The sequence below is a fragment of the Bacillus sp. NPDC094064 genome (assembly GCF_050279585.1).
Lineage (GTDB): Bacteria > Bacillota > Bacilli > Bacillales > Bacillaceae_G > Bacillus_A.
Genome location: NZ_JBNNUI010000002.1, coordinates 266,992 through 324,662 on the forward strand (window position 1 = coordinate 266,992; position 57,671 = coordinate 324,662).

The 57,671-nt window shown below is 35.3% G+C and carries 63 protein-coding genes, 1 pseudogene and 1 riboswitch (1 of these 65 running past the window's edge); of the genes and pseudogenes, 50 read left to right on the top strand and 14 right to left on the bottom strand.

Features of this window, described 5'->3' with window-relative positions:
* Both ACQKNI_RS05990 and ACQKNI_RS05995 read right to left on the bottom strand, forming a co-directional pair.
* On the bottom strand, positions 1–628 hold the 5' portion of the coding sequence (locus ACQKNI_RS05990; protein ID WP_088231627.1) for an inorganic phosphate transporter. It extends 371 nt beyond the left edge of the window; only the first 628 of its 999 coding nucleotides appear in the window; it begins with the start codon at positions 626–628; its stop codon lies beyond the left edge, outside the window.
* 11 nt (positions 629–639) lie between these two features.
* Positions 640–1,260: a DUF47 domain-containing protein gene (locus ACQKNI_RS05995; RefSeq protein ID WP_088231626.1), complete on the bottom strand. Its 621-nt coding sequence runs from the start codon at positions 1,258–1,260 to the stop codon at positions 640–642.
* Between the two features lie 311 nt (positions 1,261–1,571).
* On the opposite strand from ACQKNI_RS05995, the gene ACQKNI_RS06000 reads away from it, so the two are divergent.
* Positions 1,572–3,614: a transglycosylase domain-containing protein gene (locus ACQKNI_RS06000; RefSeq protein WP_088231625.1), complete on the top strand. Its 2,043-nt coding sequence runs from the start codon at positions 1,572–1,574 to the stop codon at positions 3,612–3,614.
* A 122-nt stretch (positions 3,615–3,736) separates the two neighbouring features.
* On the opposite strand, the gene ACQKNI_RS06005 is transcribed toward ACQKNI_RS06000, so the two are convergent.
* The 3 genes and pseudogenes from ACQKNI_RS06005 to ACQKNI_RS06015 form a co-directional block, all read right to left on the bottom strand.
* On the bottom strand, positions 3,737–4,165 hold the full coding sequence (locus ACQKNI_RS06005; protein ID WP_088231624.1) for a hypothetical protein: 429 nt from the start codon (positions 4,163–4,165) through the stop codon (positions 3,737–3,739).
* A gap of 186 nt (positions 4,166–4,351) precedes the next feature.
* Positions 4,352–4,753, bottom strand: a pseudogene (locus ACQKNI_RS06010) (Gly-Xaa-Xaa repeat protein); the annotation flags it as partial.
* A 26-nt stretch (positions 4,754–4,779) separates the two neighbouring features.
* Complete coding sequence (locus ACQKNI_RS06015) at positions 4,780–6,051, bottom strand: ATP-binding protein (protein WP_088231623.1); 1,272 nt, start codon at positions 6,049–6,051, stop codon at positions 4,780–4,782.
* A 160-nt stretch (positions 6,052–6,211) separates the two neighbouring features.
* Between ACQKNI_RS06015 and ACQKNI_RS06020 the strand changes: the two genes are divergently transcribed.
* Positions 6,212–7,057, top strand: coding sequence for a DUF72 domain-containing protein (locus ACQKNI_RS06020; RefSeq protein ID WP_088231622.1), 846 nt, complete (start codon positions 6,212–6,214; stop codon positions 7,055–7,057).
* A 40-nt stretch (positions 7,058–7,097) separates the two neighbouring features.
* The gene (locus ACQKNI_RS06025) at positions 7,098–7,223 is read left to right on the top strand and encodes a hypothetical protein (protein WP_001117482.1); all 126 of its coding nucleotides are present in this window, start codon (positions 7,098–7,100) and stop codon (positions 7,221–7,223) included.
* Between the two features lie 47 nt (positions 7,224–7,270).
* Here the strand turns inward: ACQKNI_RS06025 and ACQKNI_RS06030 are convergent, their stop codons facing one another.
* The 4 genes from ACQKNI_RS06030 to deoD form a co-directional block, all read right to left on the bottom strand.
* Positions 7,271–7,465 carry a DUF3924 family protein gene (locus tag ACQKNI_RS06030; RefSeq protein ID WP_088231621.1) on the bottom strand — a complete coding sequence of 65 codons (195 nt, stop codon included), beginning with the start codon at positions 7,463–7,465 and terminating at the stop codon, positions 7,271–7,273.
* A gap of 121 nt (positions 7,466–7,586) precedes the next feature.
* Positions 7,587–8,117 carry a tyrosine-type recombinase/integrase gene (locus tag ACQKNI_RS06035; protein ID WP_088231620.1) on the bottom strand — a complete coding sequence of 177 codons (531 nt, stop codon included), beginning with the start codon at positions 8,115–8,117 and terminating at the stop codon, positions 7,587–7,589.
* A 107-nt stretch (positions 8,118–8,224) separates the two neighbouring features.
* Positions 8,225–10,036 carry a sensor histidine kinase gene (locus ACQKNI_RS06040; protein ID WP_088231619.1) on the bottom strand — a complete coding sequence of 604 codons (1,812 nt, stop codon included), beginning with the start codon at positions 10,034–10,036 and terminating at the stop codon, positions 8,225–8,227.
* Between the two features lie 229 nt (positions 10,037–10,265).
* The gene (gene deoD, locus ACQKNI_RS06045; protein ID WP_000110707.1) at positions 10,266–10,973 is read right to left on the bottom strand and encodes a purine-nucleoside phosphorylase; all 708 of its coding nucleotides are present in this window, start codon (positions 10,971–10,973) and stop codon (positions 10,266–10,268) included.
* Positions 10,974–11,148: 175 nt separating this feature from the next.
* Here deoD and ACQKNI_RS06050 point away from each other — a divergent pair, with 175 nt between their 5' ends.
* Positions 11,149–11,937, top strand: coding sequence for a hypothetical protein (locus tag ACQKNI_RS06050; RefSeq protein ID WP_140417415.1), 789 nt, complete (start codon positions 11,149–11,151; stop codon positions 11,935–11,937).
* Between the two features lie 4 nt (positions 11,938–11,941).
* Here the strand turns inward: ACQKNI_RS06050 and mprF are convergent, their stop codons facing one another.
* Complete coding sequence (gene mprF / locus ACQKNI_RS06055) at positions 11,942–14,521, bottom strand: bifunctional lysylphosphatidylglycerol flippase/synthetase MprF (RefSeq protein ID WP_088231617.1); 2,580 nt, start codon at positions 14,519–14,521, stop codon at positions 11,942–11,944.
* Positions 14,522–14,706: 185 nt separating this feature from the next.
* On the opposite strand from mprF, the gene ACQKNI_RS06060 reads away from it, so the two are divergent.
* From ACQKNI_RS06060 to ACQKNI_RS06125, 14 genes are all read left to right on the top strand, one after another.
* Positions 14,707–15,096, top strand: coding sequence for a hypothetical protein (locus ACQKNI_RS06060; RefSeq protein ID WP_088231616.1), 390 nt, complete (start codon positions 14,707–14,709; stop codon positions 15,094–15,096).
* Positions 15,097–15,118: 22 nt separating this feature from the next.
* Positions 15,119–15,610, top strand: coding sequence for a YpuI family protein (locus ACQKNI_RS06065; protein ID WP_088231615.1), 492 nt, complete (start codon positions 15,119–15,121; stop codon positions 15,608–15,610).
* Positions 15,611–15,715: 105 nt separating this feature from the next.
* Entirely contained in the window at positions 15,716–16,630 is a 915-nt protein-coding gene (locus ACQKNI_RS06070) for a superoxide dismutase (protein WP_088231614.1), read from the top strand.
* Between the two features lie 111 nt (positions 16,631–16,741).
* Positions 16,742–17,866, top strand: coding sequence for a D-alanyl-D-alanine carboxypeptidase DacB (dacB, locus tag ACQKNI_RS06075; protein WP_088231613.1), 1,125 nt, complete (start codon positions 16,742–16,744; stop codon positions 17,864–17,866).
* The gene (gene spmA, locus ACQKNI_RS06080) at positions 17,859–18,455 is read left to right on the top strand and encodes a spore maturation protein SpmA (RefSeq protein WP_000247803.1); all 597 of its coding nucleotides are present in this window, start codon (positions 17,859–17,861) and stop codon (positions 18,453–18,455) included. The genes dacB and spmA overlap by 8 nt, the downstream gene beginning before the upstream one ends.
* Positions 18,452–18,982, top strand: coding sequence for a spore maturation protein SpmB (spmB, locus tag ACQKNI_RS06085; protein WP_000029515.1), 531 nt, complete (start codon positions 18,452–18,454; stop codon positions 18,980–18,982). Before spmA ends, spmB begins: the two co-directional genes overlap by 4 nt.
* 288 nt (positions 18,983–19,270) lie before the next feature.
* On the top strand, positions 19,271–19,999 hold the full coding sequence (gene rluB / locus ACQKNI_RS06090; RefSeq protein WP_088231612.1) for a 23S rRNA pseudouridine(2605) synthase RluB: 729 nt from the start codon (positions 19,271–19,273) through the stop codon (positions 19,997–19,999).
* A gap of 94 nt (positions 20,000–20,093) precedes the next feature.
* A complete protein-coding gene (gene resA / locus ACQKNI_RS06095; protein ID WP_088231611.1) occupies positions 20,094–20,615 on the top strand; it encodes a thiol-disulfide oxidoreductase ResA in 522 nt (173 codons plus the stop codon).
* 121 nt (positions 20,616–20,736) lie between these two features.
* Positions 20,737–22,362, top strand: coding sequence for a cytochrome c biogenesis protein ResB (gene resB / locus ACQKNI_RS06100; protein WP_088231610.1), 1,626 nt, complete (start codon positions 20,737–20,739; stop codon positions 22,360–22,362).
* A 14-nt stretch (positions 22,363–22,376) separates the two neighbouring features.
* Positions 22,377–23,534 carry a cytochrome c biogenesis protein ResC gene (resC, locus tag ACQKNI_RS06105; RefSeq protein WP_427282270.1) on the top strand — a complete coding sequence of 386 codons (1,158 nt, stop codon included), beginning with the start codon at positions 22,377–22,379 and terminating at the stop codon, positions 23,532–23,534.
* Positions 23,535–23,836: 302 nt separating this feature from the next.
* Positions 23,837–24,553 carry a DNA-binding response regulator ResD gene (resD, locus tag ACQKNI_RS06110; RefSeq protein WP_000426862.1) on the top strand — a complete coding sequence of 239 codons (717 nt, stop codon included), beginning with the start codon at positions 23,837–23,839 and terminating at the stop codon, positions 24,551–24,553.
* Positions 24,553–26,328, top strand: a complete 1,776-nt coding sequence (gene resE, locus ACQKNI_RS06115; RefSeq protein WP_088231608.1) for a sensor histidine kinase ResE — start codon at positions 24,553–24,555, stop codon at positions 26,326–26,328. Before resD ends, resE begins: the two co-directional genes overlap by 1 nt.
* Before the next feature lie 121 nt (positions 26,329–26,449).
* On the top strand, positions 26,450–27,031 hold the full coding sequence (locus ACQKNI_RS06120) for a cob(I)yrinic acid a,c-diamide adenosyltransferase (RefSeq protein WP_088231607.1): 582 nt from the start codon (positions 26,450–26,452) through the stop codon (positions 27,029–27,031).
* A gap of 83 nt (positions 27,032–27,114) precedes the next feature.
* A complete protein-coding gene (locus tag ACQKNI_RS06125) occupies positions 27,115–27,729 on the top strand; it encodes a peptidoglycan DD-metalloendopeptidase family protein (protein WP_088231606.1) in 615 nt (204 codons plus the stop codon).
* 86 nt (positions 27,730–27,815) lie between these two features.
* On the opposite strand, the gene ACQKNI_RS06130 is transcribed toward ACQKNI_RS06125, so the two are convergent.
* Positions 27,816–28,502: a hypothetical protein gene (locus ACQKNI_RS06130; RefSeq protein ID WP_088231605.1), complete on the bottom strand. Its 687-nt coding sequence runs from the start codon at positions 28,500–28,502 to the stop codon at positions 27,816–27,818.
* Between the two features lie 248 nt (positions 28,503–28,750).
* Positions 28,751–28,890: riboswitch (FMN riboswitch) on the top strand.
* A gap of 162 nt (positions 28,891–29,052) precedes the next feature.
* Between ACQKNI_RS06130 and ACQKNI_RS06135 the strand changes: the two genes are divergently transcribed.
* Positions 29,053–29,631, top strand: coding sequence for an ECF transporter S component (locus ACQKNI_RS06135; RefSeq protein ID WP_000810847.1), 579 nt, complete (start codon positions 29,053–29,055; stop codon positions 29,629–29,631).
* A 116-nt stretch (positions 29,632–29,747) separates the two neighbouring features.
* Here the strand turns inward: ACQKNI_RS06135 and ACQKNI_RS06140 are convergent, their stop codons facing one another.
* Complete coding sequence (locus tag ACQKNI_RS06140; RefSeq protein WP_088231604.1) at positions 29,748–29,996, bottom strand: ferredoxin; 249 nt, start codon at positions 29,994–29,996, stop codon at positions 29,748–29,750.
* A 297-nt stretch (positions 29,997–30,293) separates the two neighbouring features.
* Here ACQKNI_RS06140 and ACQKNI_RS06145 point away from each other — a divergent pair, with 297 nt between their 5' ends.
* The 12 genes from ACQKNI_RS06145 to ACQKNI_RS06200 all read left to right on the top strand — a co-directional run bounded on the left by ACQKNI_RS06145 (position 30,294) and on the right by ACQKNI_RS06200 (position 40,215).
* Complete coding sequence (locus ACQKNI_RS06145; protein ID WP_088231603.1) at positions 30,294–31,355, top strand: helix-turn-helix domain-containing protein; 1,062 nt, start codon at positions 30,294–30,296, stop codon at positions 31,353–31,355.
* A complete protein-coding gene (locus tag ACQKNI_RS06150; RefSeq protein WP_098882522.1) occupies positions 31,345–32,874 on the top strand; it encodes a RecQ family ATP-dependent DNA helicase in 1,530 nt (509 codons plus the stop codon). The genes ACQKNI_RS06145 and ACQKNI_RS06150 overlap by 11 nt, the downstream gene beginning before the upstream one ends.
* Entirely contained in the window at positions 32,874–33,437 is a 564-nt protein-coding gene (locus ACQKNI_RS06155; protein WP_088231601.1) for a CPBP family intramembrane glutamic endopeptidase, read from the top strand. Before ACQKNI_RS06150 ends, ACQKNI_RS06155 begins: the two co-directional genes overlap by 1 nt.
* A gap of 22 nt (positions 33,438–33,459) precedes the next feature.
* Positions 33,460–33,939 carry a LysM peptidoglycan-binding domain-containing protein gene (locus ACQKNI_RS06160; RefSeq protein WP_088231600.1) on the top strand — a complete coding sequence of 160 codons (480 nt, stop codon included), beginning with the start codon at positions 33,460–33,462 and terminating at the stop codon, positions 33,937–33,939.
* 68 nt (positions 33,940–34,007) lie between these two features.
* Positions 34,008–34,784 (top strand): metallophosphoesterase, encoded by a 777-nt coding sequence (locus ACQKNI_RS06165; protein ID WP_088231599.1) that lies wholly within the window; start codon positions 34,008–34,010, stop codon positions 34,782–34,784.
* A complete protein-coding gene (locus ACQKNI_RS06170; RefSeq protein ID WP_427282271.1) occupies positions 34,784–35,659 on the top strand; it encodes a MerR family transcriptional regulator in 876 nt (291 codons plus the stop codon). The genes ACQKNI_RS06165 and ACQKNI_RS06170 overlap by 1 nt, the downstream gene beginning before the upstream one ends.
* A 77-nt stretch (positions 35,660–35,736) precedes the next feature.
* Positions 35,737–36,345 (top strand): genetic competence negative regulator, encoded by a 609-nt coding sequence (locus ACQKNI_RS06175; RefSeq protein WP_088231597.1) that lies wholly within the window; start codon positions 35,737–35,739, stop codon positions 36,343–36,345.
* Positions 36,346–36,611: 266 nt separating this feature from the next.
* Positions 36,612–37,898 carry an NAD-specific glutamate dehydrogenase gene (gene gudB / locus ACQKNI_RS06180; RefSeq protein WP_000225171.1) on the top strand — a complete coding sequence of 429 codons (1,287 nt, stop codon included), beginning with the start codon at positions 36,612–36,614 and terminating at the stop codon, positions 37,896–37,898.
* A 78-nt stretch (positions 37,899–37,976) separates the two neighbouring features.
* Complete coding sequence (locus tag ACQKNI_RS06185; RefSeq protein ID WP_088231596.1) at positions 37,977–38,186, top strand: hypothetical protein; 210 nt, start codon at positions 37,977–37,979, stop codon at positions 38,184–38,186.
* A gap of 92 nt (positions 38,187–38,278) precedes the next feature.
* Positions 38,279–38,515: a DUF3961 domain-containing protein gene (locus tag ACQKNI_RS06190; protein ID WP_002083150.1), complete on the top strand. Its 237-nt coding sequence runs from the start codon at positions 38,279–38,281 to the stop codon at positions 38,513–38,515.
* Positions 38,516–38,594: 79 nt separating this feature from the next.
* Complete coding sequence (locus ACQKNI_RS06195) at positions 38,595–39,125, top strand: peptidoglycan recognition protein family protein (protein WP_001240644.1); 531 nt, start codon at positions 38,595–38,597, stop codon at positions 39,123–39,125.
* A gap of 109 nt (positions 39,126–39,234) precedes the next feature.
* Positions 39,235–40,215, top strand: a complete 981-nt coding sequence (locus tag ACQKNI_RS06200) for a YpdA family putative bacillithiol disulfide reductase (protein ID WP_427282272.1) — start codon at positions 39,235–39,237, stop codon at positions 40,213–40,215.
* 37 nt (positions 40,216–40,252) lie between these two features.
* On the opposite strand, the gene ansA is transcribed toward ACQKNI_RS06200, so the two are convergent.
* A complete protein-coding gene (gene ansA / locus ACQKNI_RS06205; RefSeq protein ID WP_088231594.1) occupies positions 40,253–41,227 on the bottom strand; it encodes an asparaginase in 975 nt (324 codons plus the stop codon).
* Between the two features lie 178 nt (positions 41,228–41,405).
* Between ansA and ACQKNI_RS06210 the strand changes: the two genes are divergently transcribed.
* The 4 genes from ACQKNI_RS06210 (at position 41,406) to fni (ending at position 44,931) form a co-directional block, all read left to right on the top strand.
* Positions 41,406–41,579, top strand: coding sequence for a YpfB family protein (locus tag ACQKNI_RS06210; protein WP_088231593.1), 174 nt, complete (start codon positions 41,406–41,408; stop codon positions 41,577–41,579).
* A 130-nt stretch (positions 41,580–41,709) separates the two neighbouring features.
* Positions 41,710–42,387 (top strand): (d)CMP kinase, encoded by a 678-nt coding sequence (gene cmk / locus ACQKNI_RS06215; protein WP_088231592.1) that lies wholly within the window; start codon positions 41,710–41,712, stop codon positions 42,385–42,387.
* Between the two features lie 333 nt (positions 42,388–42,720).
* Positions 42,721–43,869 (top strand): 30S ribosomal protein S1, encoded by a 1,149-nt coding sequence (gene rpsA / locus ACQKNI_RS06220; RefSeq protein WP_000229558.1) that lies wholly within the window; start codon positions 42,721–42,723, stop codon positions 43,867–43,869.
* Positions 43,870–43,881: 12 nt separating this feature from the next.
* Positions 43,882–44,931, top strand: a complete 1,050-nt coding sequence (fni, locus tag ACQKNI_RS06225; RefSeq protein ID WP_088231591.1) for a type 2 isopentenyl-diphosphate Delta-isomerase — start codon at positions 43,882–43,884, stop codon at positions 44,929–44,931.
* Between the two features lie 209 nt (positions 44,932–45,140).
* Here fni and ACQKNI_RS06230 read toward each other — a convergent pair whose 3' ends face one another.
* Positions 45,141–45,275, bottom strand: a complete 135-nt coding sequence (locus ACQKNI_RS06230; RefSeq protein ID WP_000513900.1) for a YpzI family protein — start codon at positions 45,273–45,275, stop codon at positions 45,141–45,143.
* A 117-nt stretch (positions 45,276–45,392) separates the two neighbouring features.
* On the opposite strand from ACQKNI_RS06230, the gene ACQKNI_RS06235 reads away from it, so the two are divergent.
* The 15 genes from ACQKNI_RS06235 (at position 45,393) to ndk (ending at position 57,421) form a co-directional block, all read left to right on the top strand.
* Positions 45,393–46,004 carry a YphA family membrane protein gene (locus ACQKNI_RS06235; RefSeq protein ID WP_427282273.1) on the top strand — a complete coding sequence of 204 codons (612 nt, stop codon included), beginning with the start codon at positions 45,393–45,395 and terminating at the stop codon, positions 46,002–46,004.
* The gene (locus ACQKNI_RS06240; protein WP_098840928.1) at positions 45,997–46,890 is read left to right on the top strand and encodes a YIEGIA family protein; all 894 of its coding nucleotides are present in this window, start codon (positions 45,997–45,999) and stop codon (positions 46,888–46,890) included. Before ACQKNI_RS06235 ends, ACQKNI_RS06240 begins: the two co-directional genes overlap by 8 nt.
* Entirely contained in the window at positions 46,887–47,072 is a 186-nt protein-coding gene (locus ACQKNI_RS06245) for a capping complex subunit for YIEGIA (protein ID WP_088231588.1), read from the top strand. The genes ACQKNI_RS06240 and ACQKNI_RS06245 overlap by 4 nt, the downstream gene beginning before the upstream one ends.
* Positions 47,073–47,196: 124 nt before the next feature.
* Positions 47,197–48,507: a ribosome biogenesis GTPase Der gene (gene der / locus ACQKNI_RS06250; protein ID WP_001125893.1), complete on the top strand. Its 1,311-nt coding sequence runs from the start codon at positions 47,197–47,199 to the stop codon at positions 48,505–48,507.
* Between the two features lie 18 nt (positions 48,508–48,525).
* Positions 48,526–49,548, top strand: a complete 1,023-nt coding sequence (locus tag ACQKNI_RS06255; protein ID WP_098840927.1) for an NAD(P)H-dependent glycerol-3-phosphate dehydrogenase — start codon at positions 48,526–48,528, stop codon at positions 49,546–49,548.
* Positions 49,549–49,666: 118 nt separating this feature from the next.
* Entirely contained in the window at positions 49,667–49,918 is a 252-nt protein-coding gene (locus ACQKNI_RS06260; RefSeq protein ID WP_000369752.1) for a stage VI sporulation protein F, read from the top strand.
* Between the two features lie 268 nt (positions 49,919–50,186).
* Complete coding sequence (locus ACQKNI_RS06265; RefSeq protein WP_088231586.1) at positions 50,187–50,390, top strand: DUF2768 domain-containing protein; 204 nt, start codon at positions 50,187–50,189, stop codon at positions 50,388–50,390.
* A 65-nt stretch (positions 50,391–50,455) separates the two neighbouring features.
* Positions 50,456–51,169: a hypothetical protein gene (locus ACQKNI_RS06270; RefSeq protein ID WP_088231585.1), complete on the top strand. Its 714-nt coding sequence runs from the start codon at positions 50,456–50,458 to the stop codon at positions 51,167–51,169.
* A 242-nt stretch (positions 51,170–51,411) separates the two neighbouring features.
* Positions 51,412–52,890: a stage IV sporulation protein A gene (gene spoIVA, locus ACQKNI_RS06275; RefSeq protein ID WP_000416519.1), complete on the top strand. Its 1,479-nt coding sequence runs from the start codon at positions 51,412–51,414 to the stop codon at positions 52,888–52,890.
* 298 nt (positions 52,891–53,188) lie between these two features.
* Positions 53,189–53,461: an HU family DNA-binding protein gene (locus ACQKNI_RS06280; protein WP_001043860.1), complete on the top strand. Its 273-nt coding sequence runs from the start codon at positions 53,189–53,191 to the stop codon at positions 53,459–53,461.
* Between the two features lie 120 nt (positions 53,462–53,581).
* Complete coding sequence (gene folE / locus ACQKNI_RS06285; RefSeq protein ID WP_001151482.1) at positions 53,582–54,151, top strand: GTP cyclohydrolase I FolE; 570 nt, start codon at positions 53,582–53,584, stop codon at positions 54,149–54,151.
* Positions 54,152–54,363: 212 nt separating this feature from the next.
* Positions 54,364–55,113: a heptaprenyl diphosphate synthase component 1 gene (locus tag ACQKNI_RS06290; protein ID WP_140417413.1), complete on the top strand. Its 750-nt coding sequence runs from the start codon at positions 54,364–54,366 to the stop codon at positions 55,111–55,113.
* 29 nt (positions 55,114–55,142) lie between these two features.
* Complete coding sequence (menG, locus tag ACQKNI_RS06295) at positions 55,143–55,856, top strand: 2-heptaprenyl-1,4-naphthoquinone methyltransferase (RefSeq protein ID WP_088231584.1); 714 nt, start codon at positions 55,143–55,145, stop codon at positions 55,854–55,856.
* Between the two features lie 31 nt (positions 55,857–55,887).
* Positions 55,888–56,850: a heptaprenyl diphosphate synthase component II gene (gene hepT / locus ACQKNI_RS06300; RefSeq protein WP_088231583.1), complete on the top strand. Its 963-nt coding sequence runs from the start codon at positions 55,888–55,890 to the stop codon at positions 56,848–56,850.
* Positions 56,851–56,974: 124 nt separating this feature from the next.
* Positions 56,975–57,421: a nucleoside-diphosphate kinase gene (gene ndk, locus ACQKNI_RS06305; RefSeq protein ID WP_000415881.1), complete on the top strand. Its 447-nt coding sequence runs from the start codon at positions 56,975–56,977 to the stop codon at positions 57,419–57,421.
* Positions 57,422–57,671: the final 250 nt, after the last annotated feature.

Sequence of the window (57,671 nt, forward strand, 5' to 3'; positions counted from 1 at the left end):
AGTTATTGGCCATAAGAGCCATCGTAATGATTCCCATTGCTTTTTGTGCATCATTCGTACCGTGTGTAAAAGCTTGCAATGCTGCAGTAAAAATTTGGAATATACGGAAGTTTTTGTTCGTTTTCGTTAAGTTAAAGTTTTTAAAGACGACTTTAAAAATACTGTATACGATATAACCAATAACAAAAGCGATAATCGGTGAAATGATTAAAGCTTCAAGAATTTTTATGAACCCTTTAAAGTTTAATGAACTAAAACCAGCAGCAGCGATTGCTGCGCCTGCGATCGAGCCAATGATTGCATGCGAAGAACTACTTGGAATACCATAGTACCAAGTGATTAAATTCCATGCTATTGCCGCAAGCAAAGCAGCTAAAATTACAAGAGAACCATTAGGTAAAGCAAATGGGTCAACGATATCTTTTGTAATAGTTTTTGCTACACCTGTAAATGTCATCGCACCTACAAAATTCATAAGAGCTGCCATAATAATTGCATGTCTAGGCTTTAGAGCTTTCGTTGAAACAGCCGTTGCAATAGCGTTTGCTGTATCGTGAAATCCATTGATAAAGTCAAAAGCTAAAGCGCAAATGACTACTAAAACGGTCAGTATCAAGAGTGTATCCATGATCAAACTCCTTACGCGTTCTTCATAATAATTGTTTCTAATACGTTTGCAACGCTTTGGCAGCTATCTGCTACTTCTTCAAGCTCTTCGTAAATCTCTTTATATTGAATAATCTTAATCGGATCTTGTTCACGAGAGAATAAGTGCTTAATCGCATGACGGCGAATATCATCACATTGTGACTCGTAATCCTTAATCTTAATCGCATTTGTACGAATGTCGACTAATTTTTTGTTAGACATTAATTCAACAGAGTTTGCAATCTCAATCGCACATTGATTGATTGCTTCAACGAATTTAATCATGTATTCATCAGCTTCTGTAATAGAATACATTTCGAATAGACCAGCACTGTGATCTAATCCATCTAATACATCATCCATACTCATTGCAAGTTGTAGGATGTCCTCACGTTCAATAGGAGTAATAAACGCTTTGTTTAGCTCCATAATGATTTCGTGAATGAATGAGTCACCTTTTGACTCATACTCTTTCATGCGCATAGAAAACTCTTTTAAATCGCTAGCATTTTTAATTTTATACTCCACGAAAAACTGCGCGCCTTCTTTTAAATTTTCGGAAACATTCATTAGCATTTCAGAAAATTTATCTTTTTTTGATTTAAAGACCATTATTGTTACCCCCACAAAAGTAATATATGTAAAATATATTGGCTAATCAATTCTAACAAAAAACTGTCGTTTTTTAAAACATTTTATCGAAAAGTTTACAAAAACTTAACATAACTCTCATTGTTGTATTAATAATATTAATATTCAATAAGGAATATCTTACTTGTAGAATGTCCTTTTCTTGCAAAAAGTATGAATGTGAAAGAAAAGCTTTACACTATAGGAACCACTACGTTATTATAATAAATTTAAAAGGAGGTATATTCTTCCTTTTGAAAAGAAGAGTGTAAACAAACGAAGGAAGTGAACGAATGAAATTGAAGAACACTCACTTTAAAAAAATGCTTGAGTGGTTCAATAAGAGGAAGAAACTTCGTAATTCATTAATTGTATTAGGAAGTTTGCTCGCTATTATATTTGTAGTTATAAATATAATAATTTCCATTCAAGACATATCTGAATTAAAACAAGCAGTTCCACAACCAACTTTAATTTACGATGCAAATAATGAAGTTGCGACCAAATTAGCTTCTTCTAAAACAGAAGGTGTTAAAAGGAAAGATATTCCTGACATTATGGTTCAGGCAATTGTTGCTGTAGAGGATAAGGAATTTTTTAACCATCGCGGTATTTATTATAGTGGAATTATCAGTGCAGTTTTTAAAAATCTCACAGCAGGAGAAGTTGTGGCAGGCGGAAGTACAATTACACAACAACTTGCGAAAAATGTGTTTTTGACACAAGACCGCACATACTCGCGTAAAATAAAGGAATATTTTCTAACAAAAAAAATAGAACGTACTTATACAAAAGATGAAATTATTGAAATGTATATGAATCAAATTTATTTTGGTGAAGGTGCTTGGGGGATAAAAAAAGCAGCTAAATCTTATTTTGATAAGGATGTAAAGGATTTAACAATTTCAGAGGCTGCAACGATTGCGGGCTTGATTAAAGCACCGTCTGCGTATTCGCCTTATAAAAACTTTAATAAATCAATTGAACGACGTAATGTCGTACTAGGTTTAATGAAAGAACAAGGATATATTTCTGAAGAACAGTACAAGAAAGAAAAAGAGACAGGCCTTGTATTAAGACGTGGTGTTGATGACAAATATAAAGGGAAATACTCTCAATATGTAGACTATATTGTTAGAGAAGCGATGGATAAGTATGAATTGACACAAAATGAAATTTTAGCAGGTGGTTATCGTATTTATACAGAGCTTGATCCGAAAAAACAACAGGCTGTAGAGGATGTTGTAAATAATGATAGTTATTTCAAAGATAGTGGCTCAGATCAGCTTATGCAAACAGGTGTAGTTCTTATAAATCCAAAAACAGGTGGTGTTCCAGCTTTAGTTGGGGGCAGAGGACCGTATCAGTTTTTACAGTTTAACCATGCAACCCAATTAAAAAGACAACCAGGATCAACATTAAAGCCTCTTGCTGTGTATGTACCAGCTCTAGAACAGGGGTATGAAGTATACGATATATTAAAAGACGAACCATTTAATATTAAAGAATATAAACCGCAAAATAGTGATCATACTTTTCACGGTGATGTGACAATGTATGAAGCGGTGGCAAAGTCATACAACGTTTCGGCTGTTTGGCTATTAGAACAAATAGGATTAGACAAAGGGTTGAACTCTTTAGAGCGATTTGGTATTCCGTTAGAACCAGAAGATCGTACGTATCCGATTGCTTTAGGCGGGATGCATGTGGGGACTTCTCCATTTGTAATGGCTCAAGCATACAGTGCGTTGGCAAATGATGGTGTTCAAGTGGAAGCTCATGCAATTAGAGAGATACAAAATGCTGAAGGTGAAACCATTGGAAAATGGTATAAGAAAGAGACACGTGTGACGAGCGAGAAAATTGCTCAAAAGATGACATACTTATTGAAAGGTGTTGTCGAAAAAGGAACTGGTGAAAAAGCGAAAGTTAATAATATTGATACAGCAGGAAAAACTGGGACGACTCAACTTGTAAATGGGCCAAGTGCTGGTGCGAAGGATTCATGGTTTGTTGGATATACGCCAGATTTAGTAGGTGCGATTTGGGTAGGGTATGATAAAACGGATAGTGAGCATTATATTCCGGGAGGGAGTCAAATTACGACGACGATGTTCCGAGATATTATGAAAAAAGCAAATGCGAATCCAGCTCAAAAAGCATTTCAGTTATCGCTCATACCTGAGGCTGAATACAAAAAACAATTGCAAACAATTCAAGAGGAAAAACGCAGAAAAGAAGAAGAGAAGCGAAGGAAAGAAGAGGAACAACAAAGAAAACAAGAGCAGCAAGAGTGGTTTGATAAAGTAAAAGAGTGGATTCCATCATTTTGGTAAAAGAAAGAGGCGAATAACAAGATTCGCCTCTTTTTTCTGTGGATAATCAAGTAGAGTAATAATCAGTTGGATTTTGTTCATTCCTACTGGTTATTAGCTCAAACCAATCGGGATAAGTGATATTACTCGTTAAGTGTAACATTTGTACTACCAAAAGATTGAGAATCGTATGTGACGATTATTTTTCCCTTACTAATAGGTTCATAAGGCAATTCTTCTTCATAATCACCATTATTTTCATTATGGATGGAAAGGGTGATTTCATCAATGTCTTTATTTTTATACTGATCTTTAATTGTTTCAGCAATTTGAAGTAGGTTTTCGTAACTAGAAGCTTTTGTAATAAGCATTCCTGTTATAACCTTTTTTTCGTTATGAGTGTAAGAAGAATAAGGGACACTATTTTGCTTTGTATACAGAAGTTCGTATGGAACTGTTTTTCTATCTGCTTTTGATACAGTGGAATATTTTAGAGTTAAAAAAAATCCTACACATAAAATAATGCATACCATAAGACCAATCCAAATGCGTATTAGTGATATAACTCTCATTTTCATCCCTCTTTCATATCTTTGACTTCACTATTTATCATACAAAATGAGGATTAAGATAGAGTAAATTTGAGGTAAAGAAACGTAAAGAAGGAGCACTTATCCTCCCAAATAAGTGCTCCTTTCTATATAAAGAGAGATTTAATACACAGTCAAACGAAGTATATTACTATAAAAATATGCTTATACGCCTGTTTCTAAAATTGTTAAAGTATCTGAAGTATCATTAAAATTAATATTGTTTAATTCGAAAACTTGATTAAATTGAATATTCTTCCCAGGTGATATAGTTTGAGGGTTTGAGTTTCCTATTGCAGCTATAGTTACAGGAATTGGAGTACCAGCCGGTCCTTGAATACCTCTTGAGGCCCTTGGGCACCCGTAGCCCCTTGAGAACCAGCTGGTCCTTGAAATACCTTGAGGTCCTTGAGCGCCAGCCGGTCCTTGAGCCCTTTGAGGTCCCGTAGCCCCTGTAGTACCACCACCTAGATATCCAGATCCATACTGAACTAAGATAGCTTGAATTTCTGCAATGAGCTTAACGAGTTTATCGGTAGCACAGCAATTAATTTTGAATAACTTAGCGATTGGCGTGTAGTTTATGAAATAGTTTATCATTTGTACTGATTCATTCTTTCAAGGTTTGTTTTAGGTAAAATGGGAATAGAAATCGTGAAAGTTGTCCCATTGTGATTACTAGCCAATTTTAATGTCCCGTTGTGATTTTGAATGATTTTCTTCGTTACTGATAAGCCTAGTCCTGTTCCAGAGTCTTTTGTTGAGAAGAACGGATCAAAGATATATTCTTGAATAGCTGGAGGAATACCAGTCCCGTTATCTGTGAAAGTAATCCGAACAAAATTATCTAGGCGATAACTAGAGATTTGAATAGAAAGAGGTTTCTCGCCTTGGGCATCGACAGCATTTTGAAATAAGTTTAAAAAAACTTGTACAAGTTCATGACGATCCATATTGACTAACACATCATCTAATTCGGTAGAAAAATCATAGTCAATCGAAATGTTGTGTAAAAAGACTTCACTAGCGAGTAACTGCTGAATATATTCACGTAAAAATGTATTAATAGAAAACGGTTCCCTTGTAAATTCACGTGTTTTTGAAATAGATAAAAACTTTGTAATAATACTATTTGCACGGTCTAATTCAGGAATCAATAAATTTTCAAATAAGTCTTTATTTGATGAAGAAACGCTCTCTTGTAAAAATTGTAAGTATCCTCGTACGGTTGTAAGTGGGTTGCGTACTTCGTGTGCAATCCCAGCTGCAATTCTCCCTGCTAATGAAAATTTCTCTGCATCACGTTCTGTGTTTAAGTAGTGAAAGGCGCTAATAACTCTAAAAATCTCTCCATTATAATCACGAATAATTCGGTTATTTATAATGCCATAATTTTTGTCTAAAACTTCTTCATTATATATTTCGGTTCCTGTTTTTAATGTTTCGATAGCTTTAATTTTTTCTTCTGGTAAGTTTAATAACTGCTGAATTGGCTTGCCGATTATTTCGTTTCGTATTACGCCAAAATCATCTGCAGCAGCTTGATTACATAAAGTAATATTCCCTTTACTATCAATAAAGGTTACATGATGTGAAAAAGCATCAAAAATATGAACAAAGTGTTTTTCGAGTTGTTCAAATAAAAATAATGAATCGCAAGTAAGTTGAAAATCAGCTTCTTTATTCTCTTTACGTATATTTTGAATAGAATGAGTTGTTCGTGTTTTTTTTATTTGTAAACCAATATGTGGATTTTTATATGTGAAATGGTGTGGTAATTGATCCACAAGTTCTTCATAAAAACGTACTTTATTTTCTAGTTCTTCTATTCGTTTTTTATGAGATACAATAGCGTCGTTTGGAAGCATAAATAAATAACCCCTCAATTTAAAAATTCTTCCATTTAGTATATCATACTTTTATACGGATACTCTTAAAGAAAGGGCTACTGAATGAAATCGATTAGCCGAAGGGGTTAGGGAGTAAGTGGAATGAATGTAAGATGAAGGTAGAAAGGGAGGGATATGTTTGCTTTTCATTGGAGTCACAGGGTGGGGAGATCATGATTCTTTATATATAGATCCCTATGAAAATAGAAATAAATTACGAACATATAGTGAGCATTTTCCCATTGTGGAAGTAGATAGTTCATTTTATGCGATGCAGCCTGCACGAAATTATACGAAATGGGCGATGGAAACACCAAAAGATTTTTCATTTATCGTAAAAGCATATCAAGGAATGACAGGGCACATGAAAGGGGAAATTCCTTTTTCTACGTTTGATGAGATGTTTGATGTATATAAACAATCTATTCTTCCTTTAATAGAAGCGAATAAGTTAAAAACGATTTTATTTCAATTTCCACCATGGTTTGATTGCAAAAAGAAAAATGTAGATTTCCTTCGATATACGAAAGAAAAAATGGAAGGTTTACCGTGCGCAATAGAATTTCGAAATCAAACATGGTTTTATCCGAAAATGAGAGATAAGACGGTACAGTTTTTAGAACAGGAGAAATGGATTCATACAATTTGTGATGAGCCGCAGGCAGGAATAGGCTCGGTACCGCTCGTGTTAGAAGTAACGAATTCAGACATGGCGTTAATACGTTTTCATGGTCGGAATGTTCATGGCTGGCTTGATAAAGGGGAAAATTGGAGGGCGGTTCGCTGTTTATATCGTTACAACAATAAAGAATTGGAAGAATGGGTAGAACGACTAGAACAATTAAAAGAGAAGACAAAGGAAATATACGTATTATTTAACAACAATTCAGGTGGGGATGCCGCAGATAATGCGAAGCAGCTTATGAAAATGATGAACATTACATATGGTGAGCCAAAACCTGAGCAATTAAATTTGTTTGAATAATAAAACAAGAAAGGCACTGTACAAACAGGGGGAATGTACAGTGCCTTTCTATATGAAAAAGAGGGGTAACAATGTTACTGAGCGTTTGGTTGATTCATCAATTGTTGGCTTCGTAATAAATGATAATGGTTATCATTATCATTGTCAATGGTTTTTCGGAAAATAAATAAAAAACTTTATATATTTTGAATACCAATAAAAAAAGAACAGCGATTAATGCTGTTCTTTTCCAGTGATGAATTGTTGTAAATCAAATGGAGTTATCGCTTGGATAAATTCTTTTGAGATAAGTGTTTGAACAAGAGTGCTCTCAGAAATGGTAGCACCTGTTTTCTTTTCATAAGCTTGTCTTAATAAATCAAGTTTTTCAGCCGTTTCTTGTGGTAATTCAATTGTTAATGTGTTCATAATTTCTCCCCCTTACTATTAGAGTACCACTACAGTATAGGAGAGACAAGAGAAGTGGATGTGAAACATAAAAAAGGTTACCAAAACTATAAATGGTAACCTTTTTTATGTATAAAAATTATTATGCAATACCGATATACTTTAAAGTTTTTGATGGAGTACTATGATCAAAGAAGTGTTGTAAAAATGCAATGTCAACACCTGATTTGTATGCACAATAGCCCCAAGTTTTTCGAAGTGTATGTGAGCTAATCCCTTCTAATCCAACTTCTTTTGCAGCTTTGTTTAAAATGTACCATGCATGTTGTCTCGTAATAGATTTTGTTCCTTTTTGAGACTTTAATAATGGCTCATTACGTTTCCAAGTTTTACGTTCTTTCATGTAGTCTTCGATTGCGTGCTGTAAGTCTTCATTTACAGCAAACCATTTATGTTTCTTTACTTTTTCATTGTAGAATAAAATGGAATGGCGAACATTTTCATTTTCATCAATTACATCATTAACTTTTAGCTGTAAGATTTCACTTACCTTTAAACCAGAATTTACAGCTAATACGAATAATAAGCCATCACGTTTCGAAGATTGTAAAAGTATATTTTTGATAGTTTCTAATTGTTTTTCATTTTGAATAGGTTGTCCTGCTTGTTTCATTTCACGCACTCTCCTCTTTTATATGTGTAAAGGAAAGGATTAACTTGTTTCTTACTATAAAGGGAGAGTGTGAATTTCATGTGAACTCCTAGTGAAATTAAGACAAATTATTTGACTTCTTTTACTTTTTGTAAATTAAAATAGAATACAACACTATTAGTCGTATTATATACACCGTACTCGGCATGATGGAGGTCTAAAATATTTTTAACAATAGATAATCCCAGGCCGGTACCTCCCGTATGACGGCTACGAGATGCATCTAAACGATAGAAGCGATCCCAAATTTTTTCAAGACTTTCTTCTGGGATAGGATTTCCTGTATTTTCAATTTCGATTTTTACTGTATCTTCCGTTTCTACAACAGAGACTTGTATTTTTTCTCCATCAGGCGTATAACGAATGGCGTTGCTCAGTAAGTTCACAACTACTTGCTCAATACGACTACGGTTCGCTGTAACAAATATAGAAGAGTCTACATCGACGTTCACTTGTAAATGCTTTTCTTCCATACTAAATAGTAACTTTGTATAGACTTGTTGAATTAATTCACCGATTGAGAATGTTGTCATTTCTAGTTTATACGTACCGGATTCTAATTTTGCTAATTCTAACATTTCAACAATTAATCTGTTCATATTTTCTGTTTCTTCTAAAATAACATCTGTATAATATGTCGTATCTTTACTAACACCATCTTTAATTCCTTCGGCGAAACTTCTAATTACACTGAGTGGTGTTTTTAATTCGTGTGATACACCAGAGATGAATTCTTTTCGTGTCTTTTCCAATTGGCGTTCACGTTCAATGTCTTGTTGTAATTTTGTATTGGCAACATTTAATCGATCGATTCGGTCTTTTAAGTTTACTGATAATGTATTAATACTACCAGAAAGACCGCCAATTTCATCGTCTGCTGTAACTGGTAATTTCTCACTAAAATCAAAATTAGCCATTTTTTTCGTAACGCGATTAATCTTAAGTAATGGTTTCACAATGATTTTTGAGTAGTAGAAGGATAACAAAATAATTACGAGAAACACGATGATTAAGGCATAGACATAATAATCTTTTAAAACGAGCATAGCTTCATTAACAGGTTGTAAAGATGCTATCGCAAAAGCGTATTCTGTAATCTTTCCATTTTCCATAATAGGTTTTACAAAGATACTATTTTTTATATTCTCCCCGCCATCTAATATATAAGTGTTTAATTGCTGGGAGTTAGAAGTGCCATCCCTAATAGTACCTGCAAAAGATTGAACGGCTTGTAACGTTTCAAAATCATTTGCAAGACGAACCTCAGCTTTTGAGGGGAGCTGTAACTTAGATATAACACCAGTAAAAGCAATTTGAGTTGTAGTTTTGTATCGGCTTGTAAGTTTATTTTTAGAAGGATTACCATTTATTGATTGGAAATCTGAATTGACATGTTCGTTTCGCCATCGATTATAATTCGTTGTTAATTCTAGTGGTGTTATTATATTACCTTGTACGAATCCGGCTACATGGATCATTCCATCTTTTTTTAAACCTAAATTTTCAAATTTATTATATTCTTCAGGTGTTAAAAGATTATTGAGTGGGATGGAGTACGTTTTGTGATTGGCAGTATTAATTACATCAATGTAGAAATTGTTTTCGCTTTTAATAATGCCGTTAGAATCTAAAAATTGCATGTCAGCATTGGTTTTATCATGAAATTCTTGTTTTAGTTTTCTAATTTCCTCATAACTTTTTCCGCTTTTTTCATAATTATCTATGAATTTTTCAAAAGCAGTTTGAACGGTTTTTACTTTTTTATTAATATAAAATTTCTCTAGAAATAAAGATTGTCCTAGGAAAAAAAGGAGGAATATGATTGTAAATAATGTTGACGTTAATAAGAATAGTTTAAAGACGATACTTCTGTTTTTCACTGCGTCACCTCTTATGAGAAATACTGTAAATGATCCCTTTATCCCGCAAAAGCCCGATTGGTGTGGGCTAATAATCAGTGGGGATGGAAAAAAACTGATTAAAGTTCACTTTATTATAACAAACATGACAAGAAAGTAGAGAGGGGAAATCTGTCTCTTCCTAAAGTAGTTTTTTATGAAAAGTCACATAAAAAGAACTCGCCAGACGTATGACAAGTTCTTTAGTGTGTTATTGTTGAATTGCTGCATCTAAAGCGATTTCAATCATTTCATTAAATGTAGTTTGACGCTCTTCAGATGTTGTTTCTTCGCCAGTGAAGATGTGGTCACTTACTGTTAATACAGATAAGGCATTTACACCATATTTCGCTGCTAATGTGTAAAGAGCAGTTGTTTCCATTTCTACTGCTAATACACCGTAATCCCCAAGTTTTTTAACCATGTCCATGCTTTCACGATAAAATACATCTGCTGTTAAAACATTACCAACACGAACGTGTAATCCTTTTTCAGTTCCTGCATCGTAAGCTTTCTTTAAAAGATCAAAGTTTGCAGCTGGTGCAAAATCAAAACCAGGGAATGTTAAACGGTTCATATTAGAATCAGTACAAGCTGTCATTGCAATAATAACGTCACGTACTTTTACGTCTTTTTGAATCGCACCACAAGTTCCAACGCGAATTAAATTTTTAACTCCGTAGCTTTGGATTAATTCGTTTACATAAATAGAAATAGAAGGAACACCCATACCAGTACCTTGAACAGATACTCGTTTTCCTTTATAAGTTCCAGTGAAACCTAACATACCACGTACGTTGTTATAGCAAGTAACGTCTTCTAGAAATGTTTCAGCGATATATTTTGCGCGTAATGGATCACCAGGTAGTAGAATAGATTCAGCGATTTCACCTTGTTTTGCTTCAATATGTACACTCATGAAAAGTCCTCCTTATAATGTATTGATAGAAATCAATATCATTTGCATTATACACTACGAATCCTTTCAATTAAAATCTTTTTATAATTTGTAATATGTGCAAACTAGAAGGATTTCATAAATCATAATCTAGAATATATATGTAAGAAGTTTTGTATGAATAGAGACAATAAAAATGGTAGGTGATATTTTGAAGAACCTTGTCATTGGACTTGTTGCTTTGCTATTAATTGTAGCAGGAGGATTTTACATAAAAAAATATCAAGAAACCGTAGGGACAGTAGGAGATGTTGAGGAAGTAAAATGGGATGTGTCAAATGGAAAGGGAAATGAGAAAGTTGATATTTTGTTTCAATTACGAAATAAAAACAATAATGAAGTTCGTGGTGTGAATGATCAAATTCGGGCAGTTATTGTAGATGGACAATTAAAACAGGTACAACAAATGAAACCTACATTTGCAGGGAATGGATCCTATAAGCTATCTTCCAAAATAGCGAAAGATGAAGGGTATACAATATTTTTATATGAAGAAGAAAATAAGTCCGTAGAATCATTCGCTAAGAAAGATTTTGGGAAAGAAATAGAGGAGAAAAATAAGAAAAAAGTGAAAACCCCAATCGATAGTGTGCTTACAAAAAAAATAGGCGAATATGAAGTTTCTCTTTTATTTGGTGCATTGCATCCGAATGAGCCTGTGACGTTAACATTTCAGTTTCAAGCGAAAAAGGGTGTGAAATTGAAATTACATGCAGAGAGAGGCGAAGTGGAGTCTCTCTATATTGTGGATGACACGAGGGAAAACTTTTTATATGCTTTGCCTGTTGATACGGACGAGCATTTACAATATCGCATTACATTTCCGGCTGAAGGTACGTATAAAATGTGGGGAACTTTCTATATAAATGGCAAGAAATATGAAAAGGAGTTTATTGTACAAGTTCAAAAACGAAAAAACAGCTAGATGTTTAGCTGTTTTTTCGTTTTCCTATTAATTTTGTTACAGAGAGCATTGTAAGTGGTAAAGAATGATTCTTCCTAAATGCTAAATATTTACCACTCCATGCTGGTTTGTATTTTTCTTTAAAGTGTCGTAATCCGCTGAAACTATACGTATAACGGACATTATTAAAGATTGCAGCAGCAACTCGTTCAGACCAAAAAGATTGTGTTGATAAACCAACATTTGAAAGTGGTGCCATCCCAATATTAAAGGAGTGGTAGTCATTTTCTTTTGCCCAGTGGAATAAGTGAATGAAAATTGCATCCATAATACCGCTAGGCGCATCTGGATAATAACGCATTAAATCAACAGACAATGAGCCGTTTTGATATACAGGCATAAAGGTTGTGAATGCGATGATTTTTCCTTCCGCGTCAGATAATGTAGCGATAGGCGCGTGGCTAATATACTCACGATCGAAGTATCCGAGTGAAAAACCTTTTTCTTTTTTTCCGCCGAGCCATGCATCTGAAACTTTCCTTAACTCTTCATATAATTCGTCTGAGAATGGCGGTTCATGAATAGAGAATGTATAGCCTTCTCTTTCAAAACGGTTGAAAGTCGCTCGCATACCAGCGCGTTTCTTTCCTGTTATTGTAAATGTATTTAAATCAACGACAGCTTCTTCACCAAGCTTAAAGAAGTTATAACCAAAATCATGGTATAAACTCATCCATTTACTTTCGATTTGATAGAATACGCAAATGTATCCAAATCGATCGGCCTCAGCTAAAAACTCTTGCAACACAGTACGATAGGATGATGAATCACCAATTGGATCACCTAGTACAACAAGGCGTTTCCCGGTTATGGAGAAGAGAAGGAGTGCTTTCCCATCACTACTGAAGAAGCATTGTTTATCTCCTAAGAAGCCTAAATGACTAAGTACATTTCCGCCATGTTCAGCTAAAAAGTTTTGTAATCTTTTATCATTAGCTGGTTGCCCGGGAAATTCATTTCGATAACGATTGGCAATGAGTGAGCCAATTAGTAAAAACGTAGGAACGAAAAAGGCAGAGGCTAATGCACTTCGTTTCACTTGTGTAATATTACGAACGACAAAATCAGGTTTAAAAGCTTCTTTTGCACTTGCAAATAAGACCCCTAAATATTTATATGAATATAATGTTACTAATAAGAATATAAAAACTTTTACAATATCAGAAATTGAGACTTCCATTTTCTCGCGTACAAACCTTTTTCGAAGCATATATAATACAGCGAGTACGATTAATAAAATAAATGTTTCCTCAATATCAATTCCTTTTAGTGTATTAAAGATAGCCGCTCCAATTAACGAAACAATCGTCATATAATAAGAACGTTTTGTTCCGTAATATATCCCCCGTGAAAGGATTAAGAGGAGAATACCAAATGTTAGCGATAAGCTAAAAGAAAATTGAATAAGATATTTTGGTGCTAGAATATGTAAGGCGTGTGCCCGATTTATACTTGTTGGTAGAATGGTCGATAAAATGACCATTAACCCAGCAAATACTGTTAAAGCAGCAGATGCCCATGAACCTAGTTTTCCTAAAAAGTCACGCTGCAAAGTCCATATAACACCAGTTGTTTCTAATGCAGGCGCAATAAAAGGCTTATCTTCAAACTTTTTAATGGCCGCTCCAGTCATTTCAAAAGCTGCAAAAATGAGACCAATGCAGAATGGTAAGATGTAATAGACGAGGCGATATAATAACATAGCAGGCAGTAATACACCTGTATCAATGCCGTATTGTCCTAGTCCAGTTAAGAAGACAAGGTCAAATGAACCAAGACCACCAGGAACAAGACTGACGACACCAGCTAAAGCAGCAATGACATACACACCTAAAAACTTTTGAAATTCGATATCAATTCCAAACAATATTAAAATGACGTACATAACAATACCAGCAGATACCCACTCGACTAATGAGACTAATGAGTATAAAACAGTTGGATTTTTCTCTGCCTCTTCTTGTTCTTCGGTTTGCTTTGTTTTTCTATTTTTAAGTTTAGAAAAGCCAATGTATATAGGGACGAACAGGGCAAAGAAGATAAGAACAGGCCATAGCCACGGCTTTTCATGTAAAATAAAGCGAGTGTCTAATATTCCGACAAGGCCGAGGAATGAAAGAATTGCCAACCCGTTAATAAAGGCAGTTGTCATCCATGCGATACTTTTAATAAGTTTGCCATTTTCTTTTATGTATGGGCGATACAGCATTGTGCGTATACCAGCTCCAACGAGACCACCAAATCCGATAAACCCATTTAAAGTATTAGCAATCCATGAGATACGGAAAATCTTTTGGACAGGTATATCCGCCTTTAAGTAACGAAGCATCACATAGTCATAAAAGAACATTGTGGATACAGCAAATGCACCAAGTGTAATTGCTAAAAAGACTCCTCCAGTTGGAATGTTTTTAATTGTATCAATCGCTTCTAAGAAAGAAATGCCTGCTAATTCTTTTTTTGCTTGAAAGAATACAATTGTTAACACAACAAATGGGAAGATTATTTTCCCGATTTGTAAGAAACGTTTCCATGAAAACGACATAAATACAACTCTCCTTGTATAAGAAAACTGAGACAATAATATTATTATGACAAACTTCCAGAAAAATAAAAAGGTAAATTCCTGTATAGGGAAGCTATTTTTTATATAGGTATATTTAAAAGAATATTTTGTTTATAAGAAAATTAAGTTAAAATAAAGTGGAAGAAGGAAGAGAGGGGAAACAGGTGATTATAACAGGTTATGCAGGATATGAATTAGAGAAAGCAAAGCCTAATACATCAGAAGATTTTTTTAATAGATCTGAAGTGACATATATATTAAATGATAAGGAGAAAACTTTTTCAGTTTTATACCTTCGATATTTTGAAGAAGTTTTACAAGAAATTACTCCTTTTGAAGGAAATCCAGTATGTAAAGTAGAAGAACAAGACATATATTTACGGGATATTGTAGCAATATCTTGTTTAGTAAAAGATCAGGAGCTTCGCGCACAAAAACGTTTGTATCTCAATAATATAGAAGAATTTCAACAATATTTTGATGACGAAATAGTGGTGAAAGTACAAGAAATATTGGCTGAATTACATAAAAATAAAAGAGTAGAAATTGCGTGAAATGGCAAAGGAGAGAGAAGAAATGTCTAATTTGATGGTTGAAAATCAAACAGAACAAGTTTCTATGTTTTTAGAAGATGTTATTACTGTGATAACCAATTATGTAAATTATCATACGTTGCCTTCTTTATTAGAAGAGACACCGGCAGGGAATGAGCAATATTATAAAGGGTTATTAGCATCAATAAGACGTCTTCTCGTTTTTTGCGAAGAAGGGCATGATGCGTGTTTTGTTTTGTTGAATAGCCAGCCGTTTCGAAAAACAGCGGCTGAGAAAATTTTGTATAAGATTTATCATCAAGTAATTGCAGAGTTCTTTTCACCAAAGAGCGATCATTGGTATGAAAATAGTCGTTCTGCATATACAGGGAAAAATTCTATCGTTTTTCAACAAACACCACCTGTATCTATAGAGCAAGTAATGGAGAATTTAGAAGGTAAATTTCAACTGATGCGTGAAGAACTAGAATATTATGAGACGGATTACCAAACAAAGATGTTACACAAATATTAATTGCGAAAAAGAAGCTAAGGGGACTTAGCTTCTTTTCCTTTTGTACAGTTATATAAGGGATTTCCGTTGAATATATTTAAGGGGATAGCATTAAGGAGGTGTAACATGAGTCAGCAAGGTGTATTTACAGATTACTTTCATGAAGTAGAAAGCTGGTGTGAAAGTGTTCTTCACGTATTAGATAGCCGTGCAATGGAAGTGTATGATGTCCATATGCTTGCTTATAAAATTCAAACGTTATTAGACCGTATGAAAGAGCATGAGTATGATACAGATGCAGAGTTTATGTATGAAATAAGTGATGATGTAGAACATATTCAGCATCATTTGCAGGAAGTATTCGTGCAGGGAGAAGAGGAATATGAAGTATATGAAAGAGGGGACAGTGAACGAGCTGTTCCAATTGGAGGACACACACTCCCGCCATTACCTTATCCGTATAATGCGTTAGAACCGTATATTTCTAGAGAAATTATGATGTTACACCATGATAAACACCATCGTAGTTACGTGGAAGGATTAAATAAGGCAGAAAAGATGATGGAAGAAGCGAGAAAAACAAATCAATTTGATTTGATTAAGCATTGGGAAAGAGAAGCAGCTTTTCATGGATCAGGTCATTACTTACACACGATATTTTGGAATAACATGAAAAAAGATGGTGGCGGAAGTCCAAGAGGGGCTCTTTCACAACAGATTGAACAAGATTTTGGGAGTTTTTTACGTTTTCAAAAACATTTCACAGAAGCAGCTTCTAAAGTGGAAGGATCAGGATGGGCGATTCTCGTTTGGGTACCACGATCTGGAAGATTAGAAATTTTGCAGAGTACACTTCATCAATTATTTACACAATGGGATACGATACCGCTCCTCGTACTAGATGTGTGGGAACATGCGTATTATTTACAATACCAAAATCGAAAAGATGAATATATTAAAAATTGGTGGAATGTTGTAAATTGGCCTGATGTAGAAAAAAGATTTGAAAGTGCGAAACAAATAGAATGGACACCGTATTAGACGCAGGTTCTCTGCGTCTTTTTTATTGGAAGGAGAAGGAGATTTGGTTCATATTTTAAAAGGCCAAGCATACACTTGTACAAAAAGTGCCAAAAGGACGTGGGGGGAAATATGAGACGAATTTGTGTAATAATTACGCTTCTTATTATGTACGCAAGCGTTATGCCAATTCCTACATATGCAAAGATGAACAGTAATGTGAGTGCTCGAAATGCTGTATTAATGGAGCAACAGTCAGGTCGCGTATTATACGGAAAAGCTGAGCATGAGCCACAAAAGATTGCTAGTATAACAAAAATTATGACTGCCTTGTTAGCTGCTGAATCAGGAAAAATGAAGGAAATGGTCTCGGTTAGTAATGAAGCAGTGAGAGTAGAAGGCTCAGCAATTTATTTGAAGCCTGGACAGAAAGTAAAGTTAGAGGATTTAGTATACGGACTTATGCTTAGATCTGGTAATGATGCAGCACAAGTAATTGCTGAAAATGTAGGAGGGAGTATAGAAGGGTTTGTATATTTAATGAATGAAAAGGCGAAACAAATTGGAATGAAAGATACTCACTTTTCAAACCCACATGGTTTAGACGGAGATGGATCCCATTATTCGTCGGCTTATGATATGGCACTTTTAACGAAGTATGCAATGGGGAACGAAACCTTTAAGAAGATTTTTGGGACAAAAACGTATAAATCAGATTCGTGGGATTATCCGTGGAAAAATAAACATAAGCTTGTGACGTCTTATTATGAATTTGCAACAGGAGGAAAAACAGGCTTTACGAAGAAAGCAGGACGGACGCTTGTTACAACAGCATCAAAAGATGGACTAGATCTAATTGTCGTAACTTTGAGCGCTTCTAGCGATTGGGATGATCATATGAATTTATTTGATAAAGGTTTTAAACGTTTCAAGCAAACGAAAGTTTTAGGACAAGGAGCGTTGGCTGAAATAAATGAAAAGAAATATGCGAATCATGTTTATACGAAAAATAGTTTTTCCGTACCGTTAACTGAAGAGGAAAAAAAGAGCGTAGTATTAAAAGTTGAACTCGATAAAAGTGCAAAACTTACGGATGGAGTAAAGGTTGGAAAGACAGACGTTTATGTTGGCAATGAGAAAGTTGGAGAACGGAATTTATTTTATAGTAAACGGAAGTTAGTAGCTACAACGGGAATGTACTGGAATAATGTGAAAGAAATTTTTTCTTACATGATAGGTGTTGGGAACGATGGTTAATCTCGTCTGGGCAGCGATGGCAGTTATAGGGATAGTGTACGCTATGATAAATGGAACGATGGAAGAAGTGACTAAAGCCGTATTTGAAGGGTCAAAAGATGCGGTAACAATTTGTATAGGGCTTATTAGTGTTTTAGTATTTTGGCTCGGCTTAATGAAAATTGCAGAAGAAGCAGGGTTGTTAAAAAAGTTAGTTACACTTTTTATGCCAATAGTAAAAAGGTTGTTTCCGGAAATACCGAAGGATCACCCGTCAATGGGATTTATTTTATCAAATATGATGGCGAACTTTTTTGGATTAGGTAATGCAGCAACCCCTCTTGGTATTAAAGCGATGGAACAACTGAAAGAGCTAAATGGTGGAAAAGATTCGGCGAGCCGTTCTATGGTGACGTTCTTAGCATTAAATACATCAGCTATTACTTTAATTCCTACTACCGTTATTTCGATTCGAATGACTTATGAATCAGCGAACCCTACTGAAATTGTTGGGGTAACATTCATTGCGCAAGTACTTTCTATGATCGGAGCAATTTGGATTGACCGCTATTTTTACAGAAGAAGGAGTAGAAAGGGGCGGAAAAAATGAGTATTGTAAATACAATTTCATTATGGGTAATTCCTTGTGTAATCGGTTTTATCCTTTTATATGGCACGATAAAAAAAGTTCCGACGTATGAATCGTTCGTTGAGGGAGGAAAAGAAGGGATTCAAATCGCAGTTTCCATTTTACCGTTTATGGTTGGAATGCTTGTGTCTATTTCAATTTTTCGGGCGTCTGGAGCGTTAGATGCGATGATATCTGTAATGAAGCCGATGTTAGATTTAATTCATGTCCCAGCAGAAATTGTCCCACTAGCACTTATACGCCCTATTTCAGGCTCTGCTGGTTTAAGTATTACGACCGATTTAATTGCCACATATGGGCCAGACTCGTTTATTGGGCGATTGGCTTCTACGATGCAAGGGAGCACAGACACGACTTTTTATATATTAACAGTATACTTTGGAGCTGTTGGTATTAGAAAAATGGGAGATGCATTAAAAGTAGGACTTTTTGCTGATTTAATCGGAATTATTTGTTCGATTGTGTTTGTTTCTTTATTGTTTCAGTAAGGCTATTCATTTTTTATACTATTTCGCGTATAATACGTATACGACCACTATTAAGGTGTAGCTTAATAGTGGTTTTTTTATGCGGTATTTTTGACAAAATGATGAACTTTTATTGTGAGAAATATGAAAAATATGGACAATAATAAAGGATAAAAACATGATTTGACCTTTATATGTTTATTATCATCGCTATGTTGTTAAGTAAGATGAAGCAAATAACCGTCAAGCGTATGCGGTTGCCAAGTCTTTCTAATGTAAGGTAAGATAAATTCGAGGTGAAAAAAAGAAATGGAACGATTACAAAAAGTGATTGCGCAAGCAGGTATTGCATCGAGACGAAAGGCTGAGGAATTAATTCAGCAAGGAAAAGTAAAAGTGAATGGAAAAATAGTGAAGGAGCTAGGAACGAAAGTAACTCCTCAAGATAAAGTAGAAGTAAATAACATCCCTCTTGAAAAAGAAGAACCTGTTTATTTTTTACTATATAAACCAACTGGCGTAATTTCGAGTGTATCAGATGATAAAGGAAGAAATGTTGTAACAGACTTTTTCCCAGAAATTACACAGCGCTTATTCCCAATCGGACGCTTAGATTATGATACGTCTGGCGTATTATTAATGACAAACGATGGGGACTTCGCAAATATATTAATGCACCCTAAATATAAAGTTGAAAAAACGTATGTTGCAAAAATAAAAGGCCCACTAACAGGTGAGAAAATTCGCATGTTAGAACGTGGTGTTGCGCTAGAAGACGGAAAAACAGCACCAGCAAAAGTGAAGATTATTTCTTGGGACAAGCGTAAAGAAATGGCGATTGTACAATTAACAATTCATGAAGGACGTAACCGTCAAGTACGTCGTATGTTTGAAGCTTTAGATTGTAAAGTAGTGAAACTAAAGCGTGAACGCTACGCCTTTTTAGAAGTGGGTAGCCTGCGACCTGGTGATGCAAGAGAATTGACACCACATGAGGTGAAACAATTACGTGCATTGGCTTCTACAAAGCCTCGCTAATCGATATTGTGAAACTTTCACCAGTGGAATGCTCCGCTGGTGATTTATTAAAAAATACATATATTCATCACTCGTCGAAGAGAGGGGAGACAATATGAAAAAAAATCGCTTATTATTTCGCGTTATTATTTTGCTCATTTTAAGCAGTGCTGTAGGGTTTACACTTTATCAAGGATTCTTTGCTGATAAAGAGAAAATGCAAATCGGAAAAGAAGCACCTAACTTTGTTGTGACAGATTTAGAAGGAAAGAAAATTGAATTAAAAGATTTAAAGGGAAAAGGTGTATTTTTAAATTTTTGGGGTACTTGGTGTAAACCTTGTGAAAAAGAAATGCCTTATATGAATGAACTATATCCGAAGTATAAAGAAAAAGGCGTTGAAATTATTGCGATAGATGCAGATGAAACGGATATTGCAGTAAAGAACTTTGTGAACCAATATGGATTGAAGTTCCCGGTTGCCATTGATAAAGGACAAAAGATTATAGGAACATATGGAGTAGGTCCATTGCCGACAAGCTTCTTGATTGATAAAGATGGAAAAGTAGTGGAGCAAATTATAGGTGAACAAACGAAAGAACAGCTAGAAGGATATTTAAAGAAAATTACGCCGTAATAAAGAAAGCCTTTACATACGAGGTGCACACTTATAGCACCTCCAGTTTAAAAATTCTGAGTATTGCGGTAACTTGAGGTTAGAATATACAATAGTACATATAGATACAGGGGCGGTGAGAGTGTTGAAAGAAATTAAGTGTGAATGTGGACATGTTAATCCGATAGGAACCGTTTTTTGTGAAGCTTGTGGGAAACCATTTGAAAGCAATGAAAATGTAAAACTATTGGATATGCGCTATGAAGGGAGTGCTCGGAGATCTCTCACGCATACAAAAACGATAGTCGATAAAATTTGGAGTTTTTTCTCTTCTGTAAAAGTGGGTGTATGGCTAATCGTAATTACTTTAGCAGCATCGGCGATCGGAACTATTTTTCCGCAAGAAATGTACATAACTCCGGGGATTGCACCAGCTGAATATTATGAACAAGAATACGGATTTTTAGGGCAATTATACTATCAATTGGGATTTAATAATTTGTATGGTTCATTGTGGTACAGGATGTTAATTGCCTCTATCGGTATTTCACTAGTGATATGTAGTTTAGATCGTGTCATTCCGCTTTATAAAGCTTTAAAAAAGCAAGGTGTAAAAAGACATCCTAGCTTTTTAAAGAGACAAAGGTTATACGGAACTGGTACACCGCAAGATGGTGACCTGGAAAGAGTGCAAAAGAATTTAAAGAAAGCGAACTATAATGTGAAAGTGGAAGACGGAAACGTTTTAGCAGAAAAGGGACGTTTCTCGCGTTGGGGTCCATATGTAAATCATATCGGTCTTATTATCTTCCTATTTGGTGTAATGCTTCGTTCTTTACCAAGCATGTACGTAGATGAAGCGCTCTGGTTACGTGATGGTGAAATGAAAGAAATACCAGGGACGGAGGGGCAATACTATTTAAAAAATGAGAAGTTTATAAAGGAAGTTTATGATAAAAGTAAGGACAAGGAAGTTTATGATGAAGCAATTGATCGTGTAGGCGATAAAATGATTGCGAAAAACTTCCAAACAAACGCTGTATTATATAAGGTGGTAGGCGAAAATATAGCAGGGCAAGAACCGAAATTGAAAAAAGTAAAAGAAGCGGAAATTCGAGTGAACGAGCCGTTGAAATTTGATCAATTTGCAGTGTATCAAGTCGATTATAAAGAAAGTGAATTTAAAAGTATGTCCTTTAACTTGCAAAATAAAGAAAATAATCAAAAGTGGGGACCAATTAAAGTAAATTTAGCAGACCCTTCAGAAAAATATGATTTAGGAAATGGTTATTCTCTAGAACTATTAAGCTATTTTCCTGATTTTTATTTTGATGAGAGTGGAAGACCGAATACGAAAACAAAATTACCAAACAACCCTGCATTTGTGTTTAAAATGTTTACGCCTGAAACACCAGATGGTGAAGTGAGTTTTGTTGGTATTCAGCAAAATATAGAACCTGATGGGAATAACAAATATAAAATGTCATTTGCAGGTGTTGAAATGCAAAATGCGACAGCACTTACTGTAAGGAAAGATTTAACGCTTTGGATTCTCGGTATTGGAGGATTTATATTTATGGTTGGTGTGATTCAAGGTATGTATTGGAATCATCGCCGTATTTGGATACAACGTGTTAATGATGAATGGTGGATTGCAGGACATACGAATAAAAATTGGTTCGGTTTAAAGAAAGATATTGAAAGAGTACTAGAAGGTACAGCAATTCCGCAGCCGAATGATAAAGTAACGGATAAAAAAATTAGTTAAGGTGGGGAAACGATATGGTGCAAATAAGTAGTAACTTTCTCTTTACCGCATTTATTTTATATTTAGTTGCAACTCTATTTTTTGGGGGAGCAATTAAAGAAAAGGGTCATAAATGGGCAAATGTAGGAATAACGATTACAATTGTAGGGTTTATAGCACAAACAATATATTTTGTTACAAGGTGGATTGCATCAGGGCATGCGCCAGTTAGTAACTTTTTTGAATTCGGTACATTTTTCGGTATGATGCTTGTCGGCGCATTTATTGTCATGTATTTTATGTACCGCGTAAGTATAATCGGACTATTTGCATTACCAGTTGCGCTTTTATTAATTGCCTATGCAAGCATGTTTCCGAGAGAAATATCTCCGCTCATTCCGTCTTTAAAAAGTAATTGGTTACATATTCACGTGACGACTGCAGCTGCAGGACAAGCGATTTTAGCGATTAGTTTTATTACGGGCGTGATGTATTTATTGAAAAATGTAGATCAATCTACGAGAAGTAAACGTACATTTTGGCTAGAGACGGTAGTGTTCACACTTGTTTGTACAGTTGGGTTTATTGGAGTAACAACGGTATTTTCGGGTATGAAATATGAAGCGAAGTTTCAATGGATTGATAAAAATGAACAGCAAGTTGAGATGAAGTATAATCTTCCGGCATTAGTTGGACCGCACGAAGGGAAGTTACTGACAGAAAATAAATTAGAGCCAAAAGCTGAAATCCCAGCGATTGTAAATGCGAAAAAATTAAATACTGTCATTTGGTCAGTGTTAGTTGGAACATTACTTTATATTGTATTAAGACTTGTTTTGCGAAAGCGAGTATCGGCGGCACTTCAGCCGTTAGTAAAGAATACGAATAGTGATTTACTAGATGAGATCGGATATCGTTCTATTGCAATTGGATTCCCGGTGTTTACATTAGGAGCTTTAATCTTTGCGATGATTTGGGCTCAAATCGCTTGGACGCGTTTTTGGGGATGGGATCCAAAAGAGGTTTGGGCGCTTATTACTTGGCTCTTTTATGCTGCGGTATTACATTTACGATTATCAAAAGGATGGCATGGAGAGAAATCAGCGTGGTTAGCAGTAATTGGTTTTGCAATCATAATGTTTAATTTTATTGTAGTAAACTTAATTATTGCGGGTTTACATTCATACGCATAGAGAAATAAAATGGGAGAGTGTATGTCACTTTCCTATTTTATTTTTGTCAACTTTTCTTCTTTTTTGAGAAAAACATGACAAAGTAGCGGTTGATTTTGTAAAATGATGTCGAGGACATTATATACTGTTCAAAAAAAATACATAGTTTTGGAAAAAAATTGAACAAAATTTATTATTCTTGTGAAGCATAATATGGGAAGTGAAACATTTAGAAGATTGCTTAAATAAACGAGAATAGCGCAACATAATAGTGTAGAAGGGTAGGTGTGAACCGTTGTGTTAAAAATACGCAGCGGGTAGAAATGGAAAATGAATCAAGAATTTTAATTGTAGATGATGAGGATCGTATCCGTCGTCTATTGAAAATGTATTTAGAAAGAGAACAATACACAATTGAAGAAGCAGATAATGGTGATACAGCTTTAGAAATGGCACTGCAAAATGATTATGATTTAATCTTATTAGATCTTATGATGCCTGGTAAAGACGGTATCGAAGTGTGCAAAGGGGTTCGTGAGAAGAAAGCAACACCAATTATTATGCTGACAGCAAAAGGTGAAGAAGTAAATAGAGTACAAGGGTTTGAGGTAGGAACAGATGATTATATTGTGAAACCATTTAGCCCGCGTGAAGTAGTGCTTCGTGTGAAAGCGGTATTACGTCGCTCTGTACCGACAACATTCTTTACACAAGATACAACGACAAAAGATGTTACTGTATTCCCGCATTTAACAATTGATAATGATGCACACCGTGTTACAGCAGATGGTAATGAAGTGAACTTAACACCGAAAGAGTACGAATTACTATTATTTTTAGCGAAAGCGCCTGATAAAGTATTCGATCGTGAGCAATTGTTAAAAGAAGTATGGCAGTATGAATTCTTTGGAGATTTACGTACAGTTGATACACATGTAAAGCGTTTACGTGAGAAGTTGAGCAAAAAATCACCAGATGCAGCGAAGATGATTGTTACGGTTTGGGGCGTTGGATACAAGTTTGAGGTTGTGAACGACTGATGCTTTGGAGAAGTGTAGTAGGGAAGTTATGGATGACCATATTACTTCTCGTTTCGTTTGTTCTTGGATTTGTTGCGATTTTACTTTCGCAGTTTTTTAGAACGTACTATGTTGATATGAGTGAAGCTAGGCTTCAGAAAGTCGCAACAAGTGTTTCAGAGCTAATTGAAGAAGGTGCTGATGTAAAAACGATTGAGAATATCGCGTACAAATTCTCTGATCCGCTTTCAAGGATTATTATTGTAGAAGATGGTAAGGAAATATCTTCTTCGCCGAAACAAGAAGGATTAGTTACTCTTACAATGGATGATTTGAAAGAAGATAAAGAATTAGCGGCTGTTTTTACAGACAAAAAAGAAATTAAGAATAACATTAGAAAAGCTTCTAATAGTAGAAGGAATAAAAATACTGAAAATGATATTATGATTGTCGGGAAACCAGTGCAGTCAAAAAATCAAAGTGCTGTGTTCGTATATGAATCGTTACAAGTTCCGATACAAGGTATGGAGAGAACGACTGATTTCATTTTCTTATCAGCTGGGATTGCGATTATTTTAACAACTTTCTTCGCGTTCTTCTTATCTACTCGAATTACAGCCCCATTAAGGAAAATGCGTGAGGTTGCTTTTGAAGTGGCTCGTGGCAAGTTTGATGCGAAAGCCCCTATGGTATCTCAGGATGAAATCGGTGAGCTTGCAACGGCCTTAAATCAAATGGGAAAACAGTTGAAGTTTAACATGAATGCTTTGCAACAAGAAAAAGAGCAGTTAGCTAGTATTTTAAGTAGTATGGCAGATGGAGTTATTACGTTAAATCAAGAAGGTGAAGTCGTTGTAATCAATCCACCGGCTGAACATTTCTTACAAGTTTGGCAAGAAGAGAAAGAGATAGAACTAAGTAAAAAACTACCTTCTGAACTTGTTGAACTATTCCATCTCGTTGTAGAAAGCGAGCAACAACAAGTTGTTGAAATTAATTTACAAAAAGGGAACTATGTAGTTCTTATGACACCACTTTACAATCAAACGAAAATTCGTGGGGCTGTAGCAGTGTTGCGTGATATGACAGAAGAACGTCGTCTGGAGAAGATGCGTCAAGACTTTATTGCGAATGTATCACATGAACTTCGTACACCGATGGTAATGCTTCAAGGATATAGTGAAGCGATTTTAGATGATATTGTGCAAACGAAAGAAGAAATTAATGAATTTGTTCAAATCATTTATGATGAATCTGTTCGTTTAGGTAAACTTGTAAATGAGTTATTAGATTTAGCGCGTATGGAAAGTGGTCATGTAGAGTTACATATAGGTGAAGTGGATATTCATCCATTTGTTGAAAAAATTGGTCGTAAATTCCAAGGGATTGCAAAGGATAAAGAAGTTGAACTAACAGTTGATTTCCAAAGCCCAATTGAACAATATCCGTTTGATGCAGACCGTATGGAACAGGTGTTGACGAATTTAATTGATAATGCAATCCGTCATACGAATGCAGGTGGGCGTGTTGCACTTGTAATGAATACGGAAAATAATGGCCTTACTTTCGAAGTACAAGATTCAGGTGCGGGTATTCCTGAAGAAGATATTCCGTTCTTGTTTGATCGTTTTTATAAAGCTGATAAAGCGAGAACGCGCGGGAAAAAAGGTGGAACCGGACTTGGGCTTGCGATTGCTAAAAATATTGTTCAAGGTCATGATGGGAAAATCTCTGTTTCAAGTGTTGTTGGAGAAGGAACTACATTCTCTGTATATTTACCTAATCGTATAATTTAGATATGTGTTTTTAAAGTTGGTAATGAATAAAGTTCTACTGTTTTTTTATTTTTTTGTAAATGCAATTAAATAAATAATAGTAGGACTTTTTTCTATATTAGTTGAAAGGGGCTGAGGAGAAATGAAATTATACACAAAAACAGGAGATAAAGGAACAACGAGCGTAATAGGTGGCCGAGTGGATAAGGATGATATCCGTGTAGAAGCATATGGAACAATAGACGAGGCGAATTCTCATATTGGATATGCAATGACTAAGCTCCAGAAACAATCTTTTGAAAATATTTACAATGAACTTGAAAATATTCAACATGAACTATTTGATTGCGGAGGAGACTTGGCGATAGTAGAGCAAAAAATTCCTTACAAAGTGACAATCGATATGGTTGAAAACTTAGAAAAAAGGATTGATTTGTATATAGAAGAAGCACCGCCGTTAGAGCGTTTTATTTTGCCAGGTGGTAGCGAGGCAGCAGCTGTTATTCATATTGCGCGTACGGTTGTAAGAAGAGCAGAGCGCTCTATCGTATCATTGCAAAAAGAAAGTGATATAAATGAGGTTGTTCTAAAGTATGTAAATAGATTATCTGATTATTTGTTTGCGGTAGCTAGAGTAATAAATGCTCGATTACAAGTGAAAGATGTGGAGTATAACCGCAGCGCATTAGTTTTTCGTGATAAGAAAGAGAAGGAAGTGGAGTAATTCACTTTCTTTTTTGTATACTTTTTTCTGTAATATACCAAAATAGAGAAGGGATGGCGGTGATTAGAAAACGGAGGATGTATATGAAAGTGTTAAAGTGTGGAGTCATGTTATTGACTGTACTGTATGTATCTCAATTACATGTTTATGCAGAAGAGAATCGATGGACATGGCCCGTTGAAGGTCAGATAAGTGATTATTTTGGGACAAGAAATGGAAAACACTATGGTATTGATATAGCTGCACCGATCGGAGCGCCTGTGGCAGCTATTCAAGATGGTAAGGTTACAAAGTCTTATTATTCAAGTAGTTATGGGAATGTTGTATTTATTAAACATGGAGAATATGAGGCTGTGTATGCACATTTAAATAAGAGATATGTAGTTCAAGGGGATCATATTTCAAAAGGAGAAATAGTTGGAGAAGTGGGGAATACAGGAGAATCGCGGGGTGCGCACTTACATTTAGAAGTTCATCAAGGGAGATGGACGATGGCGAAAAAGAATGCGGTGAATCCATTGTTTGTTTTAAATGAACAAAAAAATGAAGTCGTATCCTCATCATTATATGTCGTGCAAAAAGGAGATACTTTAGTCGGAATTGCACGGAAATTTAGTATGACAGTTAATGAGATTAAAGAAAAAAATGGATTGCAGCAAGAGCGGATTTATCCAAATCAACAATTATACGTTAAGTAAGTGAAACGTCCTGAAAATATAATTATAAAAAGAGCAACCTATTTCTAAAAGAAAACCGTCCCAAATATATTTTGGGACGGTTTCTTTTACCAAAAAATAAAGACACATATAAATCCAGAAATAGCTAAGTAGCTATATAAGTAAAAGACTTTTGTTCTTGTTTTCTCATTTGTCCGAAACAGTACAATAGTCGGTTCAATTAAACCAATTGTCAGACAGAGTAGACCAAGAAGCATACAACCAATTGAAATAGAGTACAGGGCGATTTGTGGTGCTTGAAATGGAATCATCCATTTTAATAAAAATGCAATAAGTGCAGTGTAGCAAATGCTGCCGATGTATTTATTCAACGGTGTATTAGAACGAAAACCAGGAAGTTTTTTTAAGAAAGAGCGGGAAACAACTTCTGTTTGTAAAGGTGTATGCTCTTCGATAATTTTTTGAGCTTCTTTTCCTTTTTGGAAAAGGGATAAAATCCAGTTTCGCTCACCTTGAAAAATAAATTGAGATGTTGTCAAATAGTGATCAACCTTCACTTTATTCCAATTCTTCCATGGATGACGCTCGCACAATTTTAATTTACTTTCTGATTTTTTATCATACTGATAAATACTGATGCCATCTTCATCGAAAGCAGCATAGTATGTCTCGCTTGAGAATGTGCCTAAATCAATTGGACAGCAGAAAAGTAATTCTTTTTTTAAGTAAAAGTATTCTTTTCTTAAACTTTTTTTCATTGCTTCTCGAATAGAGTGTCTCTTATCTTTCTTCATGACATTTCCTCCATAATTCAGAAAATGTTCTTATCTTAACAATTCAACATCTTATCACTTTTAATTATATATGACTAGGGAATTCATAAGAGAAATGACGAATAATAAAAAATATGGGTTGTATTGTAAAATATTTCGTCATTTCCATGTGGTTATTAAAAATAAATAACTAATTTTTAATAAGTTACAATTTTTTAGTTCACAATGTTATAAGGTTGTTGTATAATGAAGGGGAAAATAGAATATCGGTCTATCTTCGGGGCAGGGTGAAAATCCCGACCGGCGGTGATGAACTATGTATGATTTTGTTCTAAGCCCGCGAGCCGTTAAGGCAGGATTTGGTGTGATTCCAAAGCCGACAGTATAGTCTGGATGGGAGAAGATGGAGGTTCAAGCGTTCAAAAAAGATAGGTATTTGAACGTCTGTTTGATGTGCCTTAAATTCTCCCTTTGTGTAAAACACAAAGGGTTTTTTCGTTCTATGAAAAAATAGGCATAGCAGAACCTTTCCACTTTCCATGAGATGATCGATGGAAAAGGAGAGAGAAAGATGAAACAAAAAAACAGTGTAGTGCAGATGGTGAGTGTAGCGATGCTAAGTAGTATTGCATATTTACTGATGATGTTGGATTTCCCGTTCCCAGGGCTTCCGCCATTTTTAAAAATTGATTTTAGTGATGTACCAGCTTTAATTGCAGCGATTATCTTCGGACCAATTGCGGGGGTAATTGTAGAGGCGATAAAGAATATTTTACATTACGGGATTCAAGGAAGTTTAACGGGAGTGCCAGTTGGAGAAATTGCAAACTTTATTGCAGGATGTTTATTTATTGGACCAGCAGCTTTCTTATTTAGAAAGTATCGTACTGTAAAGAGTTTAACGTCAGGATTAATGCTAGGGACAATTACAATGGCGCTTATTATGAGTGTATTAAATTACATCATCATATTCCCAGCTTACACTTGGTTTTTAAATTCACCAGCTATGTCTAGTGAGGCGATAAGAACAACAGTTGTAACGGCAATCTTACCGTTTAATTTGATTAAAGGAATTGTTGTGACAATTGTATTTGTAGCGTTATTTTCACGCCTAAAAGTATGGGTGTTTGCAAAAATGAAAAATGCATAAAAGATAAAATAAAACCATTAGTAGTATGGAACTACTAATGGTTTTTTATTAAGTATCATGAAAACAAAAAATGCCCCTCATTAATATGAGGGGCATTTTTTGAAGTTAATAAAAGACTACTCGAATTTTAAAGCGTCGCCTTCAAATGATTCGTCAGCAACTTTAATTGAGTCAGTTGGACAACCTTCGAAAGCATCCATCATATCTTCAAGTAATACATCTGGAATTTCAACGATACCTTGGTTATCGTCTAATGTTACAAATGCAATACCTTCATCATCATAGTCATAAATGTCTGGTGCAGCAGCGCCACAAGCACCACATGCAATACAAGTATCTTTATCAACGATTGTATATTTTGCCATCTTTTTTCCCTCCTGATAATATGTATGTGAAAAGCTCGTCATAAAAATTATAACTTTATTGTAAAACGGTTTTTAAAACTTTTCAACATAAAATTATAATGATAATGCTTATCAATTAGGGTGTCAACTTATTTTTGAATTATGTCATAAGATTTTCAAAATATGTAAATGTTATTTCGTTTGGTACAATAGAATATATACGAGTATATATTGCCTATATGATAAGTTTAATAAGTAACATAGCCGATGCAATCATACTCAAAAAGAATAAAGTTAGATTGGAAGGTGGAAGCGGTAATGCAACTACAATATACATTATTGTATTGTTTGAGACAATTGAATGGTGAAAGAACCGTTTCTTCTATTTATTATTTATTAAAAGGAAAACGTTCTTCGCAAACGTTACAAGATGGAAACATGTTCCGAATTTCTTTTTTGTTCGGAATATATAAATCGTTAAATAGAACTGACTATGATCATGAAGTTGCAAAGTTGTTGCAAGCAGATTGTATGCAGGAAATACATGAAAATACATATGTGTTAACGCCTATAGGTAAAGCGCAGTTACATAAATGGGAGGAAGATTATGCTTTTCCAACGTATTTACACGGTTTGCACTATGGTGAATTAGGTGACACGTTTTGGAAAAGGTTATCATTAATTATTCAAACTGTATCAAATTTACAACAGAATAATACGAAATTCATCCCGATTCAACAAGATGCTGAAATAATGGTATGGGTGAAACGCTTTCTTACCGGAATGCCGTATAGGAGAAGTGAATTGGCGAAAAGGTTATGGAAAGAAATACATAATCTTTTAGGGAGAAGTAATGTGGTAGAAGCGACGATTGTAACATATCGACTAACAGGTTATGAACGCATCGGTTGTACATTGCAACAATTAGCAGAGATTACGAAACAAGATATATTCAGGGTGTATTTTTTATTTTGGGGCACAATTCACTTCTTTATACAAGCAGTGCGCGATCAAGAAAAAGAATTTCCGCTATTAGCTGAAATTATATCTTATCCAAATGAAAGAGCTGAATTATTTAGTTTATCAACGAAAAAAACATATAATTTTTGGAGACAAGGGCGTTCTTTAGAGGAGATAGCGACAATTAGAAATTTAAAGGTAGCAACGATAGAAGATCATTTTGTGGAAATTGCTTTGCGGGAAAAAGAGTTTTCCATTGAGATGTTTATGGAAAAAGAAAAAATAGACAAAGTAACAAAAGTAATTGAGACATTACAAACACGCAAGTTGCGTGAATTGAAACAAGCGGTTGGGGAAAATATCTCTTATTTTGAAGTCCGCCTTGTATTGGCACGTATGGAGGGTATAAATGAAACTTGAGGAATATTTATATAAGTGGTTTGGATATTCTGAATTTCGTCCAGGACAAAAAGGGGTTATTACAGACCTACTGGAAGGAAAAGATGTAATAGCAATGCTTCCGACCGGAAGGGGGAAGTCTATGTGCTATCAACTTCCAGGTTTAATGCAAGAAGGCACAGTCCTTGTTGTATCGCCGTTATTATCTTTGATGGAAGACCAGGTTACACAATTAAAGTATATTGTGAAAAATAGAGTAATCGCATTTAATAGTTTTCGGACATTAAATGAAAAAAGAGAAGCAATGAAAAAATTAGCTTCTTATAAATTTATTTTTGTTTCACCAGAGATGTTGCAGTCGGAATTGTTAATAAGAGAATTGAAGAAAGTTCATATTTCATTATTTGTTGTTGATGAGGCTCATTGTATTTCACAATGGGGCTATGATTTTCGTCCGGATTATAAAAAGTTAGATCAAGTAATTGATAGCATTGGATCCCCTGTCGTACTAGCATTAACGGCCACAGCGACAAAAGGTGTACTGCGAGATATAGAAGAGAGTTTAAATTTAAAGAATGTCACGCAGCATGTGTACTCTATTGATCGACCGAATATTGCAATGGAAGTACAATTTGTAGAGACGATAGAAGAGAAGAAAGAGGCGCTTTTTGATCAGGTGATGTATTTACAAGGTCCTGGGATTGTATATTGTTCAAGTAGAGCGTGGACAGAACGTTTAACGGAATATTTAAGAGGGAAAGGCGTTACTGGTGTAGCTTTTTATCATGGTGGTATGGAACATGAAGAGCGTATGTTAATTCAACAACAGTTTATGAATAATCAGTTGCAACTTGTAATATGTACAAGTGCTTTTGGTATGGGGGTAAATAAGTCGAATACGAGATATATTATTCATTTCCATTATCCGACTAATATAGCGTCTTATTTACAAGAAATCGGAAGGGCAGGAAGAGATGGTGAACCGAGTATCGCCATTTTATTATGTAGTCCGTTAGATCACGATTTGCCAATTTCAATAATAGAGGATGAATTGCCAAGTAAGTCACAAATACAATTTTTATTTTCGTTACTACAAGAAAGGATGTTTCAAACGAAAGAATTACCAATAGAAGATGTAGAGGAAATTTGTTATAATGCAGCAAGATTTAATGAACAATATTGGCGTTTTATCCGCTATCATCTCGAACAGCTTGGAATCATACAACAGCGAAAATTAATATTGGAGAGCTTGTCAGATGAAATTATGAATAGAATAATAGCTGAAGTAGAATTAAGGCTACGTAATAAATATAGTGAGTTAGAAAACATGAAGTCATGGATACAAGTTAAAGGGTGTAGACGTGAATATTTGTTGCAACAGTTCGGTTATAGAAAAGAGAACGAGTTAAAAAATTGCTGCGACTACTGTAGTATTACAAAAACAGATTATAAAAAAAGACAAGCGCAACAATCGGATTTCGACTATAATTGGGAAACAGAGTTACAAAAGCTTTTCGGCCTAGAAAAGATGGGGGAATGATGAACATTCAAAGGCATAATATTGAAGATATGAGTCCAAAGGAAATAAGGCTGAATTTGTATATAACACAGTTAATTATCATTGGTATTGGCTGTTTACTCGCATATATATTGTTTCAAGATATAGAGGCAGTGTATAGTCTTTGGAAATGGGAACCGGTTTCTATACTCATAATAGGTGGTTTGTTAGCGATTGGTATTGTGTTATTAGATTATGTTGCAATGCGAGTATTTCCAGAGTCATGGTTTGATGATGGGGGTATTAACGATAAAATGTTTCAAGGAATGTCAGTTATGCAATTACTCGTTATTACGTTTGTGATCGGCTTCGCGGAAGAATTTTTATTTAGAGGTGTAGTGCAGACTCATTTTGGAATTGTAATAGCGAGTTTCGTATTTGCAGTGTTACATATTCGTTATATAAAAAAACCGTTTTTGTTTTGTTTCGTCTGTTTCATTAGTTTTGTCTTTGGTTATGTATTTGAATGGACAGGAAATTTGTTTATAACAATCTTTGCACACTTTCTTGTTGATTTTATAATGGGGCTCCAATTAAGAAAATAAATGGAAGGTGGTGGTGAACAACATGAGGAAACGAATTCCTGATTTTGAAGAGGAAATAGAAGTTGAGCGAGTGGAAGAAAATGAAAGTTTACCGCCGCGTAGTGAAATTCATAGGAATAAAGAGAAAAAACAAAAATTTAAAATGAATCATATTTTCGTCCGGGTTTTAACATTGCTGTTCATATTGCTACCAATTAGTATATTGTGGTATACAGATAAGTATATTCAGGTGAAAAGTGATAGTAATAATGCTGCGAAAAGTGCATTTGAAGTAATTTTCTTTGATTCAGCTAAATCCGAATCACCAAAACAGTCTGAGAAAGTGGCAACGCATACGGTGAAAGAGGGAGAAACTTTAGAGAGTATAGCGAAGCAATATTTTTCAGATGACAGTGGGATTGAAGTGATTAAAAAATATAATAATTTACAAGAAGATGAAGTAAGTGTGGGGCAAGAATTAAAAATTCCGATAAAAGATAAGTCCGCAGAGCAAGAAAGCTAATAAAATAAGTGATTCATAGTTTGTTATAAAAACCGAGGATTACCTTTATGAGGAGGGGAGGAAAATATATGATATGGATTATATTATTAAGTACTCTCATATGTATTGGTATTCTATTTCTTCTTGTGATGTATAAAGAAGCGATGCGTAATACTGTGTTGAAACATACTTTAGTGTTTAAAGAATTTCCGAAAAGTTTTCAAAAAGTAAATGTATTTTTTATTTCTGATATTCATAGAAGAGTTATTTCAAGTTCGATAATTGAACAAGTAAAAGGAAAAGTAGATCTCGTTATTATTGGTGGCGATTTGGCAGAAAAAGGCGTACCCTTATCGAAAATCTCTGCAAATATTCAAAAATTAAGAGAGGTAGCTCCTGTATATTTTGTATGGGGAAATAATGATTATGAGATTGAATATCATGAATTAGATGCTTTGTTATTAGAAAATAATGTGAAAGTTTTAGATAATACACGAGTTGTATTTGAGTCTGAATTAGGGGAGAAAATTTGCTTGCTCGGTGTAGATGATGTTGGGTTAAAACGTGATCGTTTAGATTTAGCGTTGGCTGATTGTAAAGAAGAGGGTTTTCGCATATTAATTAGTCATAACCCTGATATAATAAATAAAATGTCTGGAACAGAACAAATTTCACTTGTGTTAAGTGGACATACACATGGAGGGCAGATTCGATTATTCCCATCTGAAAAATATTTAAAGGGTGGCGTATATAATCATTCAAATATGACTCTTTTTGTTAGTAATGGGTATGGAACAACATTAATCCCGCTTCGTTTTCGAGCACCTGCTCAAACTCATATTATTACTTTATGCGGAGGGAAATGATGCCAGCTCTAAATGGAAAATATAATATAAAAGCTGTTTCGAATATACTTGGAATTCAGCCGAGTACACTTCGTGCATGGGAAAGACGTTATCATATTATTGCCCCAAAGCGAAATCATGCAGGGCATCGTTTATATACAGAGGAGCATATTCAAACTCTACAATGGTTAATGGAAAAGGTTTCTTCCGGTATGATGATTGGACAAGCGGTTCAATTATTAGAAGGGAATCGTTTGCAGAGTAACGTTCAAAAAGAAGTACATTCGGATAAAGAAGTTGTTTTAGTGGACGATTTGCTACAAGCTTTGTTAAAATTTGATGAAATTACAACTTCTGCATTATTAAACGAGGCTTTTAGTATATATTCAACAGAAAAAGTTGTTGCAAGTACTATTCTTCAAGTGACAAATAAATTGCTAACGCTAAAAAACAATAATGAGATTACAATGGTGCAATTTCAATATGTTGTATCTTTTTTGCAAACTCGTTTAGGGATGGTATATCATAATGCGTCATCGCTTTCTTCTTTACACAAAGTTATTGTGTTAGAAAATAATATGCTGAAAGGATTTATCTTTTCAACGTATTTGCGCTTAAAAGGATATGAGGCGATATATATTAGGACAAGTTTAAAGGAAGATAGTCTGTTGTCAGTTGTTGAACAAATACAGCCTAAGTATGTATTTGTATCTTTTGAAGATGGACGAGAATGTAAACAGGCGATGAACTTTGTTAATTCGTTACAAGAAAAAAGTAGGAACCTTTCTGTTGGACTTATAGGGAAAATAAGTGCTCGAGATCAGTTGAACATTCAAACGATCCTAATTGGTGATACGAAGGAAGAATGGGATGGATGGTTAAAAATGTCAGAATAGTTGTTCGAAAAGAACCATCTATTTTCTATTTCATATAATAAAAATTAGATTCATTGGTTACGTAGGGAGGGTATGAGATGAGGCTGGAACGATTAAATTACAATAAGATAAAAATTTTCTTAACATTTGACGATTTATCTGAACGAGGATTAACGAAAGAAGATTTGTGGAGAAATGCACCGAAAGTACAGCAATTATTTCGTGATATGATGCAAGAAGCGAATAAGGAATTAGGATTTGAAGCAGATGGTCCGATTGCAGTGGAAGTATTTTCTCTACAAGCACAAGGGATGGTTGTAATTGTAACGAAAGAAAATCAAGAAATGGATACAGATGATGAGTTCCGTGACGAGTTTATTGAAATGCAAGTGACTCTAGATGAAAGCGAACATATACTATATGAATTTGCTACACTAGACGACGTAATTAACCTGTCGAATCGCTTATATAACCTTGGTGTAACTGGCGGAAAGTTGTATACGTGGGATGGGCGTTTTTATCTTTGGATGGAAGAAGAGGAGCAAATTCAATTACTGAAAGCGGATTTTATAGCTATTTTAGCGGAATATGGTAATCCGTCTACAGCGACTATTTATCGTATAATGGAGTATGGTAAGGAATTAATGGCTTCTCAAGCAATTGAACAAATACACAACTATTTTGTGAAGAAAGAAAACCTCAGCTAATGTCGAATAGCTTGAGGTTTTCTTTTTATTTGGCAAATATATTCGTTTTTTTGTACTGTATTTGATAAAAATAAAAAATATTTAAATATTTGAGTATTTTACTTTTCTAAAAGTAATAAAAGGACTATAATAATAGTGAAAACGCTTGCAACGGAAAATAGTTTGTATATATTTGTTAGCGTTTTCTATTGCATTCCAAATTTAAGGGTGTATACTAGGCAATGAAGGTTTACTAAACAAGTGAAATTACAGGGGGTTTACTTACTATGGTAGCCGAAAAGGGAACTCAAACAAAAACTCAACAACAAAGGGAACAACATTTTGAACTATTGAATTCGACACAAATTGTTATTAGTGAAGCGTTAGAAAAATTGGGTTATCCAAACGAAGTATATGAATTATTAAAAGAACCAATTCGTATGATGACAGTGAAAATACCAGTTCGTATGGATGACGGGACTGTTAAAATATTTACAGGATATCGTGCGCAACATAATGATGCTGTTGGTCCAACGAAAGGTGGAATTCGCTTCCATCCGAATGTGACAGAAAATGAAGTGAAAGCACTTTCAATCTGGATGAGTTTAAAATGTGGTATTGTTGATTTACCATATGGCGGAGGTAAAGGTGGAATTATCTGTGACCCACGTGAAATGTCATTCCGTGAGTTAGAAAGATTAAGCCGCGGTTATGTACGAGCAATTAGCCAAATCGTAGGTCCGACGAAAGATATTCCAGCTCCAGATGTATTCACAAACTCTCAAATTATGGCATGGATGATGGATGAGTATAGCCGTATTGATGAATTTAATTCACCAGGATTTATTACTGGTAAACCACTTGTATTAGGTGGATCACATGGACGTGAAACAGCAACGGCGAAAGGTGTAACAATTTGTATTCGCGAAGCTGCAAAAAAACGCGACATTGATATTAAAGGTGCGCGCGTTGTTGTTCAAGGATTCGGTAATGCTGGTAGCTTCTTAGCTAAATTTATGCATGATGCAGGTGCGAAAGTTATTGCAATTTCAGATGCTTACGGTGCATTACATGATCCAAATGGATTAGATATTGATTATTTATTAGACCGTCGTGATAGCTTCGGTACAGTAACAAAACTATTTAATAATACAATTTCAAACAAAGAATTGTTAGAACTTGATTGCGACATTTTAGTTCCAGCTGCAATTGAGAACCAAATTACAGAAGAAAATGCTAATAATATTAAAGCGAAAATCGTTGTTGAAGCTGCAAATGGTCCAACAACATTAGAAGCAACTAAAATTTTAACAGATCGCGGAATTTTACTTGTTCCAGACGTATTAGCAAGTGCTGGTGGTGTAACGGTATCTTACTTTGAGTGGGTGCAAAATAACCAAGGTTACTACTGGACGGAAGAAGAAGTAGAGCAACGTTTAGAAAAAGTAATGGTAAGATCATTTGATTCCATTTATGAAACAGCACAAGTTCGTAAAGTGAACATGCGCTTAGCGGCGTATATGGTTGGTGTTCGTAAAATGGCTGAAGCAAGTCGCTTCAGAGGTTGGGTATAATATTATAACGTGAGAAAACGTGATTCCTTTCGAGGGAATCACGTTTTTTTGTTGAAGTATTAGAGTGAGGTGTTGCGTATGGAAAATGAAATGATGGAACGAGTAGAACAATTAGAAGAAAAGGTTAAGAGGTTAGAGGGAGAACTCGCAAGAACGATGAGAGCCCCAAAAACAAGTATCGTTCGGGTGTTCGGGGAAGGATTACTGTTTTTAATATTTGGTGCGGTTGTAGTAGGGCCGATTATAGCCTTTATAATCTCAATTCTTACTTGGTTTGCTGAAAAATAAAACAAAAATAAAAAGAACGCTTGTTCTACACGAACAAATGTGCTATACTTTCCTTAGATAAACAAAACGGAAATGATTTTAAGGAGAGATAAATGATGAAAATGACAGTAGACCAAAGATTTATGATGCCAGCAGATGTTGTAGAACGAGTGGAAGTATTACGAAACAAACAAAGTAAGCGCGGCACATTATTACAATCAGTAAATAAATTTTTCGGCTTAGATACGAAAGAAGATTGTGTTTGGTTTTACGGTTTTTATGGAGTTGCTGTAAGTATTTTATTATTTATGGTGTTCACATCAAATATTTTCGATTTTCTCTTCGTGTAAGAAATATGCGATAAGGACATTGCTACCGAATACATATATAAGGAAGTAAGGTAATCTTCTGAAGCGGGAGTTGGTAGTAATGGCGATGTTTCCTATAGAGCGTAACTATATTGGATATGGAAGTTCACGACCGGGAATTCCTCTTTCTAAAGTAAGGTTTATTGTAAGTCATGATACGGGGAATCCTGGTAGCAATGCGATAGGGAATCGGGATTATTTTAATGAAATACAACCGAAAGCCTCGGCACATACATTTATAGATGATAAAACAATATTAGAAATTATTCCTATAAATGAAGTTGCCTATCATGTTCGATATGGTGTGCCAACAGATAATGACTTATACGGTTATGATGCCAATAAGGCTGCCATTGGAGTAGAACTTTGTTATGGTGGTAATGTTAACTTTTGGGAAGCGTATACCCGTTTTACGTGGTATCATGCGTATTTATGTCAAAATTTCGGCTTGAATCCGAAAAAAGATATCGTATCACATAAAACACTTGACCCAGCTAGAAAGATTGATCCTGAAAATGTATTAGGGAAACAAGGTATTAAATTTCAGCAGTTTTTAGCAGATGTCTATCGGATGTATGTTTCGTTTAGATGACAAATATATGAAAAATGAATACAATAAAGATAGGTGCCTACTGCTGTAAGTAGGTTTTTTCTTGTTTTTATAAATAGTGTATTGGTAGAAGACTAGGAGTGAGCGGAGTATGCAGAAAGAAACAGCTATCATAATTGGAGGCGGTCCGTGCGGTTTAGCAGCGGCAATTTCATTGCAAAAGGTAGGGATAAATCCGTTAGTAATTGAAAAAGGAAACATTGTAAATGCCATTTATAATTATCCAACACATCAAACATTTTTCTCTTCTAGTGAAAAATTAGAAATTGGTGAAGTGGCTTTTATTACAGAAAATCGTAAGCCAGTTCGAAATCAAGCGCTTGCGTATTATCGTGAAGTAGTAAAACGTAAATCTGTACGTGTAAATGCTTTTGAACGAGTAGAGAAAGTTCAAAAAGATGGAGGAGTTTTTCAGGTTGAGACGACAAAGCGTGACGGAAGTAAAGAAATATATATAGCGAAATATATCGTTGTTGCAACTGGATATTATGACAATCCAAATTATATGAATGTTCCAGGTGAGGAACTGAAGAAAGTAGCTCACTATTTTAAAGAAGGACACCCTTATTTTGACCGAGATGTAGTAGTTATAGGTGGGAAAAACTCGAGTGTAGATGCCGCGTTAGAACTTGTTAAAGCGGGTGCACGTGTAACGGTACTATATCGCGGAAGGGAGTATTCATCAAGCATAAAGCCGTGGATTTTGCCGGAGTTTGAGGCGCTAGTACGAAACGATACAATTCAAATGCATTTCGGGGCTCATGTGAAAGAAATTACTGAACATACATTAACGTATACAGTTGATGGCGATGCAAATACAATCCAAAATGATTTTGTATTTGCGATGACTGGTTACCATCCAGATCATAGCTTCTTAACGAAGATGGGTGTTCGGATTGATGAAGAAACAGGACGTCCGATTTATACAGAGGATACAATGGAAACGAACGCTGAAAATATATTCATTGCAGGTGTAATTGCTGCCGGAAATAATGCAAATGAAATATTTATTGAGAACGGTCGATTTCATGGAGATGCGATCACGCAAACCATTGCAACAAGAGAAATGTAAAAAGAAGCTGTCGGAATAAACTTCGACAGCTTCTTTTTTAATCGTGCATAAACATATTTTGGATTGTTTCATGAGAATTTGTATTCTCTAATGCAACTAATAATTTAATACGGGCTTTTTGAGCATTTAAACCGTATGTGAATACAATCCCCATATCTTTTAATTGTTTGCCGCCACCTTCATATGAATATACATCTTGAACGATGCCGTTGAAACAGCGAGAAACTAATACGACAGGAATTCCTTTGTTTATTAATCGTTCTAGACTAGGGAGTGTTCTTGGCGGTAAATTACCTTGTCCAAGTGCTTCAATAACAATTCCGTCTACTGGAAGATTTTCAATCGCTGCTAATAATGTATCGTCCATACCAGCGTATGCTTTTAGAACGACTACGTTTTTAGAAACCTTATTTACTGAATATGTTTCGTGATGTACTAAAGCATGGTGGAATACAACACCACGTTTTGTTACCATACCAATTGGTCCATATTGCGGGCTTTGGAATGTTGCTACATTACTTGTATGTGTTTTCGTTACATTTGTAGCGCAATGAATTTCGTCGTTTAATACGACTAGAACGCCTTTTTCTGCGGCTTCACTACTGCTAGCGACTTTTACAGCTGATAAGAAGTTATATAGACCATCAGCACCTAATTCGTTGCTAGAGCGCATTGCACCTGTCACAACGATCGGAATAGTTGCTTGGACTGTTAAATCTAAGAAATAGGCTGTTTCTTCTAATGTATCTGTGCCATGCGTAATGACTACGCCATGAATGTTGTCATGTTTTACTCTTTCATCAATGATGACTTGTAATTGTAACATTTCGCTAGGTGTCATATGGGGAGATGGTAGATGGAACACATCTTCAACGATCAAATCAACATCGCCTTCTAAATCAGGAATGAATTTTAAAAGAGGATTTTTTTCACCTGGTTGTACGACCCCAGTTTCTTTATCTTCCTCCATTGCAATTGTTCCACCTGTGTGTAAAACTAGGATTCTTTTCAATGCTTATACCCCTTTCAAGTAAAAAAATACATTTAGAACATAACATGTTTTGAGTAAATTCGACAATGGAAATGTATAAAAGTATGCTTGGAAAATGACAATAAATATAGGGATTCTTTGCATGTTTTATAAAATCAAGAATGAAAAGTGTGAATAGAAGGTGGAAAGGAGCGGTACTTTGAAAAAAGTAGAGAAAATTTTTATTCGTATTTTAGTAATACAATTCATTTGTCTTTGTGTTGTACAATTGTTATTTATACATAAGTCTTCGGTGAAATATTTATCTAAAATTGTTTATTATGAAGGTGTCGTTACGAAAAATAAAGTGGAAATCTTGCCGGTGAATAGGTAGTTTTCATTTTCTTCTATAGAGGATTATGCTACAATAATTGAGGATTTAATGACGTGAAGCAAATGAGAAGAAGCAGGGATGAATACCTGCTTTTCGTTTTGTTTTATAAGTGAAAAAATGAGGTGTTACAATGGATAAACGAATTTCAATTGCTATAGATGGTCCAGCAGCTGCTGGGAAAAGTACAGTTGCAAAAGTTGTTGCAAAAAAACTTTCTTACGTTTACATCGATACAGGCGCAATGTACCGTACACTTACGTATGCAGCCCTTGAACAAAAAGTGGACATTGAAAATGAAGAGAAGTTAATGGAAGTTGTAAAGAATGTAAATATTGAATTTCAGCAAGGTGAAAATACACAACTTGTATTTTTAAATGGACAAGATGTTTCTGAAGTCATTCGTACACCTGAGGTGACGAATCGAGTATCCATTGTGGCGAAACATCGCCTTGTTCGTGAAGAAATGGTCCGTCGTCAACAAGAATTAGCGGAAAAAGGCGGCGTTGTCATGGATGGCCGTGATATTGGTACACATGTGTTACCAGATGCTGAAGTGAAGATCTTTATGCTTGCTTCTGTAGAAGAAAGAGCAGAAAGAAGACATTTAGAAAATATGAATAAAGGTTTCGATTCTAATTTAGAGCAGTTAAAAGAAGAAATTGCTCAGCGTGATAAATTGGATTCAGAACGAGAAGTTTCTCCTCTAAAAAAAGCTGATGATGCATTGGAATTAGATACAACTTCTTTATCAATTGAAGAAGTTGTCCAAAAAATTATGAGTATTGTTTCAGGGGTGTTTGCAAAGTAAAGAAAGGGGATAACCTCTTTCTTTTTTTGTTTGTATAGAAATGTAAAGGATACGTGAATTGTGAGTCTCTTTCCTTGACAAATGATCGGATTTGTAAGAAGTTAGTAAAAGAGGAGTGAAACTTTCAGAATATATTCGCTATTATATTTCAAAACATACTTTCTTCAAGATGATTTTGCTGTATACTATTTATATAGGATTAATATATTTTCTTGTGAATGGTATTGAAACAGAGTATGTGATGATAAATTCTTAAACATGCAAATGAAAACTTTTGTTTTCATTTCGTATATACATAAAAATGCTTTGTCAATTCTGTAGGGAGGTATTTCCATGGTAGAGAAAATGAATGAAGAAGTTATGGATTCAAAAGAATTACAAGTTGGTGACGTTGTTACAGGTTCTGTAACGAAAGTTGAAGAGAAGCAAGTGCTTGTAAATGTTGGATACAAAACAGATGGCGTAATTCCGATTAGTGAATTAGCTAACGTTCATATTGAAAAAGCAAGCGATGTTGTTGAATTAGATCAAACACTAGAATTGAAAATTATCAAATTAGAAGAAGATGATCTTGTCTTATCTAAACGTGCTGTTGATGCAGAAAAAGCATGGGTAGAATTGCAAGAGAAATTTACTTCTGGCCATGTATTTGATGTTACTGTAAAAGATATCGTGAATGGTGGATTAGTTGTGGACCTTGGCGTTCGTGGTTTTATCCCAGCTTCACTTGTAGAAGTACATTACGTAGAAGACTTTACTGACTATAAAGGTAAAACATTAGCGGTGAAAATTGTTGAATTAGACCGTGAAAAAAATCGTGTAATCCTTTCGCATAAAGCGGTAGTAGAATTAGAACTAGATTCTAAGAAAAAAGAAGCAATTTCTTCATTAAAAGAAGGGGACGTTGTTGAAGGAACAGTACAACGATTAACGGATTTTGGTGCATTCGTTAATGTTGGTGGTGTGGACGGTTTAGTTCATATTTCACAAATTTCCCACGAGCGTGTAGAACAACCTTCTGAAGTATTAGAGCAAGGTCAAAAGGTAAAGGTGAAGGTGCTATCTGTTGATGCTGATACACAACGTATTTCTTTATCAATTAAAGCAGCTCAGCCGGGACCTTGGGAAAATGTTGCTGGTGAAATAAAAGCTGGAGATATTCGTGAGGGAGTAGTAAAACGTCTTGTTACATTCGGTGCATTCGTTGAAATTTTACCTGGTGTAGAAGGACTTGTGCACGTATCTCAAATTGCAAATCGCCACGTGAAAAATCCAAATGAAGTATTGGAAATGGGACAAGAAGTAAAGGTGAAAGTACTTGAAGTCCATGTAGCAGAGAAACGAATTTCTTTAAGTATAAAAGAAGCACTTGAAGAAAATAATGTAATTGAAGATTACAGTCAGTATGAACCAAATGCTGATTCTGCTACTTTCCAATTAAGTGATATTATTGGTGAACAACTGAAAAAATTAAAGAAATAAAGAGGGGTACAAGTGGTAAGGGCAAAGCGTAAATTAGATCATATTGAATACGCTCTTTCTACTGGTCAGTCTCGTACGCATGGCTTTCATGATATTGATTTTGTGCATCAAAGCTTGCCAAATTCAAGTTATGATACGATAACATGTGAAACAAAAATCGGCGAACTTTCACTAAGTTCGCCGATTTTTATCAATGCGATGACTGGTGGTGGCGGAGAGCAAACGTTACATATTAATGAACAATTAGCATATGTAGCGAAACATCATAATCTCGCTATGGCTGTTGGTTCGCAAATGGCAGCATTAAAGGATGAGAACGAAGTAGCTTCGTATAAGATCATTAGAAAGGTAAATCCAAACGGTATTTTCTTTGCCAATTTAGGTAGTGAGGCAACTACGGAACAGGCAGATCGTGCCGTTGATATGATTGAAGCGAATGCACTGCAAATTCATTTAAATGTTATACAGGAGTTAACGATGCCAGAAGGGGACCGTGATTTTACGGGTGTACTTCAGCGAATTGAGAAAATTGTTTTAAAGAGTGAAGTTCCTGTCATTGTAAAAGAAGTTGGATTTGGGATGAGCAAGGAAACAATGCAACAGTTAGTGAGTATAGGTGTAACAGCGATTGATATTGGTGGACAAGGTGGTACCAATTTTGCTGCAGTTGAAAATGAAAGAAGACAGCGCATGCTCTCTTATTTTAATAACTGGGGCATACAAACAGCTACCTCGATTATTGAAGCAACCTCTACAAATAATAACCTCTCTTTTATTGCATCTGGGGGCATACAAACAGCGCTAGACGTAGCAAAGGCGATCGCGTTAGGGGCAAATACAACTGCGTTTGCTGGATATTTTTTACGCATTTTAATGCAAGATGGTGTCGAGAAGTTAATGGATGAAATTACTCTTTTACATACAGATTTGAAATTTATTATGACAGCTCTTGGGGCAAATACGATAGAAGAATTACAATCTGTACCTCTTGTTGTAAAGGGTGAAACGTATCATTGGTTAATGCAGCGTGGAATTGATACTACGCGTTATAGTAGGAGATGAAAAATCAACCGGTCGGTTGGTTTTTTTCTTTTTTGTACTATAAAGTAGGGAATGGAATTAGTATTCTAAAAAACTACCAGGAATAATTACGATTGATGTTACATGAAGTAATTGAATTTGTAACACGAAAATAAAAGAATTATATTGTGAATAAAAATTGTTATGTGAAAGACGGTTTCGTACAATATCGAAACCGTCTTTTTGTATGATTAGTGCTGATTCTGCTTTCGAGCTTGCTCTGGTGTATCAAGTCCAGTTGCGCCTGGATATTGAAGTGATTGGTCGCGATCAGATTCAACGCGGCGTGATTCTCTTAGTTTTCGTTCTTGGCGATCTTTACCCATTGTGAATAGCACCTCCTTATTAAAAGTGTTGCTGTTATATGAAAAAACTATGCGTAAAGAAAGAGGGATTAACTTTCATAAAAAGTTCCCATAATGGAAAACATAGGAGGTGAAATGATGGATGGGAATACTTTTTATTTTGTAGCTTGGATAGGGTGGATTATCGTAACTTTCTTTATGAAAAAGGACGCTATTCGGTGGAAGTTAAGCGCTTGTATATTGATTTTTATAATTTGCTCTCCGTTACATGTGACGATTGCTTCATTCACAGTATCAGTAAATGCTCTGTTGCTTTGTATTATTTCTTTTATAGGAATCGCGCTATATTCTGTTTGGAAAAAATTATATGGCTTACTTTCGGCACTTATTATTGCAATGTTATATACGAGTTTTTATTTGTTAGAAGTATATGATCCAATTTGGATTGTGGTGGACAGATTATTTTTGTTAAGTAGTGCTCTTGTGTATGCATCGGTTTTATTACATGGAGATCGCGTATTAAGATTATGTTCCCTTTATATTGGAATGCTACAAGGAGAATTGTTAGTGACGCTTATTTTTCGGAAACTACATTTTCCTTATGATTACGGTAGTTTAGCGTTTTTTGATATCGTCGCCGTTTCCACATTTTTTATGGCAATTTTGTTTTGGATTGCAAAAGCATCAGTATACATGGAACAGTATAAGAGAAAAGCACGTAAAAGAAAGGCGAGGGTAATACATGACTGAATATACACCGGCCATTTTATGCGGCGTAATAGCAGGGACAGTAACGAGGGTGTTAATGCTTCGGACGGATACGAGGCAATATCCGACGAGGCTTCACGGGAAAATTATTCATATTGCAATGGGATTAATTGCAGCTGCTTTAGGGGCGATTGCTATCCCGTCCATTTTGAAAAAAGATTTTTCTGCCATTACATTTCTTACGTTAGCAGCAACGCAATTTCGTGATGTACGTAATATGGAAAGAAATACACTTCAACAATTAGATGGATATGAGCTCGTACCACGTGGAAATACATATATTGAAGGGATTGCATTAGTTTTTGAAAGTCGTAACTATTTGGCGATGTTAACGTCGTTTGCAACGACGTTTGCGTATATAGGATTCCATTCGTGGATTGCTGGAGTAATTATGGCTATACTCGCATTTTTTATTGCGAAAAAATTAATGTCTGGTAGAAGACTTCATGACCTTGTAGATATTGAACATGTTCCGCTTCATTTTGAAGGAGCAGGACTTTATATTGATAATATTTATATTATGAATATTGGATTGCCGGCAAGGCAAGAAGAGATTATGAAATATGGCATGGGATTTATTTTAAAACCAAAATCAATTGATGCGATGGTAACCATCGCAAATTTAGGGCAACGGCAAGCTATTTTACACGATGTTTCGGTGGCGTTAGGGATTTATAGAGATTCAGGTACACCTGCGCTTGTACCGTTAGCAAAGCGTGATTTAGAGGATGGTAGGGTGGGAATCTTTGTCTTACCACAAGATCAAGATGCAGAGAAAGCGATAGGGGTCATAGGGAATGTACCGACGTTAGAAAGTGCTGTCCATATGTCATCAGAAGCCCCGAAAGGAAAGGGAGATAAGAGATGATGTTAGAGAGTGTTATTCTTGCGGTTATTACAACAGTGCCAGAGAAGTTTGCAGGTGGTGCGCCTTTATTTACTTGTGACTCGACAGAGGAACTAGAATTTGTTGCAAATAATTTAGAGGCAATTTTAGATGGAATTGCGCATCGCTTACAAGAGAATGTATATATTATTGTGAAACATTAGCAACGTGTGTTATAATGTGAGGTGTTTTGATACGTTGAGAAATATTCTGGAATGCAAATCCCTTCTTGCACAAAGAAGGGTTTTTTACATAATAAACAGAAGCAAGTTGAAAGGATGAATGTATATGCCGAAACCAGTAATAGCGATAGTAGGCCGCCCGAACGTAGGGAAATCTACTATTTTCAATAGAATTGTTGGAGAAAGAGTTTCAATCGTAGAAGATATTCCAGGTGTAACGCGTGATCGTATTTATAGCGCTGGAGAATGGTTAAATCATGAATTTAACATTATTGATACAGGTGGAATTGATATTGGAGACGAGCCGTTTTTGACACAAATTCGTCAACAAGCTGAAGTAGCGATAGATGAAGCAGATGTTATCATTTTTATGACAAATGGTCGTGACGGTGTAACAGCAGCTGATGAAGAAGTTGCGAAAATATTATATCGTTCAAATAAACCAGTTGTACTTGCAGTAAATAAAGTGGACAATCCGGAAATGCGCAGTGACATTTATGATTTTTATGCGTTAGGATTTGGTGAACCATTCCCAATTTCAGGTACACATGGATTAGGATTAGGTGACTTATTAGACGAAGCTGCACAGCATTTTCCGAAGATTGAAGAAGACGGATATGATGAAGATACAATTCGTTTCTCTTTAATTGGACGTCCAAACGTAGGGAAATCATCACTTGTAAATGCTCTTCTTGGTCAAGAGCGTGTAATTGTTAGTAATGTAGCAGGAACAACTCGTGATGCTGTCGATACACCGTATAGTAAAGACGGAAAAGATTATGTAATTATCGATACAGCTGGTATGCGTAAAAAAGGAAAAGTGTATGAAAGTACAGAAAAATATAGTGTACTTCGTGCGCTAAGAGCGATTGAACGTTCTGACGTTGTGCTAGTCGTTTTAGACGGTGAAGAAGGAATTATTGAACAAGATAAAAAAATTGCTGGATATGCTCATGATTCAGGACGAGCTGTTGTTATCGTTGTAAACAAATGGGACGCAGTGAAAAAAGATGAGAAAACAATGAAAGCATTTGAAGAAAATATCCGTGCTCATTTCCAATTTTTAGAATACGCACCGATTGTGTTCTTATCTGCAAAAACGAGAAAACGTACACAAACGTTAATACCAGTTATCGATGAGGTAAATGAAAGTCATAGCATCCGTATTCAAACGAATGTATTAAATGACGTAATTATGGATGCGGTAGCGATGAATCCAACGCCAACTCATAATGGTAGCCGTCTGAAAATTTTCTATGCAACACAAGTTGCGGTAAAACCACCAACATTTGTTGTGTTTGTAAACGATCCGGAATTATTGCACTTCTCATATGAGCGCTTCTTAAAGAATCGTTTACGTGAATCATTTGGCTTTGTAGGAACGCCGATTCACATTATCGCTAGAGCAAGAGACTAATGGAGAGGATGTGATTTTATGACAAAAATCACAGTAATAGGAGCAGGTAGCTGGGGAACAGCGTTAGCGATGGTATTAGCTGACAATGGGCATGATGTACGTATTTGGGGAAATCGTTCTGAACTTATGGATGAGATTAATACGAAACATGAGAATAGCCGATACCTTCCAGGAATTACATTGCCAAGCACAATCGTAGCCTACTCTTCTTTAGAAGAAGCATTAGTAGATGTAAATACAGTACTGCTAGTAGTACCGACGAAAGCGTACAGAGATGTATTACAAGAGATGAAAGAAATTGTTACAGAACCAATTACTTGGATTCATGCGAGTAAAGGAATAGAACCGGGTACGTCAAAACGTATTTCGGAAATGATTGAGGAAGAAATTCCAGAGAACTTAATTAAAGATGTTGTTGTGTTGTCTGGACCGAGTCATGCTGAAGAAGTCGGCTTACGTCAAGCGACAACTGTTACATCTGCAGCAAAGCGTATGGAATCGGCTGAGGAAGTACAAGATTTGTTTATGAATGGTTACTTCCGTGTATACACAAATCCAGATATCGTTGGAGTTGAGCTTGGTGGTGCGTTAAAAAATATTATCGCATTAGCTGCTGGAATAACTGATGGACTTGGATTAGGTGACAATGCAAAAGCGGCATTAATGACACGTGGTTTAACAGAGATTGCTCGTTTAGGAAGAAAAATGGGTGGAAACCCGTTAACATTTGCTGGTTTAACTGGTATGGGAGACTTAATTGTAACTTGTACAAGTGTTCATAGTCGAAATTGGCGAGCTGGAAATATGCTTGGAAAAGGACACTCTTTAGAAGAAGTGTTGGAAAATATGGGTATGGTTGTAGAAGGTGTAAGAACTACGAAAGCTGCTCATGAATTAGCAGAGAAAATGGAAGTTGAAATGCCGATTACAGCTGCTTTATATGACGTGCTGTTTAATGGGAATAACGTGAAAGATGCGGTAGGCTCATTGATGGGACGTGTGAAAAAACATGAAGTGGAAGCTGTACCTGATTTACTGTAAATAAAAGCGACAGAAGTACAAAGTGTACTTCTGTCGTTTTTTATTTTTCCCTGGGTCTTTTCACCATATTTTTATTTTTGCATAGGATGAAGAGTAACTTGAGGAGAGGGTGAAAAGAATGGATAATAACATTTTTAATAACATTGAAAAAGAAGCGAAAGTGAATAAAGAAGATATTTTTAAATTAGCATCATCTGTGCAAAATGCGAATTTACGTGATGAGAAAGTGCTTCGTCAATTGATTCATCAAGTTGCTCTAATGGCAGGACGTGAAGTGCCGAAAGAACAAGAGGATCAAATTGTAAAAGCGATTGTTAATAATAATATGCCAGCGGATTTTGGCTCGTTAAGTAAAATGTTTAAAAAATAAAATATGAGAAACAAAGAGTTTGTGGATTGCATATGATAGCCATGAAAGTATGGGAATAGAGCTGATTTGGGCATATTTGGTCAACCGGAGCGAGAGAGACACTCGCTTCGGTTTTATTTTTATCTAGATTAGTGAAAGTTGTGAAAAAACCTGTTGATTAAAGTTATATATTCGCAATTTGTAGTAAAATGTTATTTTTTTGTATTTGTTTAAAGATTTTAATTTGTTAAAATAGTATAAAAATAGGTTAATACAAAGGGGTGTGTATATGTCAGAAGGGCTTATAAAAATGTGGTTTTCCTTAGGGGCAATGGGATTTATGTTTGTTGCAGTAGCTTTTATTTTATTAAGTAGGCATAAAATAAAGAATAAGTTTTTGAAAGGGATTACAGCGTTAGTAGCATACACTCTTATGATTGTGTCCGGAATTGTTATTTTTCTTGTTGTATTTAGTGGACCTGTTGAGCAATAAAAGCGATTTACGTAGTAAATGTTACATAAGTGGTAAGGAATACTAGCATGAAAAGGTGATTACTAGTGAAAAAAATCCATATTATTTTAATATTTTGTTGCATAAGCATTTTAACGGGGTGTATGTATCCGAAAGAAAATATGAAACAAAACGCTATTCCTTATGAAGATCAGTTACAAGTTGTTCAAAAAGCTATTACTACATATCAGGAACAAACGAATGGTTTATTACCAATTAAGACGCGGGATATGAATACGCCTATTTATCAAAAGTATCCAATCGATTTTCAAAAAATTGCTCCGCGTTACATACAAGACGCACCAGGGAACGCATATGAAAGTGGTGGAGTATATCAATATGTATTAATAGATGTTGAAACAAATCCCACGGTAAAGTTAATTGACGTAAGGATGGCTGACCAAATTCAGGAATTAACATTGAAACTTAAAATGTATCGTGATGAACATCAATATCCACCTTTTAAAAAAGTAATTGCAGATGGTGTCTATGAATTAGATTTCAAAAAACTAGGATATAAAGATGTACCGCAAGTGACAAGTCCGTATTCTGGTAAAGGGTTACCTTTTGTAATTAATGAAAAAGGAGAAGTTTTTGTTGATTATAGAATCGATTTGTATGAAGCTTTGAAAAAAAATGAAGGTCAATTTAAGGAAGGGGAAGATATTCGGAATATACTATTGAAAGACTCTCCATTTGTTCCTGCTTATTCTCTGCCGTATACGATAAAGGATGGAGAACCAATTTTTTTTAAATCATAAGTCATGAACCTTTCTTTTAGCGAATAAGTTCTAGAAGAAAGGTTTTTTATGTTATACAACTTGTGATGCAAACAAAAGATATTTTTAAATAGTCATATGAAATTGGACAAAATTATATGATATATTGTCCGAACTTCTAGAATACCATTATATTATATCAGATATTATAGGCAACGTTAGAGAAGGTATTAGTTGACTATAAACGCGGAATTATTCCCAAAAATTTTGAGGGAGGGAATCACTTGGAAAAGGTAGATATTTTTAAAGATATTGCGGAACGCACAGGCGGTGATATTTATTTTGGAGTTGTAGGAGCTGTTCGAACAGGGAAATCAACATTCATTAAAAAATTTATGGAACTTGTAGTTATTCCAAATATTGAAAATGAGTCTGACCGTCAAAGAGCGCAGGATGAACTGCCTCAAAGTGCTGCTGGTCGTACAATTATGACGACGGAACCGAAGTTTGTTCCAAACCAAGCGGTTTCTATCGAAGTAGATGAAGGTCTTGAAGTGAATATTCGATTAGTAGATTGCGTTGGGTATACGGTTCCAGGAGCAAAAGGCTATGAAGATGAGAATGGCCCACGTATGATTAATACTCCTTGGTATGAAGAGCCTATTCCGTTCCATGAAGCTGCAGAAATTGGAACACGTAAAGTAATTCAAGAACATTCAACAATTGGTGTTGTAATCACAACAGATGGAACGATTGGCGAAATTCCAAGAAGAGATTATATAGAGGCAGAAGAACGCGTTGTAAATGAGTTAAAAGAAGTTGGAAAGCCTTTCATTATGATTATTAACACTGTGCAGCCGTATCATCCGGATACAGAGCAATTACGCCAAAGTTTATCAGAAGAATATGATATTCCGGTAATTGCGATGAGTGTAGAGAGTTTAAGAGAAACAGATGTGTATAATGTGCTTCGAGAAGCGCTATTTGAGTTCCCGGTTTTAGAAGTGAATGTGAACCTTCCAAGTTGGGTAATGGTGCTAAATGAAGGGCATTGGTTACGCCAAAGCTATCAGGAAGCAGTTCAAGAGACTGTGAAGGACATAAAACGTCTTCGTGATGTGGACCGTGTCGTTTGGCAGTTTAGTCAATATGAATTTATTGATCGAGCGAGCCTAGCTGGTATTGACATGGGGCAAGGTGTGGCGGAGATTGATTTATATGCACCAGATGAATTATATGATCAAATTTTAAAAGAAGTAGTAGGAGTAGAAATTCGAGGGAAAGATCATTTATTGAAGCTTATGCTCGATTTATCTCATGCGAAAATAGAATATGATCAAGTGGCGGATGCCCTGCGTATGGTAAAACAAACAGGATATGGTGTAGCAGCGCCTGCATTAGCAGATATGAGCTTAGATGAGCCAGAAATTATTCGTCACGGTTCCAGATTTGGTGTGAAGTTAAAAGCCGTAGCTCCATCTATTCATATGATTAAAGTAGATGTGGAGTCAACGTTTGAGCCAATTATCGGTACTGAAAAGCAAAGTGAAGAATTAGTCCGTTATTTAATGCAAGATTTTGAAGATGATCCGTTATCAATTTGGAATTCTGATATATTTGGACGTTCGCTTAGCTCTATTGTTCGAGAAGGAATTCAAGCGAAACTATCTTTAATGCCAGAAAATGCTAGATATAAATTAAAAGAAACATTAGAAAGAATTATTAATGAAGGATCTGGCGGATTAATTGCGATCATATTGTAAGAAAAAAATCCCTCTCATTGTAGAGGGATTTTTTTGTTTTTACGTATGTAATAGAAAAATAAACAGCCATTATCTAATATATTGTTGTAAATTGTCAAGTTTCATCAGATTTTCACATTTTAAGAGTAACAATTTCCTTAAAAATATTGAATTATAAAGGAGAATCGTATAATATAGGCGTTGATAATGATTTATCTACATCTTTGTAGTATAGAATTTGCAAAAATTGCCTACAAATGAAAGTAAGACTCATTTTATGATCATTATACAGTCTTATCTTTGGGAGGAGGTGAATGGCATGAACAAGACAGATTTAATCAATGCTGTTGCAGAAGCAAGTTCCCTTTCTAAAAAGGACGCAACAAAAGCAGTAGACGCTGTTTTTGATTCTATCTTAGAAGCTTTAAAACAAGGTGATAAAGTACAACTGATCGGATTCGGTAACTTCGAAGTTCGTGAGCGTGCGGCTCGTAAAGGTCGTAACCCACAAACAGGTGAGGAGATTGAAATCGCTGCAAGTAAAGTACCTGCATTCAAACCTGGTAAAGCGTTAAAAGATGCGGTTAAATAATCCTTACATATTAACAGGGAAGAAGAGTTTCCTTTTTGGGAACTCTTCTTTTTGCTTTTAAAAACATAAATATGCTAGAATGTGTTCGTATCACTTTTAGGTTTTCGGGAGGGCTAGCGGATGGCAAAAGTTAATTTAGAACAAATTGAACATGCAGTACGCCTTATTTTAGAGGCAATCGGAGATGACCCAAATCGCGAGGGAGTACTTGATACACCAAAGCGTGTTGCGAAAATGTACGCAGAAGTGTTCTCAGGCATGCATGAAGATCCGAAAGAACATTTGCATAAAGTATTCGGAGAAGATCACGAAGAGCTTGTATTAGTAAAAGATATACCATTTTATTCGATGTGTGAGCATCATTTAGTTCCTTTCTATGGAGTTGCTCACGTTGCATATATTCCGCAAGGCGGAAAGGTGACGGGCTTAAGTAAATTAGCCCGTACTGTAGACACAATTGCACGTCGTCCACAACTGCAAGAACGTATTACTTCAACAGTAGCGAACTCTATTATGGAAGTACTAGAGCCGCATGGTGTTATGGTAGTAGTAGAAGCAGAGCATATGTGCATGACTATGCGCGGTGTGAAAAAACCAGGTGCGAAAACAGTAACGACAGCAGTCCGTGGTGTGCTAGAAAATGATGCGGCGGCGCGTAGTGAAATTTTATCTTTCATTAAAACAAAGTAAAGAAAAGCGGGAAACTGCTTTTCTTTTTTTTTTATGTGAATAAATGATATAGTTTTAGTTGGGCAGATTGAGAATGGAAAGACTATTTAAAAGAATGGAAGATGTTATTTAATTCAGCGGAGGTTTGGAAGGAGTAACCAAGTTTTGGTTATAGAAAATAGAATGTATGTGTTATAATAAGTTTTATGAATTAGAAAACAAGGGTGATTTTTGTGTGTGACATCTACGGAGGGTATGCGGGTATAAAAGAGAAATTGATGGAGAAATTGCGCCATCCTTATTTTATAAACTATATTGAAGAACCATTTATTGATGAAGAAAAAATAGCATTGCTATATGGGGCTTTAAAGAGTGCGGATTTACATATAGAAAAAATTGAGCATTATGTAGTAACGATTATGCTAGTACAAATTGCGCTTGATACACATGAAAGAGTATCAAATAAAGCAGGTGAAGAAGCGATTGAATCGCATAAACGTCGCCAATTAACAGTACTTGCAGGTGATTACTATAGTGGGTTATATTATTATTTATTGTCTATGAATCGTGATATTGTTTTAATTCGTGCGCTTGCTGAAGGAATTAAAGAAATCAATGAACATAAGATTATGTTATATCAAAAAGCACATAAAACGATTGAGGACATAATGAAAAGTGTAATAACGATTGAGTCTGCGTTATTGCAGAAAACGTGTGATCATTTTCATGTATCGCATTGGAAGCCATTTATAACTTATGTGTTAGGAAAAAATCGTCTCCAAAAAGAGTATCAATTGCACGCTGATAAACAACATTCACCTGTTTTTCAAGCGGTTCAAGAGATCTTGAGAGATGAAGCAGATGCAGAAACCGTTATTAATGGCTGGATGATGGAACTGAGAAAGAAAGAAAATCAATTTTTAGAAAATCACACAGACATAAGTGAAATCAATTCTGTGTTAAAAGATAAATCGAAGACATAAGCAATTTTACATTGGAAGAAGGTACGAGCATGCAACAATCAAAAGAAGAAAGAGTACACGATGTATTTGAAAAAATCTCTGATAAATACGATGTGATGAATTCTGTAATCAGTTTTCAAAGACATAAGGCATGGCGTAAAGAGACGATGCGTATTATGGATGTACAACCGGGCAGTAAAGCGCTTGATGTATGCTGCGGGACAGCGGACTGGACAATTGCGTTAGCTGGAGCGGTAGGCGAGCAGGGGAAGGTTGTTGGTTTGGATTTCAGTGAAAATATGTTATCTGTCGGTAAGCAAAAGGTAGAGGCTTTACAATTAAAGCAAGTAGAACTTCTACATGGGAATGCAATGGAACTTCCATTTGAAGATAATACATTTGATTACGTAACGATTGGATTTGGTTTGCGTAATGTGCCAGACTATATGCATGTATTAAAAGAAATGACGCGTGTAGTAAAGCCAGGTGGAAAAGTAATCTGTTTAGAAACATCGCAGCCAACAATGATTGGTTTTCGACAAGGATATATTTTATACTTTAAATATATCATGCCGTTATTTGGAAAGATGTTTGCGAAAAGTTATAAAGAATATTCATGGCTTCAGGAATCGGCAAGTACATTCCCAGGGATGAAGGAATTGGCTCATATGTTTGAGGAAGCTGGACTTGAACGTGTACAAGTGAAGCCGTTTACTTTTGGAGTAGCAGCGATGCATTTAGGTATTAAACCAGAATCAAAATAGAAAAAAGACGTTTTAGGTTAAGGTGAACAATATGAAGTTACAACTTATGTACTCTTTTTTACGATCGGATATTAATGTGATAGAAAAAGAATTAAAAAAGACGGTTGCTTCTGAACAGCCATTAGTAGAAGAAGCGGCATTACAACTTATCGAGGCTGGTGGGAAGCGAATTCGGCCCGTATTTGTGTTACTTGCAGGGAAATTTGGAGATTATAAGTTAGACGCAATTAAGCATGTTGCTGTTGCATTAGAACTTATTCATATGGCTTCTCTTGTTCACGATGATGTTATTGATGCTGCATTTTTACGACGTGGTAGTGCGACTGTGAATGCAAAATGGGGAGATCGTATTGCGATGTATACAGGAGACTATTTGTTTGCTAAGTCTCTTGAATGTGTAACAAATATCGAAATTCCAGAGGCGCATCAGGCGCTATCACATACAATTTTAGAAGTCTGTAAAGGTGAAATCGAACAAATTAAAGATAAATATAATTATGACCAAAACTTGCGAACGTATTTAAGAAGGATAAAGCGAAAAACAGCATTATTAATTGCTGCGAGTTGTCAGTTGGGAGCAATTGCTTCTGGTGCGAATCGTGATACGGTAAATCGTCTGTTTTGGTATGGGTATTTTGTAGGGATGTCATATCAAATTATTGATGATATTCTAGATTTCGTTTCAACGGAAGCGAAACTTGGAAAACCTGCCGGTGGTGATTTATTGCAAGGAAATATTACACTTCCTGCTTTATATGCTATGGAAGACCCAGTACTTCGTAAGAAAATCACATCTGTACATGAAAATACAGCAGCTGATGAAATGAAAGAAATTATTGAGGCTGTGAAGAATAGTGATGCTATTGATAAAGCATTTGCGTTTAGTGAACGTTATTTACATAAAGCATTGGAAATAATAAAACCACTCCCGCGCGGACAAGCGAAGTATGCATTGCAAAATGTAGCAAAGTATATTGGGAAACGAAAATTTTAGTGTTTTTTCTAAAAAATAAAAAAATCTCTCCTTTTCAAAACTATTGCACAATTGTGATAAGGGTGTTACTATGTGTGTGGGGATATACAATTACATACATAATTCAGAAGTGGAGAGATTTTTTATGGAAAAAACATTTCTAATGGTAAAACCAGACGGTGTACAACGTGCATTCATTGGGGAAATTGTAGCTCGTTTTGAGAAAAAGGGCTTTCAATTAGTTGGTGCAAAATTAATGCAAGTCACTCCGGAAATTGCTGGAGAACACTACGGTGAGCATAAAGAAAGACCTTTCTTTGGTGAATTAGTAGACTTTATTACATCTGGTCCTGTATTTGCAATGGTATGGCAAGGTGAAGGTGTAGTAGATACAGCACGCAATATGATGGGTAAAACACGACCACATGAAGCAGCTCCTGGAACAATTCGTGGAGATTTCGGTGTAACTGTTGCAAAAAATATTATCCACGGTTCTGATTCTTTAGAAAGCGCAGAGCGCGAGATTGCTATTTTCTTTAAAGAAGAAGAATTAGTAGACTACTCAAAATTAATGAATGAATGGATTTACTAATTATTTTGAAATAATTTGTAAACGCTTTAATAACGGTGATAATAGTAAAAAGTGCAAGAAGAATAGGGGTATTCTTCTTGCACTTTTTTTATTTGAATTAGTTACGAAGTTAAAGCTGTTATGATATATTGGTATGTAAAGTAAAAGGCCTATCGGAAGTATAGAACGAGAAGAAGTAAATGGTCGATTTACGGTATAATTTCTTTCATATTTTTAGAATAACGGAAATTGATATTATTGCTTAATATAG

Bases quoted from the DNA above. Each gene is read 5' to 3' on its own strand.
- ACQKNI_RS05995 (WP_088231626.1), bottom strand. From the start codon at position 1,260: ATGGTCTTTAAATCAAAAAAAGATAAATTTTCTGAAATGCTAATGAAT.
- ACQKNI_RS06000 (WP_088231625.1), top strand. From the start codon at position 1,572: ATGAAATTGAAGAACACTCACTTTAAAAAAATGCTTGAGTGGTTCAAT.
- ACQKNI_RS06005 (WP_088231624.1), bottom strand. From the start codon at position 4,165: ATGAGAGTTATATCACTAATACGCATTTGGATTGGTCTTATGGTATGC.
- ACQKNI_RS06015 (WP_088231623.1), bottom strand. From the start codon at position 6,051: ATGCTTCCAAACGACGCTATTGTATCTCATAAAAAACGAATAGAAGAA.
- ACQKNI_RS06030 (WP_088231621.1), bottom strand. From the start codon at position 7,465: ATGAACACATTAACAATTGAATTACCACAAGAAACGGCTGAAAAACTT.
- ACQKNI_RS06035 (WP_088231620.1), bottom strand. From the start codon at position 8,117: ATGAAACAAGCAGGACAACCTATTCAAAATGAAAAACAATTAGAAACT.
- deoD (WP_000110707.1), bottom strand. From the start codon at position 10,973: ATGAGTGTACATATTGAAGCAAAACAAGGTGAAATCGCTGAATCTATT.
- ACQKNI_RS06050 (WP_140417415.1), top strand. From the start codon at position 11,149: ATGGTAGGTGATATTTTGAAGAACCTTGTCATTGGACTTGTTGCTTTG.
- mprF (WP_088231617.1), bottom strand. From the start codon at position 14,521: ATGTCGTTTTCATGGAAACGTTTCTTACAAATCGGGAAAATAATCTTC.
- ACQKNI_RS06065 (WP_088231615.1), top strand. From the start codon at position 15,119: ATGTCTAATTTGATGGTTGAAAATCAAACAGAACAAGTTTCTATGTTT.
- ACQKNI_RS06070 (WP_088231614.1), top strand. From the start codon at position 15,716: ATGAGTCAGCAAGGTGTATTTACAGATTACTTTCATGAAGTAGAAAGC.
- dacB (WP_088231613.1), top strand. From the start codon at position 16,742: ATGAGACGAATTTGTGTAATAATTACGCTTCTTATTATGTACGCAAGC.
- spmA (WP_000247803.1), top strand. From the start codon at position 17,859: ATGGTTAATCTCGTCTGGGCAGCGATGGCAGTTATAGGGATAGTGTAC.
- spmB (WP_000029515.1), top strand. From the start codon at position 18,452: ATGAGTATTGTAAATACAATTTCATTATGGGTAATTCCTTGTGTAATC.
- rluB (WP_088231612.1), top strand. From the start codon at position 19,271: ATGGAACGATTACAAAAAGTGATTGCGCAAGCAGGTATTGCATCGAGA.
- resA (WP_088231611.1), top strand. From the start codon at position 20,094: ATGAAAAAAAATCGCTTATTATTTCGCGTTATTATTTTGCTCATTTTA.
- resC (WP_427282270.1), top strand. From the start codon at position 22,377: ATGGTGCAAATAAGTAGTAACTTTCTCTTTACCGCATTTATTTTATAT.
- resD (WP_000426862.1), top strand. From the start codon at position 23,837: ATGGAAAATGAATCAAGAATTTTAATTGTAGATGATGAGGATCGTATC.
- resE (WP_088231608.1), top strand. From the start codon at position 24,553: ATGCTTTGGAGAAGTGTAGTAGGGAAGTTATGGATGACCATATTACTT.
- ACQKNI_RS06120 (WP_088231607.1), top strand. From the start codon at position 26,450: ATGAAATTATACACAAAAACAGGAGATAAAGGAACAACGAGCGTAATA.
- ACQKNI_RS06125 (WP_088231606.1), top strand. From the start codon at position 27,115: ATGAAAGTGTTAAAGTGTGGAGTCATGTTATTGACTGTACTGTATGTA.
- ACQKNI_RS06130 (WP_088231605.1), bottom strand. From the start codon at position 28,502: ATGAAGAAAGATAAGAGACACTCTATTCGAGAAGCAATGAAAAAAAGT.
- ACQKNI_RS06135 (WP_000810847.1), top strand. From the start codon at position 29,053: ATGAAACAAAAAAACAGTGTAGTGCAGATGGTGAGTGTAGCGATGCTA.
- ACQKNI_RS06140 (WP_088231604.1), bottom strand. From the start codon at position 29,996: ATGGCAAAATATACAATCGTTGATAAAGATACTTGTATTGCATGTGGT.
- ACQKNI_RS06145 (WP_088231603.1), top strand. From the start codon at position 30,294: ATGCAACTACAATATACATTATTGTATTGTTTGAGACAATTGAATGGT.
- ACQKNI_RS06150 (WP_098882522.1), top strand. From the start codon at position 31,345: ATGAAACTTGAGGAATATTTATATAAGTGGTTTGGATATTCTGAATTT.
- ACQKNI_RS06155 (WP_088231601.1), top strand. From the start codon at position 32,874: ATGAACATTCAAAGGCATAATATTGAAGATATGAGTCCAAAGGAAATA.
- ACQKNI_RS06160 (WP_088231600.1), top strand. From the start codon at position 33,460: ATGAGGAAACGAATTCCTGATTTTGAAGAGGAAATAGAAGTTGAGCGA.
- ACQKNI_RS06165 (WP_088231599.1), top strand. From the start codon at position 34,008: ATGATATGGATTATATTATTAAGTACTCTCATATGTATTGGTATTCTA.
- ACQKNI_RS06170 (WP_427282271.1), top strand. From the start codon at position 34,784: ATGCCAGCTCTAAATGGAAAATATAATATAAAAGCTGTTTCGAATATA.
- ACQKNI_RS06175 (WP_088231597.1), top strand. From the start codon at position 35,737: ATGAGGCTGGAACGATTAAATTACAATAAGATAAAAATTTTCTTAACA.
- gudB (WP_000225171.1), top strand. From the start codon at position 36,612: ATGGTAGCCGAAAAGGGAACTCAAACAAAAACTCAACAACAAAGGGAA.
- ACQKNI_RS06185 (WP_088231596.1), top strand. From the start codon at position 37,977: ATGGAAAATGAAATGATGGAACGAGTAGAACAATTAGAAGAAAAGGTT.
- ACQKNI_RS06190 (WP_002083150.1), top strand. From the start codon at position 38,279: ATGATGAAAATGACAGTAGACCAAAGATTTATGATGCCAGCAGATGTT.
- ACQKNI_RS06195 (WP_001240644.1), top strand. From the start codon at position 38,595: ATGGCGATGTTTCCTATAGAGCGTAACTATATTGGATATGGAAGTTCA.
- ACQKNI_RS06200 (WP_427282272.1), top strand. From the start codon at position 39,235: ATGCAGAAAGAAACAGCTATCATAATTGGAGGCGGTCCGTGCGGTTTA.
- cmk (WP_088231592.1), top strand. From the start codon at position 41,710: ATGGATAAACGAATTTCAATTGCTATAGATGGTCCAGCAGCTGCTGGG.
- rpsA (WP_000229558.1), top strand. From the start codon at position 42,721: ATGGTAGAGAAAATGAATGAAGAAGTTATGGATTCAAAAGAATTACAA.
- ACQKNI_RS06230 (WP_000513900.1), bottom strand. From the start codon at position 45,275: ATGGGTAAAGATCGCCAAGAACGAAAACTAAGAGAATCACGCCGCGTT.
- ACQKNI_RS06235 (WP_427282273.1), top strand. From the start codon at position 45,393: ATGGATGGGAATACTTTTTATTTTGTAGCTTGGATAGGGTGGATTATC.
- ACQKNI_RS06240 (WP_098840928.1), top strand. From the start codon at position 45,997: ATGACTGAATATACACCGGCCATTTTATGCGGCGTAATAGCAGGGACA.
- ACQKNI_RS06245 (WP_088231588.1), top strand. From the start codon at position 46,887: ATGATGTTAGAGAGTGTTATTCTTGCGGTTATTACAACAGTGCCAGAG.
- der (WP_001125893.1), top strand. From the start codon at position 47,197: ATGCCGAAACCAGTAATAGCGATAGTAGGCCGCCCGAACGTAGGGAAA.
- ACQKNI_RS06255 (WP_098840927.1), top strand. From the start codon at position 48,526: ATGACAAAAATCACAGTAATAGGAGCAGGTAGCTGGGGAACAGCGTTA.
- ACQKNI_RS06260 (WP_000369752.1), top strand. From the start codon at position 49,667: ATGGATAATAACATTTTTAATAACATTGAAAAAGAAGCGAAAGTGAAT.
- ACQKNI_RS06265 (WP_088231586.1), top strand. From the start codon at position 50,187: ATGTCAGAAGGGCTTATAAAAATGTGGTTTTCCTTAGGGGCAATGGGA.
- ACQKNI_RS06280 (WP_001043860.1), top strand. From the start codon at position 53,189: ATGAACAAGACAGATTTAATCAATGCTGTTGCAGAAGCAAGTTCCCTT.
- folE (WP_001151482.1), top strand. From the start codon at position 53,582: ATGGCAAAAGTTAATTTAGAACAAATTGAACATGCAGTACGCCTTATT.
- menG (WP_088231584.1), top strand. From the start codon at position 55,143: ATGCAACAATCAAAAGAAGAAAGAGTACACGATGTATTTGAAAAAATC.
- hepT (WP_088231583.1), top strand. From the start codon at position 55,888: ATGAAGTTACAACTTATGTACTCTTTTTTACGATCGGATATTAATGTG.
- ndk (WP_000415881.1), top strand. From the start codon at position 56,975: ATGGAAAAAACATTTCTAATGGTAAAACCAGACGGTGTACAACGTGCA.